The organism is Streptomyces sp. NPDC059247 (genome assembly GCF_042754005.1).
In the GTDB taxonomy this organism is placed as follows: Bacteria; Actinomycetota; Actinomycetes; order Streptomycetales; family Streptomycetaceae; genus Streptomyces.
On record NZ_JBHYZW010000001.1, the window covers coordinates 160,995 to 218,665 of the forward strand.

Annotated in this window: 48 protein-coding genes and 2 pseudogenes (1 of these 50 only partly in view); 35 read left to right on the plus strand and 15 right to left on the minus strand. The window is 71.1% G+C overall.

Annotated features, from left to right (window positions below; genetic code table 11):
• Positions 1-124: 124 nt before the first annotated feature.
• Together ACFXGN_RS00720 and ACFXGN_RS00725 are read right to left on the minus strand one after the other, a co-directional pair.
• Complete coding sequence (locus ACFXGN_RS00720; protein ID WP_384851582.1) at positions 125-403, minus strand: DUF6959 family protein; 279 nt, start codon at positions 401-403, stop codon at positions 125-127.
• Positions 403-7,119: an RHS repeat-associated core domain-containing protein gene (locus ACFXGN_RS00725; protein ID WP_384851584.1), complete on the minus strand. Its 6,717-nt coding sequence runs from the start codon at positions 7,117-7,119 to the stop codon at positions 403-405. The genes ACFXGN_RS00720 and ACFXGN_RS00725 overlap by 1 nt, the downstream gene beginning before the upstream one ends.
• A gap of 466 nt (positions 7,120-7,585) precedes the next feature.
• Between ACFXGN_RS00725 and ACFXGN_RS00730 the strand changes: the two genes are divergently transcribed.
• From ACFXGN_RS00730 to ACFXGN_RS00775, 10 genes are all read left to right on the plus strand, one after another.
• Entirely contained in the window at positions 7,586-12,016 is a 4,431-nt protein-coding gene (locus ACFXGN_RS00730; protein WP_384851586.1) for an FG-GAP-like repeat-containing protein, read from the plus strand.
• A gap of 486 nt (positions 12,017-12,502) precedes the next feature.
• A complete protein-coding gene (locus ACFXGN_RS00735) occupies positions 12,503-13,750 on the plus strand; it encodes an alpha/beta fold hydrolase (protein ID WP_384851588.1) in 1,248 nt (415 codons plus the stop codon).
• Positions 13,751-13,760: 10 nt separating this feature from the next.
• Entirely contained in the window at positions 13,761-14,420 is a 660-nt protein-coding gene (locus tag ACFXGN_RS00740) for an MBL fold metallo-hydrolase (protein ID WP_384851589.1), read from the plus strand.
• Positions 14,421-14,486: 66 nt separating this feature from the next.
• A complete protein-coding gene (locus ACFXGN_RS00745; protein ID WP_384851591.1) occupies positions 14,487-15,266 on the plus strand; it encodes an exodeoxyribonuclease III in 780 nt (259 codons plus the stop codon).
• A gap of 171 nt (positions 15,267-15,437) precedes the next feature.
• A complete protein-coding gene (locus ACFXGN_RS00750; RefSeq protein WP_384851593.1) occupies positions 15,438-15,881 on the plus strand; it encodes a DUF6278 family protein in 444 nt (147 codons plus the stop codon).
• Between the two features lie 139 nt (positions 15,882-16,020).
• On the plus strand, positions 16,021-16,767 hold the full coding sequence (locus ACFXGN_RS00755) for an amino acid ABC transporter ATP-binding protein (RefSeq protein ID WP_384851594.1): 747 nt from the start codon (positions 16,021-16,023) through the stop codon (positions 16,765-16,767).
• Positions 16,768-16,780: 13 nt separating this feature from the next.
• Complete coding sequence (locus ACFXGN_RS00760) at positions 16,781-17,698, plus strand: glutamate ABC transporter substrate-binding protein (RefSeq protein ID WP_384851596.1); 918 nt, start codon at positions 16,781-16,783, stop codon at positions 17,696-17,698.
• Between the two features lie 13 nt (positions 17,699-17,711).
• Positions 17,712-18,356, plus strand: a complete 645-nt coding sequence (locus ACFXGN_RS00765) for an amino acid ABC transporter permease (RefSeq protein WP_384851598.1) — start codon at positions 17,712-17,714, stop codon at positions 18,354-18,356.
• Complete coding sequence (locus tag ACFXGN_RS00770; RefSeq protein ID WP_384851600.1) at positions 18,353-19,207, plus strand: amino acid ABC transporter permease; 855 nt, start codon at positions 18,353-18,355, stop codon at positions 19,205-19,207. Before ACFXGN_RS00765 ends, ACFXGN_RS00770 begins: the two co-directional genes overlap by 4 nt.
• Before the next feature lie 387 nt (positions 19,208-19,594).
• Complete coding sequence (locus tag ACFXGN_RS00775; RefSeq protein ID WP_384851602.1) at positions 19,595-20,878, plus strand: cytochrome P450; 1,284 nt, start codon at positions 19,595-19,597, stop codon at positions 20,876-20,878.
• Here the strand turns inward: ACFXGN_RS00775 and ACFXGN_RS00780 are convergent.
• On the minus strand, positions 20,829-21,560 hold the full coding sequence (locus ACFXGN_RS00780) for a hypothetical protein (RefSeq protein WP_384851604.1): 732 nt from the start codon (positions 21,558-21,560) through the stop codon (positions 20,829-20,831). The genes ACFXGN_RS00775 and ACFXGN_RS00780 overlap by 50 nt on opposite strands.
• Before the next feature lie 106 nt (positions 21,561-21,666).
• Here ACFXGN_RS00780 and ggt point away from each other — a divergent pair, with 106 nt between their 5' ends.
• Positions 21,667-23,481 carry a gamma-glutamyltransferase gene (gene ggt, locus ACFXGN_RS00785; RefSeq protein WP_384851606.1) on the plus strand — a complete coding sequence of 605 codons (1,815 nt, stop codon included), beginning with the start codon at positions 21,667-21,669 and terminating at the stop codon, positions 23,479-23,481.
• Between the two features lie 321 nt (positions 23,482-23,802).
• Here the strand turns inward: ggt and map are convergent, their stop codons facing one another.
• The gene (gene map, locus ACFXGN_RS00790) at positions 23,803-24,570 is read right to left on the minus strand and encodes a type I methionyl aminopeptidase (RefSeq protein WP_384851608.1); all 768 of its coding nucleotides are present in this window, start codon (positions 24,568-24,570) and stop codon (positions 23,803-23,805) included.
• Between the two features lie 33 nt (positions 24,571-24,603).
• Between map and ACFXGN_RS00795 the strand changes: the two genes are divergently transcribed.
• From ACFXGN_RS00795 to ACFXGN_RS00835, 9 genes and pseudogenes are all read left to right on the plus strand, one after another.
• Entirely contained in the window at positions 24,604-24,855 is a 252-nt protein-coding gene (locus ACFXGN_RS00795; protein ID WP_366442747.1) for a helix-turn-helix transcriptional regulator, read from the plus strand.
• 548 nt (positions 24,856-25,403) lie between these two features.
• Positions 25,404-26,615 carry an alginate lyase family protein gene (locus ACFXGN_RS00800; protein WP_384851610.1) on the plus strand — a complete coding sequence of 404 codons (1,212 nt, stop codon included), beginning with the start codon at positions 25,404-25,406 and terminating at the stop codon, positions 26,613-26,615.
• A 10-nt stretch (positions 26,616-26,625) separates the two neighbouring features.
• Complete coding sequence (locus ACFXGN_RS00805) at positions 26,626-27,009, plus strand: PPOX class F420-dependent oxidoreductase (protein WP_384851612.1); 384 nt, start codon at positions 26,626-26,628, stop codon at positions 27,007-27,009.
• A 105-nt stretch (positions 27,010-27,114) separates the two neighbouring features.
• The gene (locus tag ACFXGN_RS00810; protein WP_384851614.1) at positions 27,115-28,542 is read left to right on the plus strand and encodes a UL36 very large tegument protein; all 1,428 of its coding nucleotides are present in this window, start codon (positions 27,115-27,117) and stop codon (positions 28,540-28,542) included.
• Positions 28,543-28,840: 298 nt separating this feature from the next.
• The gene (locus ACFXGN_RS00815) at positions 28,841-29,683 is read left to right on the plus strand and encodes a nitrilase-related carbon-nitrogen hydrolase (RefSeq protein WP_384851616.1); all 843 of its coding nucleotides are present in this window, start codon (positions 28,841-28,843) and stop codon (positions 29,681-29,683) included.
• On the plus strand, positions 29,680-30,960 hold the full coding sequence (locus ACFXGN_RS00820) for an aspartate aminotransferase family protein (RefSeq protein WP_384851618.1): 1,281 nt from the start codon (positions 29,680-29,682) through the stop codon (positions 30,958-30,960). Before ACFXGN_RS00815 ends, ACFXGN_RS00820 begins: the two co-directional genes overlap by 4 nt.
• A gap of 93 nt (positions 30,961-31,053) precedes the next feature.
• Positions 31,054-31,530: pseudogene (locus ACFXGN_RS00825) on the plus strand (amidohydrolase family protein); the annotation flags it as partial.
• A 145-nt stretch (positions 31,531-31,675) separates the two neighbouring features.
• Positions 31,676-33,067, plus strand: a complete 1,392-nt coding sequence (hydA, locus tag ACFXGN_RS00830) for a dihydropyrimidinase (RefSeq protein WP_384851620.1) — start codon at positions 31,676-31,678, stop codon at positions 33,065-33,067.
• A gap of 10 nt (positions 33,068-33,077) precedes the next feature.
• Positions 33,078-34,091 (plus strand): TIGR03842 family LLM class F420-dependent oxidoreductase, encoded by a 1,014-nt coding sequence (locus ACFXGN_RS00835; RefSeq protein ID WP_384851622.1) that lies wholly within the window; start codon positions 33,078-33,080, stop codon positions 34,089-34,091.
• 265 nt (positions 34,092-34,356) lie between these two features.
• On the opposite strand, the gene ACFXGN_RS00840 is transcribed toward ACFXGN_RS00835, so the two are convergent.
• Positions 34,357-35,247: a LysR family transcriptional regulator gene (locus tag ACFXGN_RS00840; RefSeq protein WP_384851624.1), complete on the minus strand. Its 891-nt coding sequence runs from the start codon at positions 35,245-35,247 to the stop codon at positions 34,357-34,359.
• Between the two features lie 125 nt (positions 35,248-35,372).
• On the opposite strand from ACFXGN_RS00840, the gene ACFXGN_RS00845 reads away from it, so the two are divergent.
• From ACFXGN_RS00845 to solA, 6 genes are all read left to right on the plus strand, one after another.
• Entirely contained in the window at positions 35,373-35,771 is a 399-nt protein-coding gene (locus ACFXGN_RS00845) for a VOC family protein (RefSeq protein ID WP_384851626.1), read from the plus strand.
• Between the two features lie 218 nt (positions 35,772-35,989).
• Positions 35,990-36,823, plus strand: coding sequence for an SDR family NAD(P)-dependent oxidoreductase (locus tag ACFXGN_RS00850; RefSeq protein ID WP_384851629.1), 834 nt, complete (start codon positions 35,990-35,992; stop codon positions 36,821-36,823).
• Positions 36,824-37,114: 291 nt separating this feature from the next.
• Entirely contained in the window at positions 37,115-37,549 is a 435-nt protein-coding gene (locus ACFXGN_RS00855; protein WP_384851631.1) for a hypothetical protein, read from the plus strand.
• Between the two features lie 205 nt (positions 37,550-37,754).
• Positions 37,755-38,360, plus strand: coding sequence for a hypothetical protein (locus tag ACFXGN_RS00860; protein ID WP_384851633.1), 606 nt, complete (start codon positions 37,755-37,757; stop codon positions 38,358-38,360).
• Positions 38,361-38,547: 187 nt separating this feature from the next.
• Positions 38,548-39,108, plus strand: coding sequence for an EF-hand domain-containing protein (locus tag ACFXGN_RS00865; protein ID WP_384851635.1), 561 nt, complete (start codon positions 38,548-38,550; stop codon positions 39,106-39,108).
• 286 nt (positions 39,109-39,394) lie between these two features.
• The gene (solA, locus tag ACFXGN_RS00870) at positions 39,395-40,543 is read left to right on the plus strand and encodes an N-methyl-L-tryptophan oxidase (protein ID WP_384851637.1); all 1,149 of its coding nucleotides are present in this window, start codon (positions 39,395-39,397) and stop codon (positions 40,541-40,543) included.
• Between the two features lie 125 nt (positions 40,544-40,668).
• Here solA and ACFXGN_RS00875 read toward each other — a convergent pair whose 3' ends face one another.
• Positions 40,669-41,265, minus strand: coding sequence for a TetR/AcrR family transcriptional regulator (locus tag ACFXGN_RS00875; protein WP_384851638.1), 597 nt, complete (start codon positions 41,263-41,265; stop codon positions 40,669-40,671).
• A gap of 358 nt (positions 41,266-41,623) precedes the next feature.
• Here ACFXGN_RS00875 and ACFXGN_RS00880 point away from each other — a divergent pair, with 358 nt between their 5' ends.
• On the plus strand, positions 41,624-42,739 hold the full coding sequence (locus tag ACFXGN_RS00880) for an oxygenase MpaB family protein (RefSeq protein WP_384851640.1): 1,116 nt from the start codon (positions 41,624-41,626) through the stop codon (positions 42,737-42,739).
• Between the two features lie 156 nt (positions 42,740-42,895).
• Entirely contained in the window at positions 42,896-43,249 is a 354-nt protein-coding gene (locus ACFXGN_RS00885; RefSeq protein WP_384851642.1) for a hypothetical protein, read from the plus strand.
• 69 nt (positions 43,250-43,318) lie between these two features.
• On the opposite strand, the gene ACFXGN_RS00890 is transcribed toward ACFXGN_RS00885, so the two are convergent.
• The 6 genes from ACFXGN_RS00890 to ACFXGN_RS00915 all read right to left on the minus strand — a co-directional run bounded on the left by ACFXGN_RS00890 (position 43,319) and on the right by ACFXGN_RS00915 (position 47,645).
• Positions 43,319-44,230 (minus strand): M56 family metallopeptidase, encoded by a 912-nt coding sequence (locus ACFXGN_RS00890; RefSeq protein WP_384851644.1) that lies wholly within the window; start codon positions 44,228-44,230, stop codon positions 43,319-43,321.
• Entirely contained in the window at positions 44,227-44,595 is a 369-nt protein-coding gene (locus ACFXGN_RS00895) for a BlaI/MecI/CopY family transcriptional regulator (RefSeq protein ID WP_384851645.1), read from the minus strand. Before ACFXGN_RS00895 ends, ACFXGN_RS00890 begins: the two co-directional genes overlap by 4 nt.
• 89 nt (positions 44,596-44,684) lie before the next feature.
• Positions 44,685-45,725 carry an NlpC/P60 family protein gene (locus ACFXGN_RS00900; RefSeq protein WP_384851647.1) on the minus strand — a complete coding sequence of 347 codons (1,041 nt, stop codon included), beginning with the start codon at positions 45,723-45,725 and terminating at the stop codon, positions 44,685-44,687.
• A 181-nt stretch (positions 45,726-45,906) separates the two neighbouring features.
• A complete protein-coding gene (locus tag ACFXGN_RS00905) occupies positions 45,907-46,692 on the minus strand; it encodes an SGNH/GDSL hydrolase family protein (protein ID WP_384851648.1) in 786 nt (261 codons plus the stop codon).
• Between the two features lie 52 nt (positions 46,693-46,744).
• The gene (locus ACFXGN_RS00910; RefSeq protein ID WP_384851650.1) at positions 46,745-46,963 is read right to left on the minus strand and encodes a heavy-metal-associated domain-containing protein; all 219 of its coding nucleotides are present in this window, start codon (positions 46,961-46,963) and stop codon (positions 46,745-46,747) included.
• 154 nt (positions 46,964-47,117) lie between these two features.
• Positions 47,118-47,645 carry an RICIN domain-containing protein gene (locus ACFXGN_RS00915; protein ID WP_384851652.1) on the minus strand — a complete coding sequence of 176 codons (528 nt, stop codon included), beginning with the start codon at positions 47,643-47,645 and terminating at the stop codon, positions 47,118-47,120.
• A 169-nt stretch (positions 47,646-47,814) separates the two neighbouring features.
• Here ACFXGN_RS00915 and ACFXGN_RS00920 point away from each other — a divergent pair.
• A pseudogene (locus tag ACFXGN_RS00920) lies at positions 47,815-48,030 on the plus strand (nitrate reductase); the annotation flags it as partial.
• On the opposite strand, the gene ACFXGN_RS00925 reads toward ACFXGN_RS00920, so the two are convergent.
• Together ACFXGN_RS00925 and ACFXGN_RS00930 are read right to left on the minus strand one after the other, a co-directional pair.
• Complete coding sequence (locus tag ACFXGN_RS00925) at positions 48,002-48,814, minus strand: serine protease (RefSeq protein ID WP_384851653.1); 813 nt, start codon at positions 48,812-48,814, stop codon at positions 48,002-48,004. The pseudogene ACFXGN_RS00920 and the gene ACFXGN_RS00925 sit on opposite strands and share 29 nt — an antisense overlap.
• Before the next feature lie 422 nt (positions 48,815-49,236).
• The gene (locus tag ACFXGN_RS00930; protein WP_384851655.1) at positions 49,237-50,304 is read right to left on the minus strand and encodes a biotin/lipoate A/B protein ligase family protein; all 1,068 of its coding nucleotides are present in this window, start codon (positions 50,302-50,304) and stop codon (positions 49,237-49,239) included.
• 113 nt (positions 50,305-50,417) lie between these two features.
• On the opposite strand from ACFXGN_RS00930, the gene ACFXGN_RS00935 reads away from it, so the two are divergent.
• The 6 genes from ACFXGN_RS00935 to ACFXGN_RS00960 all read left to right on the plus strand — a co-directional run bounded on the left by ACFXGN_RS00935 (position 50,418) and on the right by ACFXGN_RS00960 (position 56,310).
• On the plus strand, positions 50,418-51,254 hold the full coding sequence (locus tag ACFXGN_RS00935) for an inositol monophosphatase family protein (RefSeq protein ID WP_384851657.1): 837 nt from the start codon (positions 50,418-50,420) through the stop codon (positions 51,252-51,254).
• Positions 51,255-51,335: 81 nt separating this feature from the next.
• Positions 51,336-52,739 (plus strand): phytoene desaturase family protein, encoded by a 1,404-nt coding sequence (locus ACFXGN_RS00940; protein ID WP_384853070.1) that lies wholly within the window; start codon positions 51,336-51,338, stop codon positions 52,737-52,739.
• Positions 52,740-52,748: 9 nt separating this feature from the next.
• Positions 52,749-53,369, plus strand: coding sequence for an L-threonylcarbamoyladenylate synthase (locus ACFXGN_RS00945; protein WP_384851659.1), 621 nt, complete (start codon positions 52,749-52,751; stop codon positions 53,367-53,369).
• Positions 53,370-53,455: 86 nt separating this feature from the next.
• On the plus strand, positions 53,456-54,139 hold the full coding sequence (locus ACFXGN_RS00950; protein ID WP_384851661.1) for a DUF4232 domain-containing protein: 684 nt from the start codon (positions 53,456-53,458) through the stop codon (positions 54,137-54,139).
• Positions 54,140-54,246: 107 nt separating this feature from the next.
• A complete protein-coding gene (locus ACFXGN_RS00955; protein WP_384851662.1) occupies positions 54,247-55,806 on the plus strand; it encodes an AlkA N-terminal domain-containing protein in 1,560 nt (519 codons plus the stop codon).
• Positions 55,807-55,812: 6 nt separating this feature from the next.
• Complete coding sequence (locus tag ACFXGN_RS00960) at positions 55,813-56,310, plus strand: methylated-DNA--[protein]-cysteine S-methyltransferase (protein ID WP_384851664.1); 498 nt, start codon at positions 55,813-55,815, stop codon at positions 56,308-56,310.
• Positions 56,311-56,460: 150 nt separating this feature from the next.
• Here ACFXGN_RS00960 and ACFXGN_RS00965 read toward each other — a convergent pair whose 3' ends face one another.
• On the minus strand, positions 56,461-57,671 hold the 3' portion of the coding sequence (locus tag ACFXGN_RS00965; RefSeq protein ID WP_384851666.1) for a BCCT family transporter. Its footprint extends 472 nt past the window's final position; 1,211 of the gene's 1,683 nt are visible here — the last part of the coding sequence; the start codon falls outside the window, past its right edge — the gene reads right to left on this strand; its stop codon occupies positions 56,461-56,463.

The following is a 57,671-nucleotide window of genomic DNA, read 5'->3' on the forward strand; positions in this document are numbered from 1 at the left end:
TTTGTGGTTGTGTGAATCATTTTTTTGTTGTAATCTCATGCGACGGCCTGTTCGCGTGGTTCGTGGGTCGCCCCCGCGCCCCCCGCCCCCCCCCCCCCCCCCCACCACTTCGAATTTCTTGATCCTAGCGAGTGTAGGGCAGTTCAAAACCCTTGTCAGCTGCCGCTGATTCATAGGATGACAGCATGTCTGAAACTACTGAACGGACCTCTCGAAGAGATAGATCTGCCCCTGCCAGATCCTTCATCCTGAGGTCCTCCGCCAGCTCTTCGATGGTTTCCTGAAGGATCTTCAGGGAGTCTCCTTGGATGGATAGAGCTGGATATCGGCGATCATTCAGCTGGATTACGGCGTAGTTTCCGGAAGTGGCCAGAACTGTGGCCGAAGTTTCTCTTTCGGTCATTAGTTACCTTGAGGGTAGAAGGTGATGTGTGGCCTCGTTGTGTCAAGCAGGCCAGTGAATATGTCCTGCTGTCGGCCCACGCCCAGTGTGATGTCAGCCTTCGGGAGTGAGCTTGAAACGGAGTGCTTCGTTCGACTTTTTACGTCGGTGATTACGAAATCCCAATCAGACAGATGACCCACCCCCTTGGGGTTCGATTCTGAAATTGGCCCCAAGGTGCGACTTCCTACAACCGATATAGGCTTTCCTATTCGGTTTGCCGCATTCTGGATGCGGGAAATTTCCGACCCGCTGAGATTCGACAGGTCGGCGCCACCCCCGACAGTCGGCTCGCAAGGGGTTGAATTGTGAACCAGTACTGGCATCTCGCCCGCGAGGACATAGTACGTGTGGATGCGATTGACCGTCAGGTCGAAGGTCCGCTGCTGCTTCGTGTAGTGGCGGACTGCAGCAACCTCGACGGCCGATCCGTCCGACGTGCGGAGCATTGTGCCCGGCTCGATGTCGCCCGCGTCGATCCACTTCTTCAGGTTCGCCGACCAGAAGGGGTGGGTGTCCGTCGCGACGAGCTTCGTGCTTCCCGTCGTGGTCTTCACCGTGAGTTCGGTGAAGTCCTTGTCCTCCTCCGTGCGGATGACCTTGAGGACCTTCTGGCCCTGTGTCTCCCCGGTGTCCGGGTCCGTCGCCAGGACCACGTCGCCTTCGGTGACGTCCTCTATGTTCTTGGACGATCCGTCGGCGAGCAGGACCTTGGTGCCAGGGAGGAAGCTGTGCTTCCCGGTCAGGCATGTCTTGCCCGCGACCTCGGCGGCGTCCTCTATCTTCTCGCCGCCCTTCAGCCCCTTGAGGAGCTTGAGGCCCTTGAACGGCTTGAGGAAGGGGATGTCAGTCGCGGCCCAGGCACATTGCGAGGCGGCTCCGTCACCGAAGCAGTCGGACCACGCCTCGGTGTCGGGGAGGATGGCCGCACCGATGACCGGTCCGATGTACCGGCTGTAGAAGGTCACCGGCGGGGGCGGGTTTGCCACGAACTTCATCTGCGTCGACTTACCGCGTCCCTTGGACGTGGCGCGGTCCGACCAGATGGTCTGCGATGACTTGAAGGTGACGTTGTTCTGCCGCCAGCGGTAGCTCCAGCCGCCGTGGTAGTCGAGGAACCAGCTGCTTCCTTCGGTGCGCTCGTTGTAGGCCCCGTCGCCGGTCGTCTCCCGCTTGTCGTTGTAGTCGGCGCCGCCGACCGGGCCGTCGGGACGGAGGCCCGTCGGGTCGCTGAAGGAGACGGGGTTGTTGTTGCCGTAGCTGTAACCCTGGGACTGCTGGGGGTCGTTCAGGTCGAGGATCGGGTCGACGCTGATGAACCGGCCGATGGCGGGGTCGTACTCGCGGGCGCCCAGGTGGGTGAGGGCGGTGTCGGGGTCCTTGGTGCCGCCGACGAAGCCCTTGTCGCCGATCCAGTTCGTCGGCTGGGTGCCGCGCGGTCCGCCGAAGATGGTGGTCTTGCGGCGGGTGATCGCCTGGGTGGCGTCGTTGGTGATCTGGGTGGTGCCGGTGCCGTGGTGGTCGTTCAGGAGGAAGGTGAGCTTGCCTCCCTTGTACATGGCCACGCCGCCGTAGTAGCGGGTTCCGGTGACCGTGCCGCTCTTGTCCCGGTGGAGTTCGTTGCCCCCGGGAAGGTAGAGGGTGGTGCCGGTGGAGTCCTCGCGCAGGAGGCGCTGGCCGGTGGTGTCGTAGAGGTAGCTGGTGGTGTCGGTGACCTTGGTGCTGGACTTGAGGTGTCCCTCGTCGTTCCAGACCAGTGTCTCCAGGTCGGTGGTGCCGATCTTGCGGGTCTCGGTGTTGCCGGCCGCGTCGTAGGTGTAGGTGTCGGTGCGCGGGGCGGGGCCGGTCTGGGTCACCGAGGGCAGGTTGTGCTTGCCAGCCGCCGGGGCGGCGTAGTCGCGGGTGATGTCCGCGGTCGGTCCTGACGGGGTCTTGTGCTGGACCTCGGTGTCACGGTTGCCGACGGCGTCGTAGGTGTAGCTGGTCCAGTAGGCGTCCGGTCCGCCGACCACGCTGGCGGACGGGGCGGTGGCGCAGGCGGTGCCGGTGTTGGTCCAGGCTTCGGTGATGCGACGCAGGGTGTCCAGGGTGAAGCACTGGGTGTCCGTGGTGCGGGCCGTGTCCTGACCGTTTCCGGTGGTGACGCGCTTGATGTTGCCGGCGGGGTCGTAGGTGTAGGAGTTGTCCTCGACGCGCTGGGGCGCGGTGTCGCGGTCGGTGAACGCGTTGGTGACCTGACCGGTGTGCTCGTCGTACTGCGTGGTGGTCCACACGTGGCGGCCGAACTCGCCGTACTCCGTGCGGATCGGGCGGCCGTAGTGGTCGTAGGTCATGTCCGACACGAGAGGGGCGCTGCTGGTCTCGGTCATGGTGCCGACCGTGTCCAGGAGGCCGGTGACTGCGGTGTAGCCGTTGCTGACCATCTCATGGGGCAGGTCGGCCAGCTTCGGGTGCTCGATGTCGAGGACCTGACCGGTGTTGTCGTTGTACGAGGTGAACCACTCGTACGTGCCCTTCAGGCCTTCCTCGGAGTCCGGGACGGTGAATCTGGTGATCGTGGGCTGGTAGGCGTTGTTGTAGCCGGTGGTCTCGGTGACCCAGGCGTTGCCCGCGTCGTCGTTGCGGGTGGCCTTCCACAGCTGGCCCTTGGCCCCGGCCGGGTCGTAGCTCCAGGAAGCGAGGGTCTTGGTGCCCTTGCTCAGGGAGGTGGGGCGTCCGAGGACGTCGTACTCGGTGTGGAGCGTGATCAGACGCGCGTCCTGGACGTCCGTGGGGCGGTCGCCCTTGTCGTACGTCGTGACGGTCTTGCCCTTGTCGGGATCGACGGCGGTGGTCTGGCGGCCGCGGATGTCGTACTGGTACGTCCACTCAGCGCCGGAGGGGTCCACGACCTTCTTCAGCCGGCCCTTGGCGTCGTAGGTGAAGTCGGTGCTCTGGGAGGTGGTGCGGGCCGCGTTCGTGTACTGCTTGAGTTCGATGGTCCGGTTGAGCGCGTCGACCACGGTCGTGGTGGCGATGCCCCCGGCCGGCGGGACGACCGTGGTGGCGTCACCGCTGTAGGTGGTGGTGGTCCGCTTCTCCTCGTCGGTGTAGCGCTTGGCGATCACCGCCGTGGGCCGTCCGAGGCCGTCGAACTCGGTCTGGGTGGAGGACGGGTACTGCGTCTCCTTGCCGGTCGCCTGGACCGGTTCGGCGGCGCCGGTGGCGAAGTACGTTCCGGAGTTGGTGACCGCCTCGCCGCGGGTGTTGTAGAAGATCTCGGTGATCAGGCGGCCGGCCCGGTCGGGGGACTCCTCCTGGCTCTGCAGCGCGCGCAGCAGGCCGTCCTGGAAGGAGTAGCTGGTGCGGTACTGGTTGTCGTGGGTGAGGGTCTTCACCGTGGTGATGACCGGCCCGTTGTTGCGGAGGAGGTAGTCGTACTGGAAGTTGGGCGACGTGGGGTAGGTCGCCTGGGGCCGGGACGGCAGCCACGCCTTGGTGACCCGCCCCAGCGGGTCGTAGGAGGTCGTCGTGACCTTCCCGTTGGCGTCGGTGACCTTGGTGGGCAGGCCGCGCCGCGGCGAGAGCACGGTGGTGACCGTGTGACTGAGCGCGTTGGTGAGGACGCTCCCGGTCGGGACCTCTCCGGTGGCGGGGGTGAAGCTGCTACGGCTCACCTTGCCGTAGGCGTCGGCCGAGGCGAGCTGACGACCGTAGATGTCGTAGCAGAGCTGGGTGCCCCCGGTACCGCAGGTGCTCGGCGTGGAGGAGGTCACCTCGTAGCCGTCGCCGGTGCCGTTGATCCGCTCCGACTTGGTGACGAGGCCCTTGGTGGGGGCCGTGTGCAGGGCCAGACCGTCGTAGTGGGTGCGGACGTCGTCGATCACGTCCGCGGGACGCGCCACGGTCTCGCCACAGGCCACGGCGACGGTCTCGCTCCGGGACACCTTGTCCAGGATCGCCGAGGTGCCGGTGCGGGCGTAGGTCGTGGTCGTGCACTTCTCGTCACCCGGCTTGTCGACGTCGCCTTCCTCGGAGAGCGTCGTCACCAGACCGTAGGAGTCGAAGCCCTTGACGGTCCGGGTGGTGCGCTCACCACCGGTGACCTTTACCCGGGTCTCCTCCGTCTGCGTGCCCGTCATGTACGCCTCTAGGGCGGTCAGTCCGGTACGTGTGCGAGTCGCCGTGACGGCCGAGCGCCAGGGAAGGTACGAGGAGGCGCTGACGAGCGGTCCGCCGTCGTTGTCGTACGTGGCGGTCTCGCGCAACATGCCGGCGAACTGCTCGCGGTCGGTGACGGCGATGCCTGCGGAGTTCTTGACCTGGGCGCCGTCGATGCCGCGGAAGTACCGTGCCTCGGTCAGGGTCTTCTTGTCGAAGCCCGCGCCGGTGCGGGTCTGGACGAGGTGGTAGCCGCGGGGAAGAGCGTAGGTGAGGTTCTCCGCCTTGGTGAACTCGTCCTCGCTCTTGGCCCACTCTGCGCCGCCGACGTAGGTGTACTCGGTGACGGTGTCGGGAGTGGCGGAGATGTTGTCGCTCTCCGTGACCCGCTTGACCGGGTAGGTGTTGAACCAGTCGTGCTCGGGCGTCGGGCTGCTGATGATCGTCTTCACCGTGTAGCAGCGAGTGCCGTTGGTGTCGTCGGTCGGCGGGAGGGAGGTCGTGGTGCAGTCCGGGGTGTGGTAGTCGACACCGATGGCGCCGCCGGACTCCGTGACGATCTGCGACATCCTCATGCGGATGAACGGGGCCAGGCCGTCCTTCAGGCCGTCGACGCGGTTGGGCAATTGCACCGGGACGAAGGTGATCGCCGGGACATCCGCGACCGTGGCGCCCTCCTTGGCGGTGCGCTTGACCGACTGCAGCCACATGGGGGTGGAGATGCCGTCGCCCGAGGGGGGGAAGGTCTGGGTCAGCTGCCAGGAGTCGACATCCACGTAGGCACCGGCGGTGAGGACCTGCGTCGAGATCCCGGTGAGCCTCATGCTCGACCAGAAGCTCGGCGAGTACAGCCCCTTGCACTCCGTCGCCGTGTCCTTGCAGTACAGGTCGAGCGGGGTGTCCGGCCAGTTGAGGGCGTTGGACACGTCGAAGGTGCAGTTCTTCTCGCAGCGTTCCTTGGAGGTGAACGTCACCTTGCCCATGGCCTTGGCCGCGTACGGCGCGCTGTCGCGCAGACCGTACTCGATGCGCTCCAGGTAGCCGCCCCGGTCGTACGGCGTCTTCGTCGAGGCCCCGGTGGTCGCGTTGACGTTGCGGCCGTAGTTGTTGGTCTCCTTCTTCCAGAAGTAGGCCATCGCGTTGCCGTTCGGGTCCACGACGTAGTCGAGGTTCCAGCGCCATGCCTGCTGGCACCACGAGGTGGCGAAGGAGGAGGTGGCGCAGGGCTCGTTGGTGTGGTTGCCGAAGACAGGGGCGGTCAGCGTGGAGTTGGTCACGGCGTTGCCCGTGGCCCACCCGGGGAGCTTGTGCTTGCCGAAGAAGTACTGGGTGCCGTCGAGCGTGGTCACCTTCCAGTGCTCGCCCGCGCCCGCCACACTGCCCGTGCCCGCGTCGCCGTTGTCGACGCCGCTGAGCTTCTCGACCTTCTCACCGCCGTCGGACGTCGGGTGCCAGCCCTTGGCCGTGTCGAAGACGAGCTCGGTCGTCTTGCCGCCGAGCGAGAGGGTGGCGTTGTTGCTGTACCAGCACTGGTCGCCGACCTTGGTGGTGTTGGTGCCACCGCTCTTGTCGTCCTCGCAGGACTTGTACCGGCGCTCGATGTAGCCGGGCTCGTAGCCCCAGCCGTCACCGATCCAGCCGGCCTGGTTGTTGGAGGCGGAGGTGCGGCCGTCGACGGCCTGGGAGCTGTAGCCGAGCGTCACACCGGGCTTGAGACCGCCTGGGACGGTGGGCGTGCTCACCGGGTAGCTCCAGGTGAAGCCGCCCGTGGAACCGCCCGCGCTCCAGGCGCCCGACGGCTCCAGCGAAGTCGCCGCGAACGAACCACTCGTTCCCGAGGCGCCAGCCGTCGCGGCCAGCACCGTCACACCCGCCGCGGCCCGGGACGCTCCGGAGACACCTGCGGGAACCGGCGCGACGGCGCTGAGGGTGCGGCCCTTCGTGTCGTTGACCGTCTTCAGCGGCTTCGCGGTCCGGCACCCCGGCTTCTCGGGAGTCGTCAGCACACAGGAGGGCAGCTGGACCAGACCGAGTCGCGCCGCCCAGTCACCGCCGTAGGTGTCCTTGAACGCCGAGTAGTCGAGGCTGACATCCGCCTGGCCCGCGACAACTACCGCGTCGGCCCTGCCGACCGTGAACAGCGGACCGTCCACCCCGGCCTGCTCCGCCGTCGCACGGGACTTCACCGAGATCTGGGCTCTGCCCAGCGCCGACGACTTCCCGTCACCCTGCGACCGGGATGCCTTGGACCCGGCCTCGGGAACGGCGTACACCGACACGGGGAGCCGGTCCCCCGTCCCAGCGGTCCGGCCCGAGGCGTCCCGCACCGAGACGCCGACCGTCCGCGTACCGGGCGTCGGCCAGGCGGTGTGGGCCGTGGCCTTGACCCGTCCGATGTCCGGACGCTTGGGTCCCCCCGCCTGGACCGGCTCGACCGGTACGGGTTTCGGCTGCTTCAGGCCCGGCAGCGAAGCGCTGACGGCCGGGCCCTGACCCGCTAGTGCGAATGAGGTGGACGGCAGCAGTCCCACTGCCATCACCGCGGACAAAGCCGCGGCCCACCCTCTGGTTCGGAAATTACCCACTTACTCCCACCCCTTAAAAGACAGGTAAAACCGGTGGACTGTATCAAGGGTCCGAGGAGACGTCTCTAGGATTTCTCGTCGAATGTGTCCGGTTTCCCGGGGTTCTGACTCGTCGGTTCATTGCTGTCGGCTAGCTGACTTGCAGAGGCCCAGTTCAGAGAGAGTCAGGTCGGATGAACCGGCTCTTCATGAGAATTCCTTGTTGTCCACTTTTAATGCGTAAAATTCCCGGAGATGGAGGCTGCTTCGACCTGTAGAGTCGCCCCGATTCGGACTCGTCATGTCGGTCGGATAGCGGCAGCATGCTCGAATCAGGACGCGCATTTGGGGAGGACTTTCAGTAGTGTCCATGACAAAGAGATCGTCTTTCGGGCAGCCTCGGGGGGGCCGTCTGATACCCAACGTGGTGGCCGGTGCCATGATCACCTCGATCATGGCGGCCGTGCCCGCCACCGCCCTCACGCCGCAAGCGCCGCCAGGGGTGGTCGTGAGCCCGGCGTCCGTCACCGATCCCGTCGCCGACGGGTCATTGAGCGAGGAGGACTACGCGCTCCAGCGGGCCGCTACGACGGGCCAGCCCTACGAAGTGGTATCCCGGCGGAGCGAGAGCTCCGACACGTGGGCCCAGCCCGACGGGTCGTTCAAGGTCACCGAGCACGGGACGCCCGTGCGACTGTGGCGTGACGGGGACTGGATCGCTACGGACCCGACGCTGCAGTTCGCCGCGGACGGATCGGTGGTCACCAGGGCGACCAGCGTCGCGGTGAAGTTCTCCGGGGGCGGCACCGCGCCGCTGATCCAGGGGTCGATGAACGGCCGTTCGCTTTCGCTGACCTGGCCGACCGTGCTGCCCAGGCCCACCCTCGACGGCAACGTCGCCACGTACGCCGAGGTGCTGTCGGGTGTCGACCTCCAGCTGAAGGCGGAGGTCGAGGGCTTCTCGCAGGTCTTCGTGGTCAAGACCCAGCAGGCCGCGCAGAACCCTGATCTGACCCGTCTGCAGTTCGGCCTCCAGACCGACGGCTTGACGGTGTCGAAGGATGCGGAGACGGGGAGCCTGGCGGCGGCGGACCCGGGAGGCCAGGTCGTCTTCTCCAGCTCGGCGCCGATGATGTGGGACTCCACGAAGGCGGCCGGCGGACAGGCGGGCGTGCCTGCGGCGAAGACCGCCGGTTCCGCGGGAGCGGACAGGACCACGGAGGACGGGAGCGCGTTCGACCCGGGTCTGGGCGCGCAGGACGCGGTGATGCCGACGGAGCTGACGGCGGACACGCTCACGATCACCCCGGACCAGGAACTGCTGACGGGAGCCGACACCACCTACCCGGTGTACATCGACCCGAGCTGGAGTTACGGCGACCGGCAGAAGTGGAGCTGGACCCGGGTCTACAAGGCATACCCGGGCCAGTCGTTCTGGAACTCCAAGGATCCCGTCCGGGTGGGTTACGAGTCGCAGACCGGCGGGTCGAACCGTGTCTCGCGCTCGTTCTTCCAGCTCGATGTGTCGCATCTGAAGGGCACGGAGGTGAAGTCGGCGACGTTCCGGGTGAAGAACACCTGGTCGTGGTCATGCCAGGACCGTCCGGTATATCTGTACCCCACCGGTGGGATCAACTCCAGGACCAACTGGAACAACCAGCCGGGCAAGCTGACGGGCTCACCCCTGTTCACGGTCAATGACTCCAAGGGCTGGGTGCCTCCGTCGGGAAACTCGGCGTGTCCTGCCGGGGGACTGGATTTCGATGCCACCAGCTGGGTGAAGAGCAGGGCTGCCGCGGGCGCGGAGAACGTCACTTTCGGCCTCTACGCCGATGAGACCGACACCTTCGGCTGGAAGAAGTTCGACCCGAAGACCGTCGTCCTGGAGACCGTCTACAACACATCTCCGGACCTCCCGAGCAAGCTCGGCACCAGCCCCGTCACCCCGTGTGCGAGCGGCGGGACCCTCGGCAACGTGACCGTCGGCTTGTACGCCACTATCACGGACGAGGACAAGGGCAACCTCACCGCCGAGTTCGAGCTCTACGAGAACAAGGCCGGTACCACCAGCCGCGTACTGGCCAAGTCGGTGCCCGCGCTCAACGGCAGGGTCGCGACCCTGTCCGTGCCAGTGGCCCAGACCCCCGGTGGCGACGGCGTCAGTTACACCTGGAGGGTTCGCACCCTGGACTCCGACAAAGCGGACTCCGCCTGGAAGGGCGCCCCGTGCGCCTTCAAAGTGGACCGACAGCGACCCAAGAAGCCCCCGGTGATCGTCTCCCCCGTCCTCGGCAACGGCACACCGCTTTTCCCCCCGGGCGACGCGGGGTGGCCGAGCCGGACGGGCAGCGCCCGCCAGAAGGTGACGTTCACGTTCCTGCCGGTCGAGCCGGATATCAAGAAGATCTTCTGGTGGACCGACACCGACCCGGACGTCAACGAGGTGGCGCCCTCCAACGGCGTCTACTCCGGTCTGGTGGTGGTTCCGTCCTACGGCCCGCACATGGTCTACGCGTACAGCGTCGACGCGGCCGGTAACCGGTCCGACACCGCGACCTACCTCTACTACGCCAACAGGGACCAGGAGCGGGACGAACCCAACGACGTCAACGGTGACTGGTTCCGTGACATGTGGAGCCCCGACAGCAACGGGACCCTGATCGCCTACACCGGCCACGGCGACCGGGTGTTCTCCACCATGAACGCCGCGTCCGGCGGAGCTCTCTTTCCCGGGCAGCAGGTCGTCATGACGGGGGACTGGCAGCAGGACGGCTACAACGACCTTCTGGCCCTCGTTCCCAACCCCAACCAGAACGGCGCGAAGGACCTCCAGGTCTACAGGAACAACGGCTCCGGACTCGTCAACACGGACGGAGGCCCCAAGACCCTGCGGACGTCCAACGACAGCAACAGGCACTGGGCCCAGGCCGACCAGATCATCGGCGGAGACTTCGACGCCGACACCAAGCCCGATGTCCTGGTCAAGCAGGCGGACAAACTGTGGTTCTACCGAGGCGCCCGGACCGAGGTGCTAGGCGGTCTCGGCGGCGGCATCATACCGATCGGGGACGCGGCCTCGCAGTGGAACAAGTACACGATCGTCTCTACCGGTGACATCAACGGCGACAAGCTCCCCGACCTGCTCCTACGGGAGGATGCCACCGGGGACGTCTTCCGCTCCCACGCCACCGCTGACCCCGGCAACCCGGCGAAGGCGAACTTCGCCACCTGGGGACGTAACCCGGTGAAGATCGCCAGTGGTCTGAAGATGTCCCTCTACCCGCAGATCGGTACTTCCGGCGACCTCGACGGCGACGGCTCCGGCGACGGCGTCACCGACGGCGACGGAATCATCGACCTGTGGGCCCGCAAGGCCGACAACACCATGGTCGGCATGCGCGGCAAGGGCACACCTACCAGTCTCACCGGTTTCGACACCCCTTACGTCATCGACGGCATCACCGGCGGCATCCGCCTCGCGCCCAAGACCGTGATCCCCTCCGGCCACTCCATCACCGCCCAGGCATCGACCCTGACCATGGGCACCGACAACAGGCTTGCCATCACCAACAAGGCCGGGAAAAAGGTCTGGATCAGCGCAGCCGGTCCCAACGGTGCCTTTGCGCGGGTTCAGGACAACGGCAACATCGCCCTCTGTGAAGCATCCAGCACGGATGCGCCGAAGTGCGACACGACGGTCACTGGAGCCACCAACCCTGGAGAAGGCTTCGCGATCCTCAAAGACTCCGGCGACCTCACTGTCTACAACGACAAGAGCCACTCCCTGTGGTCCAGCGGCACCTCCGTCCGTCACGACCACAACCGTGACGGCCGCAGCGACATCGCGAACTGGTACGACTACAGCGACGGCCACGACGAGATCCACACCCTCGCCACCGACTCGGACGGAATGTTCGCGTCTCCCCGCGCGGGCTGGTCAGCACCCATCGGCCACTTCGACGCGGCGGACATGAAGCGTGTCACCGGGGACTTCAACGGTGATGGCGTGGGCGACCTCGCCAGCATCTACGGGTACAACGACGGACGTGCCTCCCTCTTCACCTGGCTGGGAAAGGGCGACGGCACGTTCGGCAACGCGGTGCGATCGTGGACGGCTGATCCTGGCCGCTGGTACGCCAAGAACATGACCCCCTACAGCGGGGATTTCAATGGCGACGGACGTGACGACATCGCGGTCTGGTACGACTATTCGGACACGACTGACAGCCTTTTCACCTTCACTTCCACTGTCACCGGAACGTTCAACAATCCAGTGACGTCCTGGCGCGGGATCATCGGCTGGGAGCAGTCACGGGCGAAGACCGTCAGCGGCGATTTCAACCGTGACGGGCGCGACGACCTCGCGACCTTCTACCACCTCGCTGACGGCGGCGAGAAGATCCGCATTTTCTCCGCCATGGCGAACAACGTCTTCGTGCCCGTCGACAGGTGGAACTCCACCAACTGGGGTGACTGGAATCGCACCACGTTCCATGCGGGAGACTTCAACGGTGACGGGCAGGACGACGTGGCCGCCTGGTACGACTACGTGGATGGCACCGACGGACTCCACATCTGGACGAGCACGGCGAGCGGAGGTTTGAGCAGCGCTTACCCGGCATGGACCGGTGCCGCGAACTTCATGCACCGTGGCAACCTCAAGCTCGTCACCGGCGACTACAACGGAGATGGAAAGGACGAGTTCGCCGGCCTGTACGGCTACGCCGCCGCTCCGGACGCCGGTGCGGTGAAGATGTTCACCTGGCTGACGAACGCGGCCAACAGATTCGAAGGCCCCGTCGCCAGTTGGTCCGCCACACCGGGGAACTGGGACTTCAACCGTGTCACGCTCTTCGAGAAACAACTCTGACATGCCTCCTACGGTGTCCGCGTGATGCGTCGCCCCCGTCCTGCAGACCGCAGGACGGGGGCGACCTGGCTTGCCGGACCAACTTGTTCCGCTCGGGAAGGCCCTTCGGCTCGGGGCACGAGGGGTTCGTCCGCGGTACCGCGGGCAGTCATGGGACGGCCGCCGGGCAGTGTCCGGGGGAGCTGTCCCTGTGGCGCTCGCCGGGCAGGTGCCCGGCCGTCGCACACGTACCCCGCCCGCATGCCCGTATCCCCTTCAGAGATGCCCCTGGCCGAGCTCGACCGTCGCCGATTCCTTGTCCTGATGCAGGAGAGCCTTCCTTTCGATCACTGCTTCCGCGCGTTGAAGGGCGTGTGCGGCTTCGGTGACCCCGGCCGGTTACTCTGCCGAGCGGAACCCGGTCCGGCACCCGTCCGACGGCAAGAAGGTCACCCACGTTCCCACCCCCCATCCCTGCGCGGGCTGCGGATGTGGGAGCGTAAAAGGGTGAGTGAGACACCGACGAACACCACCCTCCAATACCGCGTGGACGGACGCGACGACGCTCCCGTCCTGGTCCTCGGGCCCTCCCTGGGCACCACCTTCCACATGTGGGACCGGCAGATCCCCGAACTCACCAAGGACTGGCGGGTCGTCCGGTTCGACCTTCCCGGGCACGGCGGGGCCCCCACCCAGCCCTTCAGCTCCGTCGCCGACCTCGGCGACCGGCTGCTCGCCACCCTCGACACCCTCGGCGTCCAGCGCTTCGGATACGCGGGCTGCTCCCTCGGCGGGGCCGTCGGCCTCGACCTCGCCCTGCGCGCACCCCACCGGATCGCCTCCCTCGCCCTGGTCGCCGCCTCGCCCCGGTTCGGCACCGCCGACGAGTTCCGCCAGCGCGGGGTCGTCGTCCGGGCCAACGGCCTGGAGCCGATGGCCCGGACCGCCCCCGAGCAGTGGTTCACCCCGGTCTTCGCCGGTGCGCAGCCCGCCATCGTGGACTGGGCCGTCCAGATGGTGCGCACCACCGACCCCGCCTGTTACGTCGCCGCCTGCGAGGCCCTCGCCGTCTTCGACGTCCGGGCGGCCCTGGACCGGATCGGCGTGCCCGTCCTCGTCCTCGTCGGCTCCGAGGACCAGGTCACCGGTCCCGCCGAGGCCCGCACCCTGGTCGCGGGCATCCCCGACGCCCGGCTCGCCGTCGTCCCCGGCGCCTCGCACCTCGCCCCCGTCGAGCAGCCCGCCGCCGTGACCGACCTGCTGCTGGAGCACCTGGCGGGCACCGCGCCCGACACCAGCGGGCCGCTGACCCTGCCGCCGCTGCCCGCCGTCCCCGTGGCCGAGCCCGCCCCGGTCGCGGAACCGGCGGAGAAGGGGCGGCCCGACCCGTACGAGCGGGGGCTCGCCCTGCGCCGCGAGGTCCTCGGCGACGCCCATGTGGACCGGGCGCTGGCCGACGACCCCGACGGAGACCTCCAGGACCTCCTCACCCGGTACGCCTGGGGCGAGGTGTGGAGCCGCGACGCCCTCGACCGGCGCACCCGCAGCGTCGTCACCCTCACCGCGCTCGTCGCGGGCGGCCACCGCGAGGCCCTCGCCGACCACACCCGCGCGGCCCTCCGCAACGGCCTGTCCGCCGCCGAACTGCGCGAGATCGTCCTCCACGCGGGCGTGTACTGCGGGTTCCCGGCCGCCGAGACCGCGCTGCGGGTCGTCGCCCGCGCCGTCGAGGAGGAGACCAGGCCCCCGGCGTAGGCTGGACAGGGTGAAGCTGACGAAGAAGTCCCACGCCTGCGTCCGCCTGGAGAAGGACGGGCGGACGCTCGTCCTCGACCCGGGCGTCTTCACCGAGGAGGACGCCGTCCTCGGCGCCGACGCCCTGCTCGTCACCCACGAGCACCCCGACCACTTCGACGAGGGGCGGCTGAGGGCCGCCCTGGAGGCCGGTCCGGCCGTCGAGCTGTGGACGCTGCGGAGCGTCGCCGAGCAGCTCGCGGGCGCCTTCCCCGGCCGGGTGCACACGGTGGGGCACGGCGACGCGTTCACGGCGGCGGGCTTCGACGTGCGGGTGCACGGCGAACTGCACGCCGTGATCCACCCGGACATCCCCCGCGTCACCAACGTGGGCTTCCTCGTGGACGGCGCCGTCTTCCACCCCGGCGACGCGCTCACCGTGCCCGAGCAGCCCGTCGACACCCTGCTCCTGCCCGTCATGGCGCCGTGGAACAAGATCTCCGAGGTCATCGACTACGTCCGCGAGGTCCGTCCGCGAAGGGCGTACGACATCCACGACGCCCTGCTGACCGACCTCGCCCGGCCCCTCTACGACCGGCAGATCGGCGACCTCGGCGGCACCGACCACCAGCGGCTCGCCCCCGGGACCTCCGCCGAGGTCCTCGTCCCCGGCACGCCCGCCGGGGACTGACCGGCCCCGGGGCGCCGGGGCCCGCCGCGACGGCGATTGTCGGACCCCGCACGTAGGCTTGCGCCCATGCGCATCGCCACCTGGAACGTCAATTCCATCACCGCCCGGCTTCCCCGACTCCTCGCCTGGCTGGAGAGCACCGGCACCGACGTGCTGTGCGTCCAGGAGACCAAGTGCACCGCCGAGCAGTTCCCCACCGAGGAGCTGCGCGCCCTCGGCTACGAGTCCGCGGTCAACGCCACGGGCCGGTGGAACGGCGTGGCGCTGGTCTCCCGCGTCGGCCTCGCCGATGTCGTCACCGGTCTGCCCGGCGGCCCGGAGTACGACGGCACGGAGGAGCCCCGGGCGATCTCCGCGACCTGCGGCCCGGTCCGCGTCTGGTCGGTCTACGTGCCGAACGGCCGGGAGGTCGGCCACGACCACTACGCGTACAAGCTGCGCTGGCTGGACGCGCTGCGCACGGCCGTCGGGCCGGACGCGGCGGGCGAGCGGCCCTTCGCGGTCCTCGGCGACTACAACATCGCGCCCACCGACGACGACGTCTGGGACGTCACCGACTTCGAGGGCGCCACGCACGTCACGGAGCCGGAGCGGGCGGCGCTCGCCGAGCTGCGCGCCGCGGGCCTCTCCGACGTGGTGCCGCGCCCCCTCAAGTACGACCGCCCGTACACGTACTGGGACTACCGCCAGCTCTCGTTCCCGAAGAACAAGGGGATGCGCATCGACCTCGTCTACGGCAACAAGTCCTTCACCGAGGCGGTCGGCGACAGCTATGTGGACCGCGAGGAGCGCAAGGGCAAGGGAGCCTCCGACCACGCGCCCGTCGTGGTCGACCTCGACGTGTAGGCCCCGGGCCCCGGCCCACCTCAGGCCCACCTCAGGCCACCCCGGCCCGCCCCAGGCCCGCCGCGCGCCCGCCCCGGTCCCGGCCGCGCGGCGGGACGCGCGGTCCGGCGGCCGTGCCGGTCCCCGCGTGCCGGGTCGTCGACCGGCGGGCGTCGGTGCGACGCTGTTGCGATGAACATCCCGTTCCTGGACAACTGGCTCAAGCGGCGCGAGCCCGCGCCGGTCCCCTCCCCGCTGGCCGAGGCCCTCGACCGCGACCCCGGGGGCGTGGGCGAACTGCTCGCCGAGTGCGAGCTGCTGCGCGCCCGCGCGGACCGGTCCGGGGTGGCCCTCGACGACACCCCGCGCTCCCTCCAGGAGCTGGACCAGCTGCCGCCCCGCTGGCGCGACGACCCCGAGGAACTGCCCTGGGTGGGGAACGACGCGGGGCTCTACCTCGGCACGGTGATCGTACGGAACGTGCCGGGTGCCCGCTGGCACGTGTGGCCGGACTCGGGACCGGTGGTGCGCCTGGTCTCCGGGCGGGAGATCCAGGTCGTCGAGGCGGGACTCGACTGGGCGATGACCGGCTCGCCCGAACTCTCCCAGGTGTACGCGGAGGCCGCCGAGCACTGATCCCCTCGGCCCAGCCCCCGCCACCCTTCCGCAGTAAATACGGCTTATTGCGGTTTCATGCGTGTCGGGCGTGAAGTCCCTTTTCCGGTGGATAGTTTGCGCTGACTCGACACCGCTGAGAAATGGGGCAGGGCAGCGTATGGCCGTCGTCGATCCTCTGATCGAACTGCGTGACGTCAACAAGCACTTCGGCACGTTGCACGTCCTCCAGTCCATCGATCTCACCATCGGCCGGGGGGAGGTGGTCGTCGTCATCGGCCCGTCCGGCTCCGGCAAGTCCACCCTCTGCCGGGCGATGAACCGTCTGGAGAGGGTCGAGTCCGGCGAGATCCTGATCGACGGGCAGCCACTGCCCGAGGAGGGCAAGGAACTCGCCCGGCTGCGCGCCGAAGTCGGCATGGTCTTCCAGTCGTTCAACCTCTTCGCGCACAAGACCGTCCTCGCCAACGTCTCCCTCGCGCAGATCAAGGTCCGCAAGCGCAAGAAGGAGGAGGCCGACCGGCGTTCGCGCGAACTCCTCGACCGGGTGGGGCTCGCCGCGCACGCCGACAAGTACCCGGCCCAGCTCTCCGGCGGCCAGCAGCAGCGCGTGGCCATCGCCCGCGCCCTCGCGATGGACCCCAAGGCGCTCCTCTTCGACGAGCCGACCTCGGCCCTCGACCCGGAGATGATCAACGAGGTCCTCGAAGTCATGCAGCAACTCGCCCAGGAGGGCATGACGATGGTGGTCGTCACCCATGAGATGGGTTTCGCCCGCTCGGCGGCCAACCGGGTCGTCTTCATGGCCGACGGGAAGATCGTCGAGGACCGCGCGCCGGAGGACTTCTTCACCGCCCCGCGCAGCGAGCGCGCCAAGGACTTCCTCTCCAAGATCCTGAAGCACTGAGGGGCGGGCGACCATGCAGCGCACGCGCCGAACCCTGACCCCGCTCGCCCTGCTGCTCGCCGTGACGGCGGCGCTCGGCGGCTGCGGCAGGGAGGGCAGCCCGCCCGTGAAGGGCCCGCAGCCCGACCAACTCCCCGTCTACCGGGTCCAGTCGTCCTTCACCCTGCCCGCCTCACCCACCTGGGAGCGGGCGAAGAAGCGCGGCCGGCTGATCGTCGGAGCCAAGGAGGACCAGCCGTACATGGGGGAGAAGGACCCCGCGACCGGCCGCTACTCCGGCTTCGACATCGAGATCGCCAAGATGATGGCGGCCTCCCTCGGCTTCGACCCGGCGGGCACCGACTTCCGTACGATCGCCTCCGCCAACCGCGAGACCGCCCTGCAGAACGGCCAGATCGACTACTACGTCGGCACCTACACCATCAACGACAACCGCAAGAAGCTCGTCGGATTCGCCGGGCCCTACTACCTGGCGGGCCAGTCCCTCCTGGTCCGCACCGACGAGCACGACATCGACGGCCCCCAGGACCTGGCGGGCAAGCGCGTCTGCTCGGCGACCGGTTCGACCCCGTACCAGCGGATCGAGAAGGACTACCCGAAGGCCCAACTCGTCGCCTACGACACCTACTCGGCCTGTGTCGACAACCTGCTGACCTATCAGGTCGACGCGGTGACCACCGACGACACCATCCTCATGGGCTACGCAGCCAAGGTACCGAACGAACTGAAGGTCGTCGGCAAGCCGTTCTCCGAGGAGCCGTACGGCATCGGAGTCCCGCGCGACGACAACGCGCTGCGCTTCGCCCTCGACGACGCCCTCGCCGTCCACGAGAAGAACGGCGACTGGAAGAAGGCGTACGACGCGACCCTCGGCCTCTCCGGGGTCCCCGCCCCCCAGCCGCCGCCCATCGACCGCTACCCGGCGAGCTGACCGGAGGAACCCCATGGACGTCCTGACCGACAACTTCTCGCTCTACGGCAAGGGTTTCCTCGGCACCGTCGAACTCACCGTCTACTCCTCGGCCCTCGCCCTGGTGCTGGGCTTCCTGATGGCCTCCTTCCGGGTCGCGCCCGTCGGCTCCTTCCGGGTCTTCGGCACGGTCTGGGTGACCCTCCTGCGCAACACCCCGCTGACCCTGCTCTTCTTCGCCGTCATGCTGGGCCTGCCCCGCTTCGGACTCGTCCTGCCCTTCGAGCTGTTCGCGGTCCTCGCGCTCGGCTGCTACACCTCGGCCTTCATCTGCGAGGTGCTGCGCTCCGGGATCAACACGGTGCCGCGCGGCCAGGGCGAGGCGGCCCGCAGCCTCGGCATGACCTTCACCCAGACGCTCGGCACGGTCGTGCTGCCCCAGGCGTTCCGCACGGTCATCCCGCCGATCGGCTCCACCCTGATCGCGCTCGCCAAGAACTCCGCCATCGCCGGGGCGTTCAGCGTCACCGAACTCCTCGGCACCTACAAGACGCTCAGCGAACTCGGCTACGACATCGTCTGGACCTTCGTCTGGATCGCCGTCGGCTACCTGATCATCACCCTCACCATCAGCGCCCTCTTCCACCTCTTGGAGAAGCACTGGGGAGTCGCCCGATGACCGAGTCCACCGCCCTCTACGACGTCCCCGGTCCGCACGCCCGGCGACGCCACCTGATCTACGGACTGGTCTCCACCGCGCTGATCCTCGCGCTGGCCGGCTGGATCCTCTACCTCCTCTTCGCCAACGACCAGTTCACCTCCACCAAGTGGTCGCCCTTCCTCTACAAGGGCATCCAGGAACTGCTGCTCCAGGGACTGGCGAACACCCTCAAGGCCTTCGCCTACGCCTCGGTGCTCTCGCTCGTCCTCGGTGCCGTCCTCGCCGTCGGACGCCTCTCCGAACACCGTCCGGTGCGCTGGGTGTCGACGCTGATCGTCGAGTTCTTCCGCGCCATGCCGGTGCTCGTGATGATCTTCTTCATCTTCGTGGCGCTCAAGGTGCAGCCGCTGCCCGCGCTGGTCGCCGGACTGGCCCTCTACAACGGCTCGGTCCTCGCCGAGGTCTTCCGTACCGGCATCCACGCCGTCGCACGGGGCCAGGGCGAGGCGGCGTACGCGCTCGGGATGCGCAAGACGCAGGTCATGACCTACGTCCTGGCGCCGCAGGCGGTCCGGGCGATGCTGCCCGCGATCATCAGCCAGTTGGTGGTGGCCCTCAAGGACACCTCGCTGGGATACCTCATCACCTACGAGGAGTTCCTGCACGCGGGCAAGCTGATCGCATCGAACCTCGACTACGACCTGCCGTTCATCCCGGTGGTCATGGTGATCTCGCCGATCTACATCGGCATGTGCATGGTGCTCTCGTGGTTCGCCACCTGGGTGGCAAGGAGGGAGCGGCGCAGTCCGAAGACGGAGGCCGTGGGAGTGGCCCCGGCCGAACCGGAGACGCTGCTGCCGGGACGGTAGCGGCGGACCCTCACCCGCCCGGCAGCAGCCGGTGATCACTCCTTCCGCAGCGGTACCGACACGCACGACGGGTCGGCCGGGGGAGAGGAGAAGGTCAGCTGCGCGCCGGTCGGGTCGTGCTCGATGCACAGCGGATCGACGGCGTCGACGACCACAGTGCCCCGACGGTAGCCGGGCGTCTCACCTCAGGGAGCCGCCCGGTGAGTTACGTGCGGGTGATGATCTGGTCGGGCCTACCCACCGGGAAGAGGACCGTCACGCCGCCCCCGCCCGGCATGATGGGTACGGCCCCGGGCCGCCGGGGGCGTCGCGGAAGCCTGGCGGGGAGCACGGCTCCGGAGCGGGTCGGAGGGTGTCACGGGAGGCACGGGAGGCACGGTGGAGAGCATGGCCCCGGAAGGCGTCGCGGGAGACCCGGGGGGTGTCCCCGACGTCTTCGACCCCAGGATCTACGCCGAGGGCATCCCCCACGCGCGCTTCCGCCTCCTGCGCGACCGGGCGCCCGTCGCCCGACAGGCGGAGCCGGGCGTCCTGGGCTGGCCCGAGGGGCCCGGCTTCTGGGCCGTCACCCGGCACGCCGATGTCGTCCGGGTGCTCAAGGACTCCGCCACGTACTCCTCGTACCTCGGCGCCACCCAGATCCGCGACCCCGACCCCGCCGACCTGCCGTTCATCCGGCGCATGATGCTCAATCAGGACCCGCCGGGGCACGGCAGGCTGCGGCGGCTCGTCAGCCGCGCCTTCACCCCCGGCCGGATCGCGCGCTTCACCGACACCGCCCGCGAACGGGCCCGGCGGCTCCTCGCCGACGCGGTCGACACCGGCGGTCCCGGCGGGACCGTGGACCTCGTCCGGACCGTCACCGACGACTACGCCCTGCTCAACCTCGCCGATCTGCTCGGCGTCCCCGCGGCCGACCGGAGGCTGCTCCACACCTGGACCGAACGGGTCATCGCCTACCAGGACCCCGACCAGCCGCCCGTCCTCGACGCGCGGGGAGAGCCCGTCAACCCCCGCTCACCGGGCCAGTTGGCCGAGATGTTCGCCTACGCCCAGGAGCTGGCCGCCCATAAACGGACCCGGCCCGCCGACGACGTCATGAGCGTCCTCGCCGCCTCCGAACTCGCCGACGCCGAAATGGAGATGTTCTTCTTCCTGCTGACCGTCGCCGGGAACGACACCGTCCGCAGCGCCGTCCCCGGCGGCCTGCTCGCCCTCGCCGGACACCCCGGCGAACAGGCGCGCTGGTGGCGCGGCGAGGTCGGCACCGGAACGGCCGTGGACGAACTCCTGCGCTTCCACCCGCCCGTGCTCTCCTTCCGTCGCACCGCCGCCCGCGACACCGAACTCGCCGGGCGGGCGATCCGGCGCGGCGACAAGGTCGTCGTCTTCCACGCCTCCGCCAACCACGACGAGCACGTCTTCCCCGACCCGCACCGTCTCGACCTCGGCCGGAGCCCGAACCCGCACGTCTCCTTCGGCGACGGACCGCACATCTGCCTCGGAGCCCACTTCGCTCGCCTCCAACTCCACGTCTTCTACGAGGAGTTACGCCTTGCCTGCGGCGGAGTCGAACTTGCCGGGCCGCCCCGGCGGCTGGTCTCCCACTTCGTCAACGGCCTCAAGTCGCTGCCGGTGCGACTGCGGGAGCCGTCCGCGCCGGGACCGTGACGTCCGCCATCAGCTCCACCACGTCGGGGCCGTACGCCCGAGAGTTCACCACCTTCAGGAGCAGCACGAACGAGCCGGACCGGTACCGGCGGGCCAACCGCTCGTAGTGGCGGGCCAGATAGCGGGTCGCCGCCTGGTTGGTGATGGCCCGCTGGCCGCAGAAGAGGAAGACCGGCCGGCACTCCTCGCCCGCCATGAGCCGGGCGAGGATCACGTACTCCTCCGTGCCCGCGTCCATCCGGTACCGCTCCGTCCCGATCACGAACGAGCCCTGGTCGGGGCCCCGCTCCGCGTCCACGTTCACGGTCAGCCCCGGGAGCAGCGTCGCCAGATGGGCGGCGGTCCGTCTGTTCGACCCCGGTCCGCCGACGCAGAACTCCGTCCGGTCGCCGAAGCCCTGGTGCGCCTGGTCGTGCGACAGGATGCGGGCGTGCGCCCCGCACTCCTTGATGAGCGAGCAGAGTTCGAGGAGGGCGAAGACGTCGAAGCGGTGCACCGCGCCACTGCCGCCCGCCTCCTTGTTGACCACCAGCAGGCACTCGGAACTCCCCGGCAGGCCGAAGAAGTCCCGCTTGCGCCGGAGCTTGCGCCGCCAGAAGTACGTACGGCCCAGCCAGCCGAACGACGCGCTGACCCCCGTCGCGAGGACCCCGAGCACGATGTTGCGCAGGTCTTCGTTCATGGGCGCGCATGGTAGCGGGGAACACCCTTTCGTTCGAGGCGGTCCTGACGCGGGCGCCCCCGGGAAGTTACGCTGCGCGGACGGTTGTTGACTGTGGAGGTAGGGAATGCGTGGCTCCGCCGCTGGCAAGGTCTCGGTTCTCGCCGTCGCGGTGACGGTGCTCTCGATGGGGGCCGCCGTCCCGGCCCCGTCCCCGCCGGGCGCCCCGCCCGGCCCGCCCGCCAAGACGCCGGTGGCCGCCGGGTACGGCGGGGCCGTCGCCAGCGTGGACGCCGACGCCTCGGCCGCCGGTGTGGAGGTCCTGCGCAAGGGCGGCAACGCCGTCGACGCGGCCGTCGCCGTCGCGGCGGCCCTCGGCGTCACCGAGCCCTACTCGGCGGGCATCGGAGGCGGCGGCTACTTCGTCTACTACGACGCCCGGAGCCGTACGGTGCACACCGTGGACGGACGCGAGACCGCGCCCCGCACCGCCGGACCCGGCCTGTTCCTGGAGAACGGCGCGCCCATCCCCTTCGAGGAGGGCCAGACCAGCGGTCTCGGCGTCGGCGCCCCCGGCACCCCGGCCACCTGGCGCACCGTCCTCGACGCCTGGGGCACCGAGCGGCTCGGCGCCCTGCTCGAACCGGCGGAACGCCTGGCGCGCGACGGCTTCACCGTCGACGCCACCTTCCGCTCCCAGACCGCGGGCAACGAGGCCCGCTTCCGCGACTTCCCCGCGACCTCCGCGCTCTTCCTGCCCGGCGGTCAACTGCCCGTGGTCGGCTCCACCTTCAAGAACCCGGACCTGGCCCGTACGTACGAGAAGCTGGGACGCGAGGGCGTCGGCGCGCTCTACCGGGGGCCGCTCGCCCGGGACATCGTCGACACGGTGCGCAAGCCCCCGGTGCGCGAGGGCGCCACCCGCAAGGTGCGCCCCGGCGATCTGACGGAGCGTGACCTCGCCGCGTACCGGACCGAGTTCCGCAAGCCGACGAAGGTGGGCTACCGGGGCCTCGACGTGTACGGCATGGCGCCGTCCTCCTCCGGCGGCACGAGCGTCGGCGAGGCCCTCAACATCCTGGAGGGCACCGACCTCTCCGCCGCCTCCGAGGCCCGCTATCTGCACCGGTACATCGAGGCCAGCCGGATCGCCTTTGCCGACCGGGGCCGCTGGGTCGGCGACCCGGCCTTCGAGTCCGTGCCGACCCGGGGCCTGCTCTCCCAGCGGTTCGCGGACTCCCGGGCCTGCCTGATCCGCGACGACGCCGTCCTCACGAGTCCGCTCGCGCCCGGCGACCCGAACAGCCCGGTGCCGTGCGCGCCCGGCGGGACGGCGGCCCCGACCACGTACGAGGGCGAGAACACCACCCACCTCACCGTGGCCGACAAGTGGGGCAACGTCGTCGCCTACACCCTCACCATCGAGTCCACCGGCGGCAGCGGCATCACCGTGCCCGGCCGGGGCTTCCTGCTCAACAACGAGCTGACGGACTTCTCCTTCGCCCCGGCGAACCCGGCCGTCCACGACCCGAACCTGCCCGGACCCGGCAAGCGCCCGCGCTCCTCGATCTCCCCGACGATCGTCCTCGACGGACACGACCGGCCCGTCCTCGCCCTCGGTTCCCCGGGCGGCGCGACCATCATCACCACCGTCCTGCAGACGCTCACCGGGGTCCTCGACCGGGGGCTGCCGCTCGTGGACGCCATCGCCGCGCCCCGCGCCAGCCAGCGCAACCAGGCGACCACCGAACTCGAACCGGCCCTCTGGAACAGCCCGGTCAGGGCCCGGTTGGAGGCCATCGGGCACGGTTTCCGGCAGAACCCGGAGATCGGCGCGGCGACGGGCGTGCAGCGCCTGCCGGACGGCCGCTGGCTCGCGGCGGCGGAGCCGGTCCGCAGGGGCGGCGGCTCGGCGATGGTGGTGAGGCCCGCGGGGAAGTAGGCCGGAGTCGGGGGCCCTCGGGGAGCCGTGTCCCTGAGGGAGTTTCCCGCGGCCTTCCTTCCTGAGGGTGTCCCTACGGGTGGTGTCCCGATGGGGTCGGTCTCCTGCGGGGCCGGTCCCTCTGGGAGACGTACCCCTGGGGGCACCTCCGGGGGCGTACCCCTGAGGGACGTGCTCCTGAGGGACGTACCCCTACGGGTCCTGTCCCGGCGGGGATGTCCCCTACGGGCCAGGCCCCGCACGGGTCCGCCCGACCGGAGGGGCCGCCCTGGCGGGGTCGCCCCTTCCGGGACCCTTCCGGGCACCCCTGTGGGGCCGTGCCTACAGGGCCGTCAGCACCCGGGGGCCCGCGTCGGTGACGGCCACCGTGTGTTCGGCGTGCGAGGCGCGCGAGCCGTCCAGGGTGCGGATCGTCCAGCCGTCGCTCGCCGTGTAGTGGTCGTCCGTGCCGCCGCCGATCAGCATCGGCTCGATCGCCAGCACCATGCCGTGCCGCAGCTTCATCCCCCGGCCGGGCCGTCCCTCGTTGGGGACGCCCGGGTCCTCGTGCATCGCGCGGCCGATCCCGTGGCCCCCGAAGCCGTCCGGGATGCCGTACCCGGCGGCCCGGCAGACCCGGCCGATCGCGTGCGCGATGTCGCCGATCCGGTTGCCGACGACGGCCGCCGCGATGCCCGCCTCCAGGGCCTTCCCCGCCGTGGCGACCAGCCGGGCGTCCTCCGGCGCGGCCGGTCCCACCGTGAAGCTGACCGCCGAGTCGCCCGCCCAGCCGCCCAGCGTCGCCCCGCAGTCCACCGAGACCAGGTCGCCGGGGGCCAGCCGGGCCCCGTCCGGGATGCCGTGGACGATCGCGTCGTTCACGGAGACGCACACGACCGCCGGGAACGGCACGGGCGCCCACTCCGGGCGGTAGCCGAGGAAGGGCGAGCCCGCGCCCGCCGCGTCCAGGACCTCCCGCGCGACCCGGTCCAGCTCGGTCAGGGGGACGCCGGGCGCCGCCTTCTCCCGTACGGCCGCGAGGGCACGGGCCACGACCCGGCCCGACTCGCGCATCGCCGCCAGGTTCTCGTTCGTCTTGATCTCCACCATGCCAATTACTATACCGGTATTAGAATGGGTCGCATGGTGCGCACACCCCTGACCCCAGAAGAGCGCGAGCGCGGCGAGCGGCTCGGCCGTCTCCTGCGCGAATCGCGCGGCGACCGGTCCATGGCCGAGATCGCCGCCGCCGCGGGACTGTCCGCCGAGACCCTCCGCAAGATCGAGACCGGCCGGGCCCCGACCCCCGCCTTCTTCACCGTCGCGGCCCTCGCCGGGGTCCTCGGCCTGTCGATGGACGAACTGATCACCCGCTGCGTCTTCGTACCCGTCTGACCCGAGGAGGAGCGGTGTCCGCCGGGAGGCGTCCCGCCGATCGCGCGGGACCGCCGCGAGGGCCCGACCGACCGACGAGACCCCTACGAGCGGGAGGGCTCACTGCGGACGCCCCCGGGCCCGGCACCCCTCCCGTCGCTCTCGGACGCCACCGGACCCGGACCGCCCTTGACCGGCCCGGTCGCTCCCCGGCGGGGAACCGACGCGGGTCCCGCGCCCGTCGCGCCGATACCTGACGGCCTCTCGGGCACCCAGGGGGCCCGCACCGGGACCTGCCCGGCCCTTCCGGCGCCGCGCTACCCCCCGTACGACGGCAGCCCTCCTCGTAGCGGCCCGGCGGCCCGGTGACCGTCCCCGGTCGAAGCCCCGCCCCCGCCTGCCCGACCCGGAGGCCGTCCGGGATCACCGGCCCAGGCCCGGTCACTGCCCAGACCCCGCCGCCCGCGCCGGAACCCCGCCCTCGGCCTCCGGACACTCCGACTTCCGCCCCGTCCTCCCGTGGCCTAGTCCCGGATGCGTCGGGGCGGGCCCTCGGCCAGCGTGGAGCCGTGCACCGTCGACAGAAGGCCCTCCTCGCCGCGTTCCTCGGCCCCCTGCTCCTGCTGGGGACCGCCTGCGGTGCGGGGGACACCGGCGCCCGGACCCCGCCCGAGGGCGTCGCCCCCGCGCGGTTCCGGCACCCCGGCGTCCTCGTCGGCGGCGCCCAGCTCGCGGCGGTGCGCCGCCACGTCGCCGCCGGAGAGGAGCCCTGGGCCTCCGCCTACCGGGCGATGAGCGGCAGCCCGTACGCCTCCCTCGACTACGTACCCCACCCCGCGAAGGTCGTCGCCTGCGCCTCCAACGCCGGGACGGACGCCTGCGTCGCCGAGCGCGGGGACGCCATCGCCGCCTACACCCACGCCCTCATGTGGTCGGTGTCCGGCAGGGCCGCGCACGCCGCCAAGGCCGTGGAGATCATGGACGCCTGGTCGGCGACGGTGAAGGAGCACACCCGCGACGACGCCGACCTCCAGACCGCCTGGTCCGGCTCCTCCTGGGCGCGCGCCGCCGAGATCGTGCACTCCGGTTATCCCGCCTGGGGCGGCCCCGCCGTCCAGCGGTTCAAGTGGATGCTGCGCAAGGCGTACCTGCCCGACGTCACCGCCAAGGTCCCCGACTACAACGGCAACTGGGAACTGGCGATGACCGACGCCGCCATCGGGATGGCGGTCTTCCTGGAGGACCGTACGGTCTTCGAGGACGCGGTACGGCGCTTCCGCGCGCGGGTCCCCGCCTACTTCTACCTCGCGTCCGACGGCGCCCTGCCCAAGCCGCCGCCCGGCGGCACCATCGACACCCCCGACGAACTGGCCACCTACTGGTTCGGCCAGCGCACCTACGCCGACGGGATCGGCCAGGAGACCTGCCGCAACCTCATGCACATCGGCTACTCGCTCGCCGCCACCGCGCACATCGCCGAGACGGCCTGGCACCAGGGGCTCGACCTCTACCGCGAGGAGGCCGAACGGATCGGCGCCGCCCTGGAGTTCCACGCCCGCTACCAGCTCGGCGCGACCCCGCCGAAGTGGCTGTGCGGCGGCAGGATCGAACGGACCATGGGCCCGGACGTCGAGGTCGCCCTCAACCACCTCGAAGGACGGATGGGCATGAGGCTCCCGCAGACCGAGAAGCTGGCCGCCAGCCAGCGGCCGGGCGGCACGGACGACCTCTTCGTCGCCTGGGAGACCCTGACCCACGCCTCGAACCCGACCCCCGCATAGGCTCGCGGCCATGATGCCCGAAGAGCTGCGGCACGGCCGCTACGTCAGCCTGACCACGTACCGCAAGAACGGCACCGGGGTCGCCACGCCCGTCTGGTACGCGGTGGAGGGCGACGAACTGTACGTCTGGACCCGGGCCGACTCCTGGAAGGTCAAGCGGCTGCGCGTCGACCCGAGGGTGGAGGCCGCCGCCTGCGACATGCGCGGGAACGTCGCGGACACCGCCGGGCGCTTCACCGGCCGGGCCCGCCTCGTCGAAGGGGAGGACATGCGCCGCGTCCGGCGGCTGCTGTCCCGCAAGTACACCTGGCAGTTCTGGCTCCTGGACCTGCCCGCCACCCTCGCCCGCTTCGGTAAGCGCCCGCACGCCGGGATCGTCGTGACCTTCGACTGAGCGGCCACCTGCGGGAAAACCCTCCGTAGCCGCCCCGTAACACACCTGTGGTCCGATACCCGCGGGCCGGAAGCTCCAGTCGACCGCGGGGCAGGTGCGTGACACATGACGAGGACTCGACCATCCACGGAGACGGGGACGGGGACAGCCGCGTTCACCCGCTGGCTGACCACCCTCGTGGAGCGCCTCCCCGCCAGCGGGGGCTGGTACGGAATCTTCACCGCGCGCGACCCGGAGGGAATGCGCGCCTGCCTCGAAGGGACGGAGATCCCGCCCTGGGACGTGATCGGCTCCCTCCTCCGGGACACCGGCGAGGACGCCGGAGGACCGCTCGCCACCCGGGGCAGGAAGCTGTACGAGGAGGCCGTCGCCGCCCGCGACCGGAGGCCCGGCGGCGCGGACGCCCTGGCCGGACTCCGGGACCTGATGGAGCGCGAACGCCGGTACGCCGAGTCCCGCGCCCGCGACCTCGAACGGTCCCTCCGGGCCGACCCGCCACCGGGCCCGGCGGCGACGGCCCGTCTGGAACACGACCTGGCCTGGGTCCGGGACGACCACGCCCGCGCCACCGCCAGGATCGCCGACCTGACGGCCCGTCTGACGGCCCTCGCCCCGCCTCCCACTCCCGCCGGACCCCGGACGCGGCCCGCCCGGCGACCCCGGGGCGCGCGCTACGCCTGGCTGGACAGCGACGGTCACACGGACGGCGACGACCACGGGGGCAGTGACGGTCACGGGGATGGTGTCGGACACGGGGACGGCGTCGGTCACGGTCCCGGTCACGGTCCCGGTGACGGCCACGGGGACGGAAGCGGGTCCAGGCACGGAGGCGGGCGCGGCGACGGCGGCAGCCGCGCGGGCCGCGCCACGGAGGGATCGGAGCCCGCGCCCCTGCCCGTGCTCCCCGCCGGGGGAGCGGCGCCGCGCGGGGCCCGCTTCGGGGGCGCGCCCGCCCCCGAACGGGACCCGGCCCCCGCCGCCCCTCCGGCCGCCTTCACCGAGGACGACACCCGCGCCGCCGCCAACGCCGTCTACGCGCTCCGGCGGCTCCGCGCCCAGGGCCGTACCGGCGAGGCGCACGCCCTGCTCTGCGAGGCGCTGAGCGGACCGCCCGCCCGGCTCCCCGCCCTCGCGGAGGAACTGCGCCGCGCCGGACTCGCGGCCGACTGGTCCACCCTGCTCTGGGAGGCGGCCTCGCTGCCGCCCGCCCGGCTCGCCGCCGTCGCCGGGGCTCTCGCCGACGCGGGCCGCCCCGCCGACTGCGAGCTGCTGCTGCGCCAGGGCGTGGCGCGGCCCGTCGAGGAACTGGCCGGGGCGTGCGCCGCCCTGCGGGCCGAGCACCACCACCGGGAGGCCCACACGCTGCTCACCGCCTTCGTCCGGGTCCGCGCGCCGGGGGACGCGGCCCGGCTCGCGGGCGCGGACCCGCGCGGACTCGTCCCGCAGTTGCTCGCGGCGGCCCGCGCGGTGTCCGTGGCCCGGGAGCGCGACCTGCTGCACGCCTTCCGGGTGGCGGGCCTCGCGGGGACGTGACCCGGCGCGGACGCGCGGAAGGGGGTCGGTGGCCCGAGGAGCCGGTGGCCCACGGGCGCCGGAGAGGCCGTCGGGCGCCGGTCCCCGCGGGCGTCCGGCCCGGGGCGTCCCGCTGCCACGAGGTGTCGCCCCGTGTCGGTACGTGTCCGACGTGGACCACTCGGGTATGAAACATGATCGACCCGGCCGCTTCGCGGCGGCGGTCTTGCTCCGGGGTGTGACGGGGCTTACGTTCTCCTCCTACGTACCGCGTCTACGTGCGTAGAGGCTCTCTGACGCCGTGCCGAAGGAGCAGCTCATGACCGATGTCGTCCGCGCCGCGCTCGTCCAGGCCACCTGGACCGGTGACACCGAATCCATGATCGCCAAACATGAGGAGCACGCCCGGGAGGCCGCCCGGCGGGGCGCCAAGGTGATCGGATTCCAGGAGGTGTTCAACGCCCCCTACTTCTGCCAGGTCCAGGAGCCCGAGCACTACCGCTGGGCCGAGCCGGTCCCGGACGGCCCCACCGTCTCCCGTATGCGGGACCTCGCCCGCGAGACCGGCATGGTGATCGTGGTGCCGGTCTTCGAGGTCGAGAGCGAGGGCTTCTACTACAACACCGCCGCCGTGATCGACGCGGACGGCAGCTACCTCGGCAAGTACCGCAAGCACCACATCCCCCAGGTCAAGGGCTTCTGGGAGAAGTACTACTTCCGTCCCGGCAACGCGGGCTGGCCGGTCTTCGACACCGCCGTCGGCCGTATCGGCGTCTACATCTGCTACGACCGGCACTTCCCCGAGGGCTGGCGCCAACTCGGCCTCAACGGAGCCAAGTTGGTCTACAACCCTTCGGCAACCCATCGGGGACTCTCCGCCCACCTCTGGCAGTTGGAGCAGCCCGCCGCCGCCGTCGCCAACGAGTACTTCGTCGCCGCCATCAACCGTGTCGGCGTCGAGGAGTACGGCGACAACGACTTCTACGGCACCAGCTACTTCGTGGACCCGCGCGGCCGGTTCGTCGGCGACGTCGCCTCCGACAAGGAAGAGGAACTCGTCGTCCGCGACCTCGACTTCGGGCTGATCGAGGAGGTCAGACAGCAGTGGGCCTTCTACCGGGACCGCCGCCCCGACGCGTACGAGGGGCTGGTGCGCCCGTGAGCGGCCTGTACGAACGGCACAAGGCCGTCCTCCCCGACTGGGTCGCCCTCTACTACCGCGACCCCATCGAGATCACCCACGGCGAGGGCAGGCACGTCTGGGACGCCGAGGGCCGGAAGTACCTCGACTTCTTCGGCGGCATCCTCACCACGATGACCGCGCACGCCCTGCCCGAGGTCACCAAGGCCGTCGCCGAGCAGGCCGGACGCATCATCCACTCCTCCACCCTCTACCTCAACCGGCCGATGGTGGAACTGGCCGAGCGGATCGCCGGACTGTCCGGCATCCCCGACGCCCGCGTCTTCTTCACCACCTCCGGCACCGAGGCCAACGACACGGCGCTGCTCCTCGCCACCGCCCACCGCCGCTCGAACCAGATCCTGGCGATGCGGAACAGCTACCACGGCCGTTCCTTCTCCACCGTCGGCATCACCGGCAACCGCGCCTGGTCGCCGACCGGGCTCTCCCCGCTCCAGACCCTGTACGTGCACGGCGGCGTCCGCACCCGGGGGCCGTACGCCCAGTACACCGACGAACGGTTCGTCGACGCCTGCGTGGCCGACCTCGAAGACCTCCTCGGGCACACCCGGGACGTCGCCGCGCTGATCGCCGAACCCGTGCAGGGCGTCGGCGGCTTCACCTCCCCGCCCGACGGCCTCTACGCGGCCTTCCGCCGGGTCCTCGACCGGCACGGCATCCTGTGGATCTCCGACGAGGTGCAGACCGGCTGGGGCCGTACCGGCGACAACTTCTGGGGCTGGCAGGCGCACGGACAGGCCGGTCCGCCCGACGTCCTCACCTTCGCCAAGGGCATCGGCAACGGCATGTCCGTCGGCGGTGTCGTCGCCCGCGCCGAGATCATGAACGGCCTCGACGCCCACTCGATCTCCACCTTCGGCGGTTCGCCCGTCACGATGGCGGCGGGCCTCGCCAACCTCTCGTACCTCCTGGAGCACGACCTCCAGGGCAACGCGCGCCGGGTCGGCGGTCTGCTCATCGAGCGGATCAGGGCGGTCTGCGCCGGGGTCGAGGCGGTACGTGAGGTGCGCGGCCGGGGCCTGATGATCGGCATCGAGCTGACCGAACCGGGCACCGACCGGGCGAACCCGGACGCCGCCGCCGCGGTCCTGGAGGCCGCCCGGGAGAACGGTCTGCTCATCGGCAAGGGCGGTGGCCACAACACCAGCACCCTGCGGATCGCCCCGCCGCTCTCGCTCACCGTCGCGGAGGCGGAAGAGGGCGCGGCGGCCCTCGAAAGCGCGCTGCGGAGCCTGTAGCCCGCACCGGTGGTGCCCGGCGGCAGCGCGCCCCCGGGCACCACCCGTCGTACAACACCCCCCGTCGTACCGCCCCACGAGCAGGGAGACTCCGTGAGTACCCGTACCGTCATCCGGGGCGGCCTCGTCGTCACCGCCGCCGACGAACTCCATGCCGACGTGCTGATCGAGGACGGCCGGGTGGTCGCCCTCGCGGCCACCGGCTCGGACGCGGCGGCCGGCTGGACGGACGCGCGCGTCCTCGACGCCACCGACCGCTACGTGCTGCCCGGCGGCGTCGACGCCCACACCCACATGGAACTGCCCTTCGGCGGCACGTCCGCCTCGGACACCTTCGAGACGGGGACACGGGCGGCGGCCTGGGGCGGGACGACCACGATCGTCGACTTCGCCGTCCAGACCGTCGGCCGGAGCCTGCGCGAGGGCCTCGACACCTGGTACGCGAAGGCCGACGGCAACTGCGCGATCGACTACGCGTTCCACATGATCCTCTCCGACGTCAACGAACACACGCTCAAGGAGATGGACCTGCTGGTCCAGGAGGGCGTCACCTCCTTCAAGGGTTTCGTTCGGTCGCGTGACCGGGGGTTTTCTAGCGGAGTAGGCCGTGTGCTGTGCGAGGCGGCGGCGTGAGGGGGCCGGCGGGCGGGGGTGTGGCCTCGGCCCGTGCCGGTAGTGGTCTGTTCGGCGGTGGGTGTGAAGGGATGGCTGGGGAATGACTCGGACTCTGATTACCGGTGGTCTTGTGATCACGGCCGCGGACGAGGTGCACGCGGATGTACTGATCGAGCACGGCCGGGTGGTGGCGCTGGCGGCGCCGGGCACGCAGGAGTGGACGGCGGACCGGGTGATCGACGCCTCGCAGAGGTACGTGATCCCGGGCGGGGTGGACGCGCATACGCATATGGAGCTGCCGTTTGGTGGCACGTTCGCGTCGGACACGTTCGAGACGGGGACGCGGGCGGCGGCGTGGGGCGGGACGACGACGATCGTCGACTTCGCGGTGCAGGCGAAAGGCGAGCCGCTTCGGGCGGGCCTGGATGCCTGGATGGAAAAGGCGGACGGGAATTGCGCGGTCGACTACGCGTTCCACATGATCATTTCGGACGTGAACGAGGCGACGCTGCGGGAGATGCCGAAGCTGGTCGAGATCGGCGTTTCCTCGTTCAAATTTTTTATGGCGTATCCGGGGGTCTTCTATTCGGACGACGGGCAGATTCTGCGGGCGATGCAGGTGGCTGGCGACACCGGCGGGTTGATCATGATGCACGCGGAGAACGGCATCGCGATCGACGTCCTCGTCGAGCAGGCCCTGGCCCGGGGTGAGACGGACCCCCGGTATCACGGGGAGGTCCGCAAGGCGTTGTTGGAGGCGGAGGCGACGCACCGGGCGATCCAGCTCGCGCGGGTCGCGGGTTCCCCGTTGTACGTCGTGCACGTGTCGGCGCAGGAGGCGCTCGCGGAGATCGCCACCGCCCGCGACAAGGGCCTCCCGGTCTTCGGCGAGACCTGTCCGCAGTACCTCTTCCTGTCCACCGGCAACCTCGCGGAACCGGGCTTCGAGGGCGCGAAGTACGTGTGCAGCACGCCCCTGCGGCCGAGGGAGCACCAGGCGGCGCTGTGGCGGGGGCTGCGGACCAACGACCTCCAGGTGGTCTCCACGGACCACTGCCCGTTCTGCTTCACCGGGCAGAAGGACCTCGGGCGCGGCGACTTCTCGAAGATCCCCAACGGCCTGCCGGGGGTGGAGAACCGCATGGACCTGCTCCACCAGGCGGTCGTGGACGGGCACATCTCGCGCCGCCGCTGGATCGAGATCGCCTGCGCGACCCCGGCGCGGATGTTCGGCCTCTATCCGCAGAAGGGCACGATCGCGCCGGGCGCGGACGCGGACGTCGTCATCTACGACCCGCACACCCCGCAGACGCTCTCCGTGGAGACCCAGCACATGAACGTGGACTACTCCGCGTACGAGGGGAGGACGGTCACCGGCCGGGTGGAGACGGTCCTCTCTCGCGGCGAACTCGTCGTCGACCGGCGCACGTACGTCGGCCGCGCCGGACACGGCACCTTCGTCCCGCGCGCCACCTGTCAGTATCTGAACTAGGAGAACGACGTTGGACTTCGGACTCGTCCTGCAGACCGACCCGCCCGCCTCGCAGGTGGTGGGGCTGATGCGCCGGGCGGAGCGCAACGGCTTCCGCTACGGCTGGACCTTCGACTCCGCCGTGCTCTGGCAGGAACCCTTCGTCATCTACAGCCAGATCCTCGCCAACACGACGAAGCTCCACGTCGGGCCGATGGTGACCAACCCCGGCACCCGTACGTGGGAGGTCACGGCCTCCACGTTCGCCACCCTCAACGACATGTACGGCAACCGCACGGTGTGCGGCATCGGCCGCGGCGACTCCGCGATGCGCGTCGCCGGCCGCAGGCCGAACACCCTGGCCCGCCTCGGCGAGGCCATCGAGGTCATCCGCGACCTGGCGGAGGGGCGGGAGGCCGAGGTCGACGGCAACCCGATCCGCATCCCCTGGATCAAGAACGGCAAGCTGCCGGTATGGATGGCGGCGTACGGGCCCAAGGCGCTCGCGCTGGCCGGGCAGAAGGCGGACGGCTTCATCCTCCAGCTCGCCGACCCCTTCCTGACCGAGTGGATGGTCAAGGCGGTCCGGCGGGCGGCGGAGGACGCGGGCCGCGACCCCGGGTCGGTGACGATCTGCGTGGCCGCCCCGGCGTACGTGACGGCCGACGACTCGCCGGAGGCTCTGGCGCACGCGCGGGACCAGTGCCGGTGGTTCGGGGGGATGGTCGGCAACCACGTGGCCGACCTGGTCGCCAAGTACGGCGAGCACTCGGACATGGTCCCGGAGGACCTGACCGCGTACATCAAGGACCGGCAAGGCTACGACTACTCCCACCACGGCCGCGCGGACAACCCCGACACCGCCTTCGTCCCCGACGACATCGTCGACCGCTTCTGCCTCCTTGGCCCGGCCTCGTCCCACATCGAGAAGCTGCGGCACCTGCGCGACCTCGGCGTCGACCAGTTCGCCGTCTACGCCATGCACGACGACCGGGAGGGGACGATCGACGCGTACGGCTCCGACGTCATCCCCGCCCTCCGCTGACGAAGAGCCTGGGCACATCGATCGAGGACGGGCAGGCGAGGCTCCCGTCTTAGCGGGGCCATCCGGGGTCAGGTGGCCGAGGTCCAGGAACTGGGTGCGACGGCAACTCCACGAATTTCGGCGGTGGTTGCACCAGCCTGAACGAGGCCACGGCCCCGTTCAGGCTGGTGATCCGCGTTCGTCCGGACGAGAAGGCCTGCCGTGCGCCCACACCATGTGCCCCTGGTCCGGCTCGGGTCCCTCGACTCGGAAGCCGCAGGAAGCCTCAGCCCGTCATGCCACCCAGGTCGCGGACCACCTGTGCGAGGGTCCGGACCGGGGCGGACTCCTTGTCACTCGACCAGACCAGGCCCCATCTCAGCCGCGGTCCGTCGTGGACGGGCAGATACACGATGTCGGGGCGGCCGTGAAACCGGGCGGCGTGGGCTCCAAGAGTGTGGGCGACCTGGCTCGTACCGACGACGGTGAACAGGTCGTCCAGGTTCGGTACGACTATCCGTCGCTCGATGGGGCGTCCACGGGGGGTACGGAAGGGTGAGAAGGCGTCTTCCCAGTAGTCCGGCAGACTGTCCGGGCCCTTGAGGACACCGTGGTCGCCGAACGCCTCGGCGGACACCGAACGTGCGTCCGCGAGTTCGTGATCGGGGTTCACCACCATCACCCGAGGCTCCGTGAACAGGACCGGTCCAACGGTCAGATCCGGCTCTTCGACCGGAAGCCAGGAGACCAGGACGTCGATCTCCCCGGTACGGAGCGGCTCGAACGGTCTCTGGAAAGACACGTTCCGGATCTGGAGCCCCCACTCGGGACGGCGGGCGCGGAAGGCTTCCCAATAGGGCCGCAGATCATAGGCATTGCTGGACAACATGCCGATGCGGAGAACGCCCGTCTTCCCCTGTGCGGCCAGCCTGGCCCGCTCCAGACTCTCGCTCAGGCCCTGATAGACCGGCCGAAGGTCCGCCCTCAACTGCTCGCCGACCGTCGTCAGCCGCACGGACCGGCTCGTCCTGTCGAACAGTTTCGCGCCGACCCCGCGCTCCTGCTTCTTGATCGCCTGGCTGACCCGGGCCACCGACACCCTCAGCCGGTCAGCGGTCCTGCCGAAGTGGAGCTCGTCCGCGAGCGTCAGGAATATCTCGATGTCCCGGATCTCCACCCTGCCCCCTGATCGTGAACCTCTGCGTTAACGCACCGTCGCAGCCTTCGCCGTTGTTCCTGGAGACCCTGGAATGCGAGGCTTCGCAGGTCAGAGAGCCGATGATAGTGCGAGACAGGGTCCCCATGAAGATCATCAAATCCACCGTGTCACTGACCGTCGACGATGTGGCCGCCTCCAGAGACTTCTTCACCGCGCATCTGGGTTTCGGCCAGATCATGACCACCACCGACTTCGCCTCCCTGACCTCCTCGACCGGACAGAGCGCGGCGGCCGATCTCGTCCTGCTGCGCCGCGGCACCGAAGTGCTCCCCGAAGAGCAGCGTCACCAGCGGGCGAGCGGAATCATCGTGGCGTTCACCGTCGAGGACATCGCCGCGGAGGAGAAGCGACTGATCGCGGAGAAGGCGAACATCACCATGCCGCTGCGCACCGAGCCGTGGGGCGAGAAGCTCCTCCAACTCACCGACCCCAACGGGGTGGTGGTCCAGCTCGTCGAATGGATCACCGAGGACGATGCCTGATGCCCGTCATCCCGTAAGCCACGCGGACGGTCCTCGCCCGACCGGAGAAGGCCGCCGTGCTCAGCCGCGCCGCGACCGATCCGCACCGGCCGCCCCTGCGCCACGAGCGCGCAGTGACACCCGACGCCCGCGTCCTGGACGTCGTCCTCCACCGAACTGCCCCAGGACGGCCCGGGGCGCGGCACTACGAAGCAGACCATCCGAAAGAAGGACACATCATGAGCCGAGTCTGGTTCATCACCGGAGGCAGCCGGGGTCTGGGCAAGGCCTTCACCCGGGCGGCGCTGGAATCCGGAGACCTGGTGACCACCGCCTCCAGGAGCACCGACGGGCTCTCGGAGCTCGCCGCGGCCCATCCCGGCCGGCTCCTCACCCTGTCCGTGGATGTGACCGACCGTGAAGCGGTCTTCTCCGGCATCGCCGCGGCCGTCGAGCACCACGGCAGGCTCGACGTGGTGGTGAACAACGCCGGGTTCATGTCCAACGGCATGATCGAGGAGTTCACCGAGGCCCAGGCACGGGCCCAGTTCGACGTGAACTTCTTCGGCGCGCTCTGGGTCAGCCAGGCCGCCCTGCCGTTCCTGAGACGGCAGGGCTCCGGGCACATCGTGCAGATCTCCAGCATCGCCGCACTCGGCGGCTTCCCCTCGACCGGCCTGTACAGCGCGAGCAAGTTCGCACTGGAGGGCCTGAGCGAGGCACTCGCTCAGGAGGCCGCACAGTTCGGCGTCAAGGTGAGCATCGCGCAGCCGGGCGGATACTGGACCGACCTGTACACCAGCGTCCGGTCCACCGAACCCCGCCCCGAATACGCCGAGCTGCGGGCCGAACTGGAGCGGCAGTGGGCGGACGGCTCGGTCGACAGCCTGCCGCGACTGGCGGCCCAGGCCCTGCTGAAACTCGTCGCCAGCGACGACCCTCCGCTGCGCCTGCTGTTCGGCAGCATGGTCTACGACCTCGCCTTCGACCTCTCACGGCAGCGGATGGACACCTGGGCGGCCTGGGAGCACGTCAGCCGTGCGGCCGAGGAGGCGACGCCCGCCCCCGCCTGACCGCCCGTCGAGGGCGGGAGCGGCGACCCACGGTGGCCCGGCTTCGCCCGCAGCCCCGGCTCGTGCGTTCCCTTCGGCTGACCGGAACCCCACCACAGTGCGGAGACGGCGATCCGCCGCGTTCTGAGGGCGCCTTGCTCTCTTTGTCCATAACAAGACAAATTTTGGGTATTCCTTGGTGAGTTTTTCATGAACTCGTAATGTAAAGAGAGCGCGATCGTAGAACCAGCACGGCCCATGACGATCACTCACTCCCTCACCGGAGGTGTCATTTTGGCCCCTGCACGGACAATGACCCCGACGCGTCTCTCCCGCGTCATCGGCACGCTCGCCCTGGGAGTCGGCCTGGGCGCGGCCTTCGTCACACCCGTATCGGCAGCCCCCGCGCAGACGTCCGAGGGGGTGAGCGTGACCACCGTGGACAAGGTTGCCGCGGACTACCCCTGTTACTCGGTGTCCACCGCGGGGGCCATGAGCTGTTTCCAGCCCTATGGCGAGCATCTCTACACCTGCGACACGGCGGCCGACGGTCATCACCCGGGCACCGCGTACCGGATCAACGGCGGTACGTGGCGCGTCGTGGAGTACGACCTCGGCAACGGCAACTGCGCCGACCTCAACCTCTCCATCGGGGAGAGCGGCTACATCGACATCCAGGCCTGCAACTTCGAGGGGAACACGGTGCTGAACTGCAGCAGCGTCCGGCGGGTCTCCGCCAACGGCTGACGAGGCACCGAGCGGCCCCGCCCCCGTGGCGGGGCCGCCGCGCCATGGCAGACCCCGGCCCGACGCGCACCGGGCCGACCGGGCCGGGGCCCGCCCGCGCTCCTGAGCCGGTCGGGTGTCCGTGGCGCTGCCGCCGTGGCCCGGGTGCCTCGTTCCGGGCGTCTCGGTGCGGGGGCTGTCAGTGGTCACCGCTACGGTCCTCCGCATGGAACAGGAACTCACGCAGCGCTTCGACCCGTTGCCCGGACGGATCGGCCACGTGGGCGGCATCGAGTCGCTCACGCTCGACGGGCGCCGCTACTACTTCGGCTTCGACTACCAGAGCGACCTGGTCGTCTCCCCGCTGATCGGTGACCCGGACGCGATGGCCGCGTTCGCGGCCGAGCACATGAGGCAGTCCGACGGCAGCCACGACGCGTCCTACTGGGCCGAACTCGTCGCCCACGCGGTCGGGAGGTCGGACCTGGTCGCGGACGACACGAAGCGGGAGTTCACCGCCGAAGGGCTGCGCACCGGGCTTCCGGCCCCCGGGAGCCATCTGCTCTACCTGCTGGACGCGTCCGGCGAGTGGGACGACTCGTTCACCCTGCCGACGGACGTCCGGGAGGCGTTCGCGCGGCTGGGATTCGACGAGGACGACGCCATCGAATGCGTCGACGAGTGCCTGCGCGCCATCCGGGAGGACGGCGCGGACGAGAGGCCCGACGAGTGCGCGGTCGCCCGCTGGTACCTGGCCTCCTCCGTGAAGTGCCTGCCCGGGAACTGGGCCCTGCTCTTCGCCCCGCTCGCGGAGGGCGCCACCGGCGCGTGATGAGCGGTTCCGCTCCCACCGGGGCAGGGATGCGTCGATGATGGGGAACGACCAGTCCTCGGGTGGACCGGTTCGGTCGGGGAGCGGGGTCAAGCGGCTTCGTGACGAAGGCCGTTCGCCTGCCGTACGAGGATGTCCCCGTCGGTCCCGCACCCCGGGCCGCCACCCGCCCAGAAGGAGACCCACCGTGTCGCAGGACCTGCTGATCCGTAAGATCCGCCGTGGCTTCGACCGCTTCGACGTGGACGAGAGCGGTGACCTGACCGAGTCCGATCACGTACTCATGGGCCGACGCTCCGCCCGCTCCCTCGGGCTCCCGCCCGGCTCGGACGGGGAACGGCGCATCGTGGACGCGTACGTGGGCATCTGGCGGAACCTGCACGTGCCGCACCTCCCGCCCGGCGTCGAGTCGATGACCCGGGAACAGTTCGTCGAGTCGACACTGTCCCTGGCCGGTGACCCCGAGGCGGCGAAGGCGACGCTGGGGGCTCTGGCGGAGGTCTTCCTCTCGGTCGCCGACGCGGACGGCGACGGCGTGGTGGACCCCGCGGAACACCTCTGCTTCCTGCGCGGCCACTTCCCCCGGGTGACGAAGGAGGAGGCCGACACCGTTTTCCGGCATCTGGACCGGGACGGGGACGGCACGCTGTCCCGCGAGGAGTTCACCTCGGCCGTCATCGAGTACTGGACGAGCACGGACCCGGACGCGCCGGGCAACTGGTGGATCGGAGTGGGCTTCGCCGAGTGATCCGCGCCCGGGCGCTCGCGGCGCCGGACCGTCTGGCTCCGGCCGGAAGATGACCTCCGGCGGGCGGGAGGCGATCTCCGGCAGGCGGGCGAGGGCCCCTTCGGGAGGACCTGGCCCGGCGGGTAAGGGCCCCTCCCGGCGTGCCGGACGGGACCGCTCTCCTCGCGCGGGCGTCCGTCGCGGACGGAACACCCCGGAAGAAGCCGGAAGAACACCCCGGACGAACACTTCGGAAGCACATGCTTCCGGACGGAACGCCTCGAAGGACAGGGAGGGGAGACCGGTCATGAGCAGTCGGCTGGACGCGGAGGTCATCGTCGTCGGGCTCGGCGCGATGGGGAGTCAGACGCTGTGGCGGCTGGCCGAGCGCGGGACCGACGTTCTCGGCATCGAGCAGTTCGTCCCGGGGCACGACCGGGGCGCGAGCCACGGGGAGTCCCGGATCATCCGCAGCGCATACGCCGAGGGCGCCGCCTACGTACCGCTCGTCCAGAAGGCGTGGCGGCTCTGGCGTGAGCTGGAGGAGGCCTCGGGGCGGAGCCTGCTCGAACGGACCGGCGCCCTGATGGTCGGCCCCGCCGACTCGTCCGTCATCGCCGGTCCCCTCGCCTCCGCCCGCACCTGGAGCCTTGAGTACGACCTCCTGGAGGGCGCCGAACTCCGGGAGCGGTACCCGCAGTTCGCCCATGCCAAGGGTCTGCTCGGCTTCCACGAGCGCGACGCCGGATACCTCCGGCCCGAAGAGGCCGTGACCGCCGGGGTGGCCGTCGCCGAGGCCCGTGGGGCCCGGGTCCTGCGGGAGACCGCCGTGACCGAGATCGTTCCCGATCCCGACCGCCCCCGTGTCCGTACGGGCGACCGCGAGTACACCGCGCGCCACGTCGTGGTCTCCGTCGGCGGCTGGCTGCGTCGGCTGCTGCCCGCCACCGCCCCGCTGATGACGGTGGAGCGCCGGGTCATGGGATGGTTCCGCGCGTCCGACCCCGCCGCCTTCGCCCCGGACCGTCTCCCCGTCTTCGTGCACAGCGACGCCTCAGGAGACCAGAGCCTCTACGGCTTCCCCTGCCTCGACGGAGAGACCGTCAAGATCGGGCTGCACACCTGGCCCGGCATCGACGAACCGGCCGATCCGGCCCTCGGCCCCCGCTCGCCCGACCGCGTCGACGCGGAACGGTTCGCCGGGGCGATCGGCCGCACCTTCACCGGTCTCGACCCGGACCCCGTCCGGATGCTGTCCTGCACGTACGCGCTCACCCCCGACCGGCACTTCCTGGTCGGACCGCGCCGTGACCTCCCCGGGCTCACCCTCCTCGGCGGCTTCTCCGGCCACGGATTCAAGTTCGCGAGTGCCATCGGGGAGATCGCGGCCGAGTTCGCGACGACCGGCGGCACCACGCTTCCCGTGGCCCCCTTCGATCCGCACCGCTTCGACTGAACCCATGCGGCCGAACCAGGGGGGCGGGGTCCGTCCGGTCACCGCCCGCCGTACCGTCTCGCCCGGAAGACCCCGGAAGACCCCGGAAGACCCCGGAAGGCGCTGGTCGGCCCTGGTCCGGCCCGTCAGTCCGTCTCGGGGCGGAACACGTACGGGGTGACGAGCGCGGTGAGTTCCTCGACCAGCTCCTCGCGCCGGATCGCGGGCCGGTCGAGGATCCAGCGGACGCTGAGGGCCTCCATCGCGGAGACCAGCACCCAGGCGCGGGTCGCGCCGCTGCCGGTCTCCGGGACGCGGCCCGCGAGGTAGGCGGAGCCCAAGTCCTGGATGCGGCGCCGGAGATGACGTACATGACGCTCGTGGTAGTTCGGCGGCACCTCCTCGATCACGACACGAAGGAGTTGCGAGTCCTGTTCGAGCGCGGACAGCAGCGCCTCGACCGCGTTGGGCACGAGCCGCTCGGGCGGATCGGCGAGCCGGTCGGCGAGCGACGCGGCCACCCGGTCGCCCGCTTCCGCCCAGTAGCGCTCCATGAGCAGGTCCAGGAGCTCTTCCTTGTTCCGGAAGTACTGGTAGAGGGAACCGGGGCTGATGCCCGCCGCGTCGGCGACCCGAGTGGTCGCGAACCGCGCGTAGCCGTCGCGCGCCAGTACCGCGCGCCCCGCGTCGACGATCCGCTCGACCATCTCCCGCGACCGCTCCTGACGGGGCGTCTTCCGCATACGCGAATTGTATGCGAGCAGATGTTCGCATTACAACGGTGGGATGACGCAGAGCAACGAAGTTCGTGTCACCGGCCCTGTCCCGCACCCCTCCCCGGACTCGGATCCGGCCCCCTCCCGAGAGCCCTCCCCGAGCGGCTCCCCGGCCCCTTCCACCGGCTCCGGTCCGGCGCCCTCCCAGGGGCTTTCCCCACGCCCCTCCCCGAGTTGTCCCCCGTGTCCCTCCCCGAGCCGTCCTCCGAGCCGTCCCGCGAGCCGCTTTCCGAGCCGCTTCCGTGAGGCCGAGGCGCGCGGACGCAGTATCGCCCGCCCGCTCTTCCTCTTCACCGGCATCGGCAGGGACGTCGACGAGGCCCTCATGGAACGTCTGGGGACCGGTCTCCTCCGGTGCGACGAACTCGGCGCCGCCCTCGCGCGGGCGATGGGCCTGCCCGCCGGGGACCCGGACCGGGTCACCCACTCCCTGATCGCCGGTGCCCTGCGGGCCGCCCCCGACGTGCCGGGTGGACTTCCCCCGGCGCTCGCGGAGTTCCTGCGCGAGGCGACGGCCGTACCCGGCTGGGTCGAATGGGACCGGATCGAGCGCGGCGCGGCGGTCTTCCGCTCCCTCGGCCACAACAGCGGTGACGTCCTCGCCCTCCTCTCCCTCGTCGGCGGCTACCGCTTCGGCGGCCCGGCCGATCTGCTGGTCCTCACCGGCGGCATGGGCGGTACGCAGACCCTGCGGCGCCTCGGAGAGACGACCAAGTGGTCCCACGCCGTGACCCGCCCCGGCGGTCTCCGGCCGGGTGCCGAGGGCTGGCGCCTCACCCTCCACGTCAGGGCCATGCACGCCCTGGTGAACGCCCGCTTCGCACCCCGCTGGGACAGCGCGCGCTGGGGCCTCCCGGTCAACCAGGCCGACCAGGCGGCCACGCTCGGCCTCTTCGACGCGACCGTTCTGGTCGGCTGCCGGGGCCTCGGGGTGCGACTGACCCGGCGTCAGCGGGGCGACTTCATGCACCTCTGGCGGTACGTCGGCCATCTGATGGGGGTCGCGCCGGAGTGGCTGACCGACGACGAGGACGTCCGGCACCGCTGGAACCACCACATCCTGCTGTCCGCCGCCGGGCAGACCCAGGCCGGCCGGGACCTCGCCCGGCTGACCATGGACGCCCAGGGGCGACTGGCCCACGGTCACGCCAGCCCCGCCGTCGAACGGCTCCACCAGCGCTACGAGTACGCGCGCCGGATGAGCCTGCTCACCGTCTTCATGGGCCCGGCCGGGATGCGCGACCTGGGCCTGCGCCCCCGGCTCCCCTGGGGGCTCGCGCTCTCCGTCACCACGAACACGCTCCGGTACCGGATCCTCGGCGCCCTGCCCGGCGGCCGGGAGCGCATCGAACGGCACGGGGCCCGAGCCCAGGACCGGGATCTGGCCGCGATGTTCCCCGACGGCCCGGCCGCCGTGGCCCATCTGCCGGAAGCGGGCTGAGGGACCGTACGGGACCGGTGCGGTGCGGGACGGTGACGCCGTCAGGGGAGGGTCGCGGTCGCGGAAATTCGTGTGCGCACCCGGCCGTGCGGCCAGTACCGTCGCGGTTCCCGGCGGCCGTACCCGAGGTCCGCCCCGTACGGAGAGAGCCGTTCCATGACCGGCCGACAGGCGACGACGACCCTCTGGCGCCCCACCGGACCCGAGGAGCTGGCCCTGGTCGAGGAGTCGGGCCGACGCGCCTGGCCGCCCCGGCTGCCCGAGCAGCCGATCTTCTATCCGGTCCTCGACGAGGGGTACGCGGTGATGATCGCCCGGGACTGGAACGTCAAGCACAGCGGCGCGGGCTTCGTGACCCGCTTCGAGGTGGACACGGAGTTCCTCCGCCGCTATCCGGTCCGGCGGGCGGGCGGCCGGACGATCCTCGAACTGTGGGTACCGGCCGAGGAGTTGGACGAGTTCAACGCCCACATCGTCGGTGAGATCCGGGTGACCCACACGTTCCGCTGAGGACGCCGGAGAGCGCCGGAGAGCGCCGGAAGGACACCGGAGTCCGTCGGAGCCCGCCGGAAGGGGCCCTCAGATCCCCGGCGGGCAGGCGACCAGCAGGGGCAGCAGGGGGGCGGTCAGGGCGGCCGAGGCCAGGGAGCCGCGGAGGGCGGGGTGGGGGGCCGGGCGGGGGCCCAGGATGCGCTTCATCCGGAGCAGGGCCGTCGAGCCGCCCGCCCCGATCGCGCCCTCCGGAGTGCGGGCGGCGGCCATCTCGTACACCGCCGTCGCCAGGGTCTCGTCGGACTGGCGCCGCAGCGCGCGGTCGTCCGCGGTCATCTCCAGGAGCACGGCCATCTGCGTACGGGCCAGACGGGCCAGCGGCAGCCACGGGAAGACGGTCGCGAACGCCTCGGTCGCGGCCAGCGGCAGGTGGTGGCGTCCGGCGACGTGGCACCGTTCGTGTTCGAGGACGGCCTCCATCTGCTCCGCCGTCAGCAGGCGCACGGCCGCGTCGCTCACGACGATGCGGGGGCGGAAGCCCGGAAGGCAGTACGCCCCGGGCACGGCGTGCGGCAGCACGGTGGCGCGGAGCCGTTCACAGCGGGTCCCGACCTTGTCGAGCCGGTCGCGGTGGCGGGCGCGGAGCAGACCGGAGCGCGCGAGATGGAACAGGAACGCGCCGCCGAACGCGGCGACGACGGCCAGCGGCATCGCCACGGCGAGCCGCCCGGAGATCGTGGGACCGGACGCCGTCGGCTCCGGCGCGTCCAGACCGCAGGCGTGCAGCAGCCCGACGAGCCCCGCGTGCAGATGTCCGGTGGGCGCCGCCAACTGGGCGGCGGCGAGCGTCACGGCGACGGTGAACGACAGGATCAGGGCGAGCCACACGGTCGCCCCGAGCGCGGGCGCCCGGTGAGGCCACGCACTGCGGAGGAGCAGGTGCGGGGCGCCCGCGCCCACGGCGACGGAGTACGCGAGGAGGACCGGGGCCGCGTTCACGGCTCGGCCCGTCGCCCGACGTTCCGGAGGGCCTTGCGCAGCGCCGCGATCTCCTCGGTGTCCAGGTTCTCCACGAACCGGGCGAGGGCGGCGGGCCGGTCCTCGCTGGCGCCCAGACCGTCCTCCATGAGGGCCGCCGCGTACGCCTCGCGGGTGGCGACGGCCCGGTACTGCCAGACCCGTCCGTCACGGGTACGGGTGAGGTGGCCCTTGTGGAAGAGGATGCTGGTGACCGTGGTCACCGTGGTGTAGGCGACGTCCCGGTGCAGGTTGATGTCGTCGACGACCTCGCGCACGGTGGCGAGGCGGTCCCATCTCCAGAGGCGGTCCATGATCTCCGCCTCGAGCTCCCCCAGCCGCCGCATGGGCCATGTCCTCTCCGCCGTTCCCGTACTCGGATGCATAGTAGACGGGCAGGTCGGGTCGCCCCTCGGCCGTGGGGAACGGGCGGGCGTCAGCCGACGCGGACTCCCCACATGAAGGGCATCCCGCTGCGCGCGATGGACTCGTAGCGGACCTGCGCGCCCGGCTTGGGGGAGTGGAGGATCTGTCCGTTGCCCGCGTAGAAGCCGACGTGGCTGAGGTCGGTGCGCATGATGATGAGGTCGCCGGGCTTCAGCGCGCTCAGGGAGTTGATGCGGGTCCCGATGTTCGCCTGGGCCTGCGAGGTGCGGGGGATGGACACGTCCGCCTGGCGGAAGGCCCAGGAGGTGAGGCCGGAGCAGTCGAAGGAGGACGGCCCGCTGGCGCCCCAGACGTACGGCAGTCCGACCCGGCTCTTGGCGGCTTCGAAGGCGGCGGAGGCACGGGCGGAGGCGCTGGTCTCGTTGCCGAGGTCGACGCGCTCGCTCGCCCGGTTGGCCCGGTCCTCCGCCGCGGCGATCCGCTCTCGCTCCTTCTCCGACAGGGTGTTGAGGAGGCGCTGTGCCTCGCGCAGCTTGCCCTGGATCTCGCTCTTGCGGTCGCCCAGTTCCTTCTCCACGGACGCGAGGTCCCCGAGCTTGCGCGTGGCCTCGCCGCGCTGCTGCTGGAGTGCGCGCTGCTGGGCGAGGAACTGCTGGAGGACGGCGCTCTGCCGGTCCCCGGCCCGGTCGAGGGCGGAGGCCTTCGCCAGATAGGTCTCGGGTTCCTCGGAGAGGAAGAGCTGAAGGGAGGGGTCGAGCCCGCCGGAACGGTACTGGCCGGTGGCGACGTTGCCGATGCGGTCGCGCAGCCCGTTCAGCTCGCCCTGCTTGCGGGCGGCGGCGTCCTGGAGGTTCGCCACCTGCTCCTTGAGCGTCTCGGCCTTCTCCTTGGCCCCGTTGTACTTCTCCGTCGCCTGGGTCGCCGCTTCGTAGAGGCGGTCCACCTGCGCCTGGGCGCCCTTCTTGGTGGGGTCGGGCAGCGGGTCGGCGGAGGCCGTCTGGGCGGAGAGGGCGACGGCCGCCGCCGCGGTGGCGGTCACGACTCCGGTGTAGCGCGCGCTGTGTTGCTTCGGACGGCGGTGGGAAGCCACGGGTGCTCCTTCTTGCTCGACCGCCGACCGGGCAGGGCGTACCGGAGGCACGGCGGCGCCTCCGCCGCGTGCCCCGGGTGGGCGATCAGCCGTGCGAAGGCTCCGCGAATACTAAGCTTCTTAGATGCTAAGGCTCAATAAGGGTCCTTCGTCATACGGCGACGGGGGCCGCCACCGGGCCTCACAGGGGCAGCAGTTCGGGCCGCTTGGGGGCCAGCGGCTCGGCCGGACCCCGGTGCAGCAGGTGCTGGCCCAGCCAGGGCAGGAAGTGCTCGCGGGCCCATCGCAGGTCCGGGAGCCGCTCCGCCTGCCGTGCCGGACCCGCCGCCGTGCCCGGCACGGGAGCGTCCGGTACGGGGACGAGCCCCAGGACCTCGGCGCTCCGCAGCGCCACCCGGCGATGGCCCTCGGAGGACAGGTGCAGCCGGTCCTCGCTCCAGGCGCTCGGGTGCTGGAGGGACTTCATCGCCCACAGGTCCACGACCGGACAGCCGTGCCGGTCGGCGATGGCGTGGACGTGTGCCGTGTAGGTGGCGATCTTTCCCCGCAGTCTGCGCAGCACGGGGGTGTCCCGGGGGTCGAAGCCGGTGAAGACGAGCACCGTCCCCGCGGTGGCCCGGAGTTCGACGACGGCTTCCTCGAACCGCTCCGTGATGCGGTCCACGGAACTGCCGAGCCGCAGGATGTCGTTGCCCCCGGCGCAGAAGCTCACCAGGTCCGGCGCCAGCGCGGCGGCCCTGGGCACCTGCTCGGCGAGGATCTCGTCGATGACCCGGCCCCGTACGGCGAGGTTGGCGTAGCGCAACGGGGTGGGGGAGCGGCGGGCGAGGAGCCCGGCGAGCCGGTCCGCCCAGCCCGCGAGGGCGCCTTCGCTGGTCTCGTCGCCGAGGCCCTCGGTGAAGCTGTCCCCGACCGCCACGAACGAGCCGATGGTGGTCCGGACGGCCGTGCTCCGTTCTGTGGACACCTTGCTCCCCCTCCCGTTCCCCGCCCCGTCGCCGTGGGCGGTCGCGTCCGGGTCAGGCGCGCCCGGCGTAGTCGTAACCGGCGTCCTCGACCGTTTCCTCGATCAGCTTGTCGTCCAGCGGACCGGCGCTGTTGACCGTGACGAGCCCGGTGGAGATCTCGATGTGCACGGTGTCCACGGCGTCCAGTTCCCGGAGCGCGCCGCTCACGATCGCCTTGCAGTGGCCGCTGTTGACGCCGGCGACCTTGTAGGTGGTGGTGTAGGCGGACATGGCACCCTCCCGGGCTCGATCTGCATACCCCCTAGGGGTATCTCTCGTTGTTATGTATACCCTCAGGGGGTATCCCTTCGCAAGGGGAGTCACGACAGGAAGCCGCCCCGTGGGCGAGGGTCCACGGGGCGGCGGCGGAACGGGCCGGGTGCGCTCAGTTCTCCGAGCCGACCTGGGCGTGCAGGTCGAAGTACGACTTCTCGCCGCCCGTGGAGCAGGTGTCAAGGCGCAGCTTCGCGCCCTGCGCGGTACCGCCCCACGGCATGACGCAGGTGGTGACGGCGGCCTTGGGCTGGAACTGGAAGTAGCCGTTCCATTCGCTGACCGTGTTGAACAGGGAGTCGCCGCTGGCGCAGGAGTACAGCGCGATGGCGTCGCCCTTGGCCCCGCCGCTCGACCAGTTGTTGAGACACAGGCTCGGGTTGCCGACCGACTGGATCTGGAAGTAGTGGCTGTTCGACCAGACGAAGTTCCACCGCTGGGCGATGCTGCCGTTGCAGCTCCATTCCTGCACGAACACCCCGCTGGCGAAGTTCCCGTTGGGCACGTCGAGGCACTTGCCGTCGGCCAGGTCGATCTCGATGTTGTCGCGGAAGGCGGCCTGGGCCGGAGCGGCGAAGACGAGGGAACCGAGGCTGATCGCGGCGGCCGTGGCCAGTGCGGCGGCGATGCGGATGCGCATGGGGAGTCCTTGGGGCGGTACCGGAAGGGGGACGTCCGCCGGGTGGTCCCGACGACGCCACGGAACCTAACCGCTCCCCACCCCTTCCCGGCGTCCCGCGACCCGACGGGACGTTTCGGGACGGGAGGGGAGCGGGGGAGGAGAGGTCCGGGGCGGATCAGGCCGGGACCGGGGCGGCTGGAATCCGGCGGCCGTCGTGGCCTTCGTGGTCGGTGGTGTCCTCGCGGTCGGCGGTTCCCACTCGGCGCAGGGCACCGGTCCCTTCCCGGAGGACGGCCTCGGCCCCGTCCTGAAGCCGCTCGCCGACTACGGCTGGGCCGTGGGCCTCGTCGCCTCCCCGCTCGTGTACGTCCTCCTCATGAGGCGGACGGGAGCCGCCCGGTGACCCCCGTGATCCAGTCCAGGTAGAAGCGGACACGGGTGTTCACGGCAGGGGTGTCGGTGGCGCACTCCCTGCCGTAGGACACCAGCCCCACCACGTACGGCCGTCCCGCGACCGTGTGCACCAGCGGCCCGCCGGAGTCGTACTGGCAGCTGTCGCGGCCCGGGGCGTACGTGCAGAGCTGACCGGCGCCGACCTCGGTCATGCCCCGCCGGACGCAGGCGGGGTTGCTCATCGTGCCGAGGGTCACGGTCCGCAGCACGTCGGAGGTACGGCCGCCGTAGGACACGGCGCCCCAGCCGGGGACCTCGACCTGCACGTGGTCGAAGGCTCCGGGGGCGTATCCGACGGGCAGGGCGACCGGGCGTACGTCACGACCGGGGGCGACCGGCTCGGACAGCTCCACGAGCGCGAGGTCGTCGAGCTGCCCCGACGGGTCGTAGCCCGGGTGCGGGACGAACCGGACCGGGGCCGCCAGGACCGCGTTCGGACTGTCCGCGCCGGTCGTCAGGTCGTGGTCGCCGAGGAGCACCCCGATCCGGGCGGTACGGGCGTACGCCCCGGTCAGGCAGTGGGCGGCGGTGAGCACCCACCGGTCCCCGACCAGCGCCCCGCCGCACACCACCCGACGCTCCACGACGTCCACGAGCCCCGCCATGAAGGGGTACTGGTGGGGCCTGGCCTCCCGTCCCCCGACGACCGCCCGCGCGGTCGGCGCGAGGCCCAGCGGGCTGACGGCCAGGACCGTGCCCGCGACCGTCGCCAGGAGCTTGCGCGGCCATCCCATGTGCTCTCCCACCGTCGGCGCCGTGTTCCGGGACGGCCGACTGCGGAGACGTTTCCTCTGGTGCGCCGCCCGGACCCCAGGCAGTCAACGAACGGACGGGGGAGGGGTCACTGGACGCCCCCTCGACGGACGTACGGGGACCGGCCGCGACTCGTGGGGGAGCGAGGGACCGGGCGCACGCCCCCTCGCGCCGAGGGCGCACACCCCCGGCGCCGTCCCCTCCGCCACCCGGGGGTCCGCCGGTCCGGGTGCCGCCCGTCCGCCAGGCGGGGCCCCGGCCGACCGGACCCGGCTCCGGCGGACCTGGCACGGCACCGCTCCGGTGGACCCGGCGCGGCTCCGGCGGCCGGGACGAGGCCCGGCGCACGAGGAGAGCGACCCCGGCGGTCGCGACCGCGCCGCCCCGGCGACGGCCCGTCCCCCTACGGGACCCGGGCCGTCCACTCCGCTGTGCCGAACTTGGACTCCGCCAGTTCCTCCGCCCGCGCCAGCTCCTCCTCCGTGACCCGGTCCTCCACGAGCCCGTACCGGCCGCGGAAGGAGGCGATCATGCGCTCGATCACCGCCTCGCGCGGCAGACCCGTCTGGCGCCGCAGCGGGTCCACCCGCTTCTTCGCGCTCTTCGTGCCCTTGTCGGACAGCTTCTCGCGGCCGATCCGGAGCACCTCCGTCATCTTGTCCGCGTCGATGTCGTACGCCATCGTCACGTGGTGCAGGACCGCGCCCCCGCCCGCCACCATCCGCTTCTGCGCCGCGCCCGCGATCTTGCCCGCCTCCGTGGCGATGTCGTTCAGCGGTTGGTACCAGGCCCGCACCCCCATGTCGCCGAGCGCGCCCAGGACCCAGTCGTCCAGATAGGCGTAGCTGTCGGTGAACGACAGGCCCTGCACGAGGGCTTCGGGCACCGAGAGCGAGTATGTGATCGTGTTGCCCGGCTCGATGAACATGGCGCCGCCACCGCTGATCCGGCGCACCACCTGGATGCCGTGCCGCTCGGCCGCCTCCGGGTCGACCTCGTTGCGCAGCGACTGGAAGCTGCCGATGACCACCGCGGGGGCGCCCCACTCCCAGACCCGCAGCGTCGGCGGGCGCCGCCCGGCCGCGACCTCGGCCGTCAGGACCTCGTCCAGCGCCATGTGCAGCGCGGGCGACTGCGGCGGCATCCGGACCAGCCGCCAGTCGTAGTCGGTCCAGTCGGTGGCGTGCGCGAGCGCGCGCCGGACCGCGACCCCGACACCCTCCGAGGTCAGCCCGAACATCTGGGTGCCCGGCGGCAGCGCCGCGTCGATCCGGGCGGCGAGCCCGGCGGCGTCGGTGTCCACCGGCGCGCCCTCCAGGGCCCGGTCGATCGACAGGATCGCCTCGTCGGGCTCCAGGAAGAAGTCGCCCGCGACCCGCACGTTCCGCAGGACACCGTCCTCGGCGTCGAGGTCGACGACCACCAGCTTCCCGCCGGGGACCTTGTACTCACCGTGGTACGCGCCGTGCACGGGACCCTCCCTGCCTGTAAGGGGTGAACTCGGCCAAAGGGTACTCCCCGGGGAAACGGACGGTGACGAACGCGACGGCCCGGTTGTCAGCCCCCCGTGCTTAGCTGGGAGACATGATCGATGAGTTCCCCGAGCACGTCCTCGACGTCCCCGTGACCGAGGTGGAGGAGGCGGTCCGCAAGGCCGCCGCCGCCGAGATCACACCGCGCTTCCGGCAGCTCGCCGACGAGGAGATCCTGCAGAAGAACGGGCCGCACGACCTGGTCACCGTCGCCGACCGGGCCGCCGAGGCCCACCTCACGGCGTCCCTCACCGCCCTGCTGCCCGGCTCCGTGGTCGTCGGGGAGGAAGCGGTCCACGCCGACCCCGCCGTCTACGACGCGCTGCGCGGCGACGCCCCCGTGTGGATCGTCGACCCCGTCGACGGCACCCGGCAGTTCGTCCACGGAGACCCCGGCTTCTGCACCCTCGTCGCGCTCGCCCGGCACGGCGAACTGCTCGCCTCCTGGACCTTCGCGCCCGCGCTCGACGAGTTCGCCGTCGCCGTCCGGGGCGGCGGCGCCCTCCTCAACGGGCAGCCGCTGCGCTCCGGCGCGCCCGCCCCCGGCGCCACCCTGGAGGTCGCCACCTCCCACCCCGACTACACCACCCCCGACCAGAAGCGCGCCCTGCGCGGTCTGGTCACCGAGGGCGTCCGCCCCCGGCCCTGCGGCTCCGCGGGACTGGAGTACCTGGCGGTGGCCCGAGGCGCGCTCGACGCCACCGCCTTCTCCTGGGAGTTCGCCTGGGACCACGCGGCCGGACTGCTCCTCGTCACCGAGGCGGGCGGCACGCACACCACCGTCGCGGGCGAGCCGTTCCGGATCACCGGGGGGAACGCCCTGCCGTTCACGGCGGCCCGCGACACGGCGACCGCCGAGCGGATACGCGCCCTCCTCGGGGGGCAGTGAGAAGGCCGCCGCCACCGGCCTATCCTGTGAGCCTTGGCCATCGGCTGACGAAGGAGTCCGAAGGTGCCGAAGGGGACGTCCATGCTCGATGCCGTCGTCGTGGGAGCGGGGCCCAACGGCCTGACCGCCGCCGTCGAACTCGCCCGCAGGGGCTTCTCCGTGGCCGTCTTCGAGGCGAAGCCCACCGTCGGCGGCGGCGCCAGGACCGAGGAGCTGACCCTCCCCGGCTTCCGGCACGACCCCTGTTCCGCGGTGCACCCGCTCGGCGCGGGCTCGCCCGTCTTCCGCACGATGCCGCTGGCCCGGTACGGACTGGAGTGGCTCCACCCCGAACTGCCCATGGCCCACCCCTGGGACGACGGGACCGCCGCCGTCCTCGCCCGCTCCGTCGCCGAGACCGCCGCCTCCTTCGGCCCGCACGACGCGGGGGCGTACCGCAGGCTCGTCGCCCCCTACCTCGGCAAGTGGGACAGCCTCGCCCGGGACTTCATGCAACTGCCGCTCACGGCACTGCCCCGCGACCCCGTCACCCTCGCCCGCTTCGGCATCGACGGACTGCCGCCGTCCACCTGGCTGATGCGCCGCTTCCGCGACGAGAAGGCCAGGGGCCTGTTCGCCGGACTCGTCGGCCACGTCATCGCCCCCCTCGGCGGCTTCGCCACCAGCGCCGTCGGCCTGGTCTTCGCGCTCGCCGCCCACGCGGGCGGCTGGCCGATGCCCCGGGGCGGCTCCCAGTCGATCTCCGACGCCCTCACCGCGTACCTCAAGGACCTCGGCGGCGCCGTGCACACCGACTTCGAGGTCAAGCGCCTCGACGACCTCCCCCCGGCCCGCGCCTACGTCTTCGACACCTCACCGACGGCCCTCGCCCGGATCGCCGGATTCGGCGGTCACTACGACCACTACCGCTACGGCGCGAGCGTCTTCAAGATCGACTACGCCCTCGAAGGGCCCGTGCCGTGGACCGCCCCGGAAGCCCGGCGCGCCGGAACCGTCCAGATCGGCCCCACCGCCGGGGAGATCGACACCGCCCTGCACCGCGCCTCCTCCGGCACCGCCCCCGACACCCCCTTCCTCATCACCGCGCAGCCCAGCCTCGTCGACCCCTCCCGCGCCCCCGAGGGCAAGCACGTCTTCTGGGCGTACGGCCATGTGCCCAACGGCTGGACCGGAGACCTCACCGACGCGATCGAGCGCCAGATCGAGCGCTTCGCCCCCGGCTTCCGCGACCGCGTCCTCGCCCGCGCCACCGCCGGACCGCCCGAACTCGCCGCGCACAACGCCAACTACGTCGGCGGCGACATCGCCTGCGGCGCCGCCCGGGGCCTCCAGCTCCTGCTGCGCCCCACCCTCTCCGCCCGCCCCTACGCCACCCCCCACCCGGCGGTCTTCCTCTGCTCCGCGGCGACCCCGCCCGGCCCCGGCGTGCACGGCATGTCCGGGCACAACGCGGCGAAGGCGGTCTGGCGCCGCCTTCGAAAATAGACTGACCACATGGCCAAGTACTTCGACGTTCATCCCGAGAACCCCCAGCCCCGCACCATCGGCACCATCGCCGACAGCATCAGGAACGGGGCGCTCGTGGCGTACCCCACCGACTCCTGCTACGCGCTCGGCAGCCGCCTCGGCAGCCGGGACGGCATCAGCCGCATCCGCGCCATCCGCCATCTCGACGACCGGCACCACTTCACGCTCATGTGCCAGAACTTCGCCCAGCTGGGCCAGCTCGTCCAGATCGACAACGACGTCTTCCGCGCGATCAAGGCCGCCACCCCCGGTGCGTACACCTTCATCCTGCCCGCCACCCGGGAGGTGCCGCGCCAGCTCCTCCACCCCAAGAAGAAGACCGTCGGCGTCCGCATCCCCGACCACGTCGTCACCCAGGCACTGCTGAGCGAACTGGGCGAGCCGCTGCTCTCCAGCACCCTGCTGCTCCCCGACGAGGCGGAACCCCTCACCCAGGGCTGGGAGATCAAGGAACGGCTCGACCACCAGGTCGACGCCGTGATCGATTCCGGCGATTGTGGAACCGAACCCACCACCGTGGTCGACTTCTCCAGTGGCGAGCCCGAGATCACGCGCCGCGGGGCCGGTGACACCACGCGGTTCGAGTAGGACGGCGCGCCGGTACGCCCGACCGCGTACCGCCATGTGACCGTGTGCCGACCGTACGAGGCACCACAACGGGGGAGTCCCTTCTCATGTCCTTGCGTCGTCTTCGTGTCCCCGCCCTGTCCGCCGTCGCACTGGCCTGCGGCCTCGCCCTGACGGGCTGTTCCGGCGCCACGACGACCGGCTCGGCGAGCGGCAGCTCGACGGATTCCGCGACCGCCCCGGGCGGGACGCCGTCCGCGTCCGTCTCCGTGTCCGCCTCCCCGTCCGCTTCCACCTCCGCCGACGCCTCCGTACCCGCCTCCCCGTCCGCCTCCGGCGGCTCCTCGTCCGGGTCCGACGACGCGGGTGCCGGGGCCGGGCGGCCCTGCCGCACCTCCGGTCTCGGCTTCGAGATCGCCCCCGGCAGCGGTGCCCAGGCCGTCGGCGAGGAGGGCGCGGTCGTGGTCCGGCTCACCAACAAGAGCGGCGCCCCCTGCACCCTCAAGGGCTACCCGGGCGTCGACCTCGTGGGCGCCAGCACCTGGTCCCTGCCCCGGCAGACCTCCCAGAAGCCCCGGCTCGTCACCCTCGATCCCGGAGCCCGCACCGCCTTCACCGTCACCTACCAGTCGTACGGCGGCGACGGCGTCGAGCTGACCCCCCGGACGATGGCCGTCACCCCGCCGGGCGAGACCCGGGCGAAGACCCTGACCTGGACCTTCTCCCCGGTCCTGCTCCAGGACGGAGCCACCCACCCGGGCTCGTACGTCGGTCCCGTCGGCGGCAACTGACCCGGGCGGTCGCGGCGCCCGTCCCCGGGCGGTCCGCCGCGACCAGGGCGGACGCCCATGTCGTTTTTCCGCCAGCCCGAGCGCCGTACGTCGCCGATGCTTGATTCATGCACACCGACACGGAGCGCTGCGTACGGGCCGTCCAGTCGAAGGACGCCCGGTTCGACGGCGTGTTCTTCACCGCCGTCCGCACCACCCGGATCTACTGCCGGCCCAGCTGTCCGGTCCCTCCGCCCAAGCCCGAGAACATGGAGTTCCACCCCAGCTCCGCCTCCTGCCAGCGGGCCGGATTCCGCGCCTGCAAGCGCTGCCGCCCCGACACCACCCCCGGCTCGCCCGAGTGGAACGTCCGCGCGGACGCCGTCGCCCGCGCCGTCCGCCTCATCCAGGACGGGGTCGTCGACCGGGAGGGCGTCCCCGGGCTCGCCCGGCGCCTCGGCTGGTCCACCCGCCAGATCGAACGCCAGCTCCTCGCCGAACTCGGCGCGGGACCCCTCGCCCTGGCCCGCGCCCAGCGCGCCCAGACCGCCCGGGTCCTCGTCGAGACGACCGCCATGCCCCTGGGCGAGATCGCCTTCGCGGCCGGATTCGCCTCGATCCGCACCTTCAACGAGACCGTCCGCGAGGTCTTCGCCCTCACCCCCGGCGAACTCCGCGCCCGCGCCCCCCGCCCCACGGAAACCACCAGAGGCAGGGAAACCCCCAGGACCACAGCAACCACAGGAACCGCCGGACCCACAGGAACCGCCGGACCCGCCCGCACCGGCACCCCCGGCACGATCTCCCTCCGGCTGCCGTTCCGCACCCCCCTGGAACCCTCCAACCTCTTCGGCCACCTCGCCGCCACCGCGGTCCCCGGCATCGAGGAGTGGCGCGACGGCGCCTACCGCCGGACGCTGAACCTCCCGTACGGCCACGGCATCGTCGCCCTCGCCCCCCGTCCCGACCACATCGCCTGCCGTCTCTCCCTCACCGACCTCCGCGACCTCACCCACGCCATCAGCCGCTGCCGCAGGCTCCTCGACCTCGACGCCGACCCCGTGGCCGTGGACGACCGGCTGCGCGCCGACCCGCTGCTCGCGCCCGTCGTGGACACCGCCCCCGGCCGCCGGGTGCCGGGAACCGTGGACCCCGCAGAGTTCGCCGTACGGGCCGTCCTCGGCCAGCAGGTCTCCACCGCCGCCGCCCGCACCCACGCCGCCCGGCTGGTCACCGCGCACGGCACCCCCGTCGACGACCCCGAGGGCGGCCTCACCCACCTCTTCCCCGGCCCCGAGGCCCTCGCCGCCCTCGACCCGGAGACCCTCGCCCTGCCCCGCAGCCGACGCACCACCCTGCTCACCCTCGTCCGGTCCCTCGCCGACGGCTCCCTCGCCCTCGGCCCCGCCGAGGACCGCGAGGAGACCCGTGCCCGGCTGCGCGCCCTGCCCGGCTTCGGCCCCTGGACCACCGAGATCATCGCCATGCGGGCGCTCGGCGACCCCGACGCCTTCCTCCCCGGCGACCTCGGCGTCCGCCGCGCCGCCGAAGGACTCGGCCTCCCCGGCACCCCGGCCGCCCTCACCGCCCGCGCGGCACACTGGCGCCCCTGGCGCGCGTACGCCGTGCAGTACCTGTGGGCGACCGACGACCACCCGATCAACCTCCTGCCCACCGAAGGACACTGAACCGCCATGCCCCCCACCGTCCTGCACACCGTGATGGACAGCCCGTACGAGCCGCTGACCCTCGTCGCCGTCGACGGCGTCCTCAGCCGCGTCCACATGACCGGCCAGCGCCACCGGCCGTCCGAGGAGACCTTCGGCGCGCCCGACCCGCGCCCCTTCACCGAGGCGGTCCGCCAGCTCGACGCCTACTTCGCGGGCGAGCTCACGGAGTTCGACCTGCCGCTGCACCTGATCGGCACCGAGTTCCAGCGCCGCGTCTGGGCCGAGCTGTGCCGCATCCCGTACGGCGAGACCCGGACGTACGGCGAACTCGCCGACGCCCTCGGCAACCCGGGCGCCTCCCGCGCCGTGGGGCTCGCCAACGGGAAGAACCCGGTCAGCGTGATCGTCCCCTGCCACCGGGTGGTCGGCGCGGGCGGCGGACTCACCGGCTACGGCGGCGGTCTCGACCGCAAGCAGCGGCTCCTCGCCTTCGAATCGGGCCGGGACCACACGCTCTTCTGACCGGGCCGGGACCGCGCTCCGTCCCGACCGTGCCCGGCCCGCGCACTCCGACGCCGGGCCCGCGCGGGGCCACCGCGCCGAGGCGGGCCGTCGTACGCACCGGCGAGGTGGTCCCGCCCGAGCCCCCGCGGGACCGACGGATCCGGACCCTCAGCCCTCGTCCTCCGGGGAGTCCGTCTCCGTACGGGCCTTCGCCGCCCGGCGCAGCCTCGGATGACGCCGGGTGCCCTGCTCGGTCATCGCCTCCCCGACCAGGGTGCGGACCGCGTCCCGCATCCCGTGCAGGGCCTGGTGGCGGGCCGGGCCCGCCCCCGGATCCTCCCGCAGCTCCTTCAGGAGGGCGAAGCACAACACCAGCATCACCACCACGAACGGCAGCGCCACCAGGATCGTCGCCGTCTGGAGCGAGTTCAGCCCGCCCGCGACGAGCAGCACCGCCGCCACCACGGCCATCAGGACGCCCCACGTCACCACCAGCCAGGTCGGCGGGTGCAGCGAACCCCGGCTGGTCAGCGACCCCATCACCAGGGACGCCGAGTCCGCGCTGGTGATGAAGTACGTCATCACCAGGAGCATCGCGATGACCGAGGTCACCGTGCCGATCGGCAGCGCCTCCAGCATCCCGAACAGCGAGGCCTCCGCCCCGTCCTTGACGGTCGACGCCAGATCGGCCGCGCCCGTCGACTCCAGACGGATCGCCGTGCCGCCCATCACGCAGAACCACACCACGGTCGCGCCGGACGGCACGAGGAGCACGCCCACCAGGAACTCCCGGATCGTCCGGCCGCGCGAGATCCGGGCGATGAAGGTGCCGACGAACGGCGCCCAGGACAGCCACCACGCCCAGTAGAAGATCGTCCACGCGCCCAGCCACTTCTCGTCGGTGAACGCCCCGGTGCGGCTCGCCATCGGCAGGAGCTGGTCCAGGTACCCGCCCACCGAGGCCGGAATGGTGTCGAGGATGTACACGGTGGGCCCGAGCAGGAAGACGAACAGCATCAGACAGCCCGCGAGGAAGACGTTCAGGGTGGAGAGCCACTTCACGCCCTTGTGCAGCCCGGAGAACGCCGACAGCACGAAGGCGGCCGAGAGCGCCGCGATGATGATCAGCTCGGTGGCCCTGGAGTCCTCCACCCCCATCGTCAGGTTCAGCCCCTCGGCGACCTGAAGGGTGCCGAGCCCCAGACTCGTCGCCGTGCCGAAGACCGTCGCGAACACCGCGAGCAGATCGATGGCCTTGCCCGGCCAGGAGTTCGCCCGCCGCTCGCCCATCAACGGCACGAACGCCGAACTCAGCCGGTTGCCCCGGCCCTTGCGGAAGCCCGCGTACGCCAGGGCGAGGCCCGCGATGCCGTAGATCG

Bases quoted from the DNA above. Each gene is read 5' to 3' on its own strand.
- ACFXGN_RS00945 (WP_384851659.1), top strand. From the start codon at position 52,749: ATGGCCAAGTACTTCGACGTTCATCCCGAGAACCCCCAGCCCCGCACC.
- ACFXGN_RS00955 (WP_384851662.1), top strand. From the start codon at position 54,247: ATGCACACCGACACGGAGCGCTGCGTACGGGCCGTCCAGTCGAAGGAC.
- ACFXGN_RS00780 (WP_384851604.1), bottom strand. From the start codon at position 21,560: ATGAACGAAGACCTGCGCAACATCGTGCTCGGGGTCCTCGCGACGGGG.
- ACFXGN_RS00925 (WP_384851653.1), bottom strand. From the start codon at position 48,814: ATGGGATGGCCGCGCAAGCTCCTGGCGACGGTCGCGGGCACGGTCCTG.
- ACFXGN_RS00915 (WP_384851652.1), bottom strand. From the start codon at position 47,645: ATGCGCATCCGCATCGCCGCCGCACTGGCCACGGCCGCCGCGATCAGC.
- ACFXGN_RS00855 (WP_384851631.1), top strand. From the start codon at position 37,115: ATGACCCCGACGCGTCTCTCCCGCGTCATCGGCACGCTCGCCCTGGGA.
- ACFXGN_RS00885 (WP_384851642.1), top strand. From the start codon at position 42,896: ATGACCGGCCGACAGGCGACGACGACCCTCTGGCGCCCCACCGGACCC.
- ACFXGN_RS00755 (WP_384851594.1), top strand. From the start codon at position 16,021: ATGGCCGTCGTCGATCCTCTGATCGAACTGCGTGACGTCAACAAGCAC.
- ACFXGN_RS00950 (WP_384851661.1), top strand. From the start codon at position 53,456: ATGTCCTTGCGTCGTCTTCGTGTCCCCGCCCTGTCCGCCGTCGCACTG.
- ACFXGN_RS00760 (WP_384851596.1), top strand. From the start codon at position 16,781: ATGCAGCGCACGCGCCGAACCCTGACCCCGCTCGCCCTGCTGCTCGCC.
- ACFXGN_RS00805 (WP_384851612.1), top strand. From the start codon at position 26,626: ATGATGCCCGAAGAGCTGCGGCACGGCCGCTACGTCAGCCTGACCACG.
- ACFXGN_RS00720 (WP_384851582.1), bottom strand. From the start codon at position 403: ATGACCGAAAGAGAAACTTCGGCCACAGTTCTGGCCACTTCCGGAAAC.
- ACFXGN_RS00725 (WP_384851584.1), bottom strand. From the start codon at position 7,119: ATGGCAGTGGGACTGCTGCCGTCCACCTCATTCGCACTAGCGGGTCAG.
- hydA (WP_384851620.1), top strand. From the start codon at position 31,676: ATGACTCGGACTCTGATTACCGGTGGTCTTGTGATCACGGCCGCGGAC.
- ACFXGN_RS00770 (WP_384851600.1), top strand. From the start codon at position 18,353: ATGACCGAGTCCACCGCCCTCTACGACGTCCCCGGTCCGCACGCCCGG.
- ACFXGN_RS00880 (WP_384851640.1), top strand. From the start codon at position 41,624: ATGGAACGTCTGGGGACCGGTCTCCTCCGGTGCGACGAACTCGGCGCC.
- ACFXGN_RS00875 (WP_384851638.1), bottom strand. From the start codon at position 41,265: ATGCGGAAGACGCCCCGTCAGGAGCGGTCGCGGGAGATGGTCGAGCGG.
- ACFXGN_RS00750 (WP_384851593.1), top strand. From the start codon at position 15,438: ATGAACATCCCGTTCCTGGACAACTGGCTCAAGCGGCGCGAGCCCGCG.
- ACFXGN_RS00895 (WP_384851645.1), bottom strand. From the start codon at position 44,595: ATGCGGCGGCTGGGGGAGCTCGAGGCGGAGATCATGGACCGCCTCTGG.
- map (WP_384851608.1), bottom strand. From the start codon at position 24,570: ATGGTGGAGATCAAGACGAACGAGAACCTGGCGGCGATGCGCGAGTCG.
- ACFXGN_RS00940 (WP_384853070.1), top strand. From the start codon at position 51,336: ATGCTCGATGCCGTCGTCGTGGGAGCGGGGCCCAACGGCCTGACCGCC.
- ACFXGN_RS00775 (WP_384851602.1), top strand. From the start codon at position 19,595: ATGGCCCCGGAAGGCGTCGCGGGAGACCCGGGGGGTGTCCCCGACGTC.
- ACFXGN_RS00745 (WP_384851591.1), top strand. From the start codon at position 14,487: ATGCGCATCGCCACCTGGAACGTCAATTCCATCACCGCCCGGCTTCCC.
- ACFXGN_RS00730 (WP_384851586.1), top strand. From the start codon at position 7,586: ATGATCACCTCGATCATGGCGGCCGTGCCCGCCACCGCCCTCACGCCG.
- ACFXGN_RS00765 (WP_384851598.1), top strand. From the start codon at position 17,712: ATGGACGTCCTGACCGACAACTTCTCGCTCTACGGCAAGGGTTTCCTC.
- ACFXGN_RS00935 (WP_384851657.1), top strand. From the start codon at position 50,418: ATGATCGATGAGTTCCCCGAGCACGTCCTCGACGTCCCCGTGACCGAG.
- ACFXGN_RS00845 (WP_384851626.1), top strand. From the start codon at position 35,373: ATGAAGATCATCAAATCCACCGTGTCACTGACCGTCGACGATGTGGCC.
- solA (WP_384851637.1), top strand. From the start codon at position 39,395: ATGAGCAGTCGGCTGGACGCGGAGGTCATCGTCGTCGGGCTCGGCGCG.
- ACFXGN_RS00910 (WP_384851650.1), bottom strand. From the start codon at position 46,963: ATGTCCGCCTACACCACCACCTACAAGGTCGCCGGCGTCAACAGCGGC.
- ACFXGN_RS00815 (WP_384851616.1), top strand. From the start codon at position 28,841: ATGACCGATGTCGTCCGCGCCGCGCTCGTCCAGGCCACCTGGACCGGT.
- ACFXGN_RS00860 (WP_384851633.1), top strand. From the start codon at position 37,755: ATGGAACAGGAACTCACGCAGCGCTTCGACCCGTTGCCCGGACGGATC.
- ACFXGN_RS00810 (WP_384851614.1), top strand. From the start codon at position 27,115: ATGACGAGGACTCGACCATCCACGGAGACGGGGACGGGGACAGCCGCG.
- ACFXGN_RS00960 (WP_384851664.1), top strand. From the start codon at position 55,813: ATGCCCCCCACCGTCCTGCACACCGTGATGGACAGCCCGTACGAGCCG.
- ACFXGN_RS00795 (WP_366442747.1), top strand. From the start codon at position 24,604: ATGGTGCGCACACCCCTGACCCCAGAAGAGCGCGAGCGCGGCGAGCGG.
- ACFXGN_RS00850 (WP_384851629.1), top strand. From the start codon at position 35,990: ATGAGCCGAGTCTGGTTCATCACCGGAGGCAGCCGGGGTCTGGGCAAG.
- ggt (WP_384851606.1), top strand. From the start codon at position 21,667: ATGCGTGGCTCCGCCGCTGGCAAGGTCTCGGTTCTCGCCGTCGCGGTG.